Annotated in this window: 43 protein-coding genes (1 of these 43 running past the window's edge); 36 read left to right on the top strand and 7 right to left on the bottom strand. The window is 39.4% G+C overall.

The window, feature by feature from the left end; all coding sequences use genetic code 11:
• The 12 genes from R8923_RS12675 to R8923_RS12620 all read left to right on the top strand — a co-directional run.
• On the top strand, positions 1 to 811 hold the 3' portion of the coding sequence (locus R8923_RS12675) for a M56 family metallopeptidase (RefSeq protein ID WP_485873125.1). The gene continues 1,112 nt to the left of window position 1, outside the view; 811 of the gene's 1,923 nt are visible here — the last part of the coding sequence; the start codon falls outside the window, past its left edge; it ends in the stop codon at positions 809 to 811.
• Between the two features lie 113 nt (positions 812 to 924).
• Entirely contained in the window at positions 925 to 1,590 is a 666-nt protein-coding gene (locus R8923_RS12670; protein WP_485873124.1) for a DUF1266 domain-containing protein, read from the top strand.
• Between the two features lie 17 nt (positions 1,591 to 1,607).
• Positions 1,608 to 2,090 (top strand): DUF1307 domain-containing protein, encoded by a 483-nt coding sequence (locus tag R8923_RS12665; RefSeq protein ID WP_485873123.1) that lies wholly within the window; start codon positions 1,608 to 1,610, stop codon positions 2,088 to 2,090.
• Between the two features lie 189 nt (positions 2,091 to 2,279).
• Positions 2,280 to 2,879, top strand: coding sequence for a class I SAM-dependent methyltransferase (locus R8923_RS12660; RefSeq protein ID WP_485873122.1), 600 nt, complete (start codon positions 2,280 to 2,282; stop codon positions 2,877 to 2,879).
• 355 nt (positions 2,880 to 3,234) lie between these two features.
• Positions 3,235 to 4,164, top strand: a complete 930-nt coding sequence (locus R8923_RS12655; protein ID WP_485873121.1) for an ABC transporter permease — start codon at positions 3,235 to 3,237, stop codon at positions 4,162 to 4,164.
• 13 nt (positions 4,165 to 4,177) lie between these two features.
• A complete protein-coding gene (locus tag R8923_RS12650; protein WP_485873120.1) occupies positions 4,178 to 5,101 on the top strand; it encodes a carbohydrate ABC transporter permease in 924 nt (307 codons plus the stop codon).
• A 61-nt stretch (positions 5,102 to 5,162) separates the two neighbouring features.
• Complete coding sequence (locus R8923_RS12645) at positions 5,163 to 5,774, top strand: YesL family protein (RefSeq protein ID WP_485873119.1); 612 nt, start codon at positions 5,163 to 5,165, stop codon at positions 5,772 to 5,774.
• Between the two features lie 17 nt (positions 5,775 to 5,791).
• Positions 5,792 to 7,504, top strand: coding sequence for a sensor histidine kinase (locus R8923_RS12640; protein ID WP_485873118.1), 1,713 nt, complete (start codon positions 5,792 to 5,794; stop codon positions 7,502 to 7,504).
• Positions 7,504 to 8,988, top strand: a complete 1,485-nt coding sequence (locus tag R8923_RS12635) for a response regulator (protein WP_485873117.1) — start codon at positions 7,504 to 7,506, stop codon at positions 8,986 to 8,988. The genes R8923_RS12640 and R8923_RS12635 overlap by 1 nt, the downstream gene beginning before the upstream one ends.
• Before the next feature lie 11 nt (positions 8,989 to 8,999).
• On the top strand, positions 9,000 to 10,610 hold the full coding sequence (locus R8923_RS12630) for a beta-N-acetylglucosaminidase domain-containing protein (protein ID WP_485873116.1): 1,611 nt from the start codon (positions 9,000 to 9,002) through the stop codon (positions 10,608 to 10,610).
• A 107-nt stretch (positions 10,611 to 10,717) separates the two neighbouring features.
• A complete protein-coding gene (locus tag R8923_RS12625; RefSeq protein ID WP_485873115.1) occupies positions 10,718 to 12,169 on the top strand; it encodes an ABC transporter substrate-binding protein in 1,452 nt (483 codons plus the stop codon).
• Positions 12,170 to 12,527: 358 nt separating this feature from the next.
• Positions 12,528 to 13,346, top strand: a complete 819-nt coding sequence (locus R8923_RS12620; protein ID WP_485873114.1) for a hypothetical protein — start codon at positions 12,528 to 12,530, stop codon at positions 13,344 to 13,346.
• A 371-nt stretch (positions 13,347 to 13,717) separates the two neighbouring features.
• Here the strand turns inward: R8923_RS12620 and R8923_RS12615 are convergent, their stop codons facing one another.
• Together R8923_RS12615 and R8923_RS12610 are read right to left on the bottom strand one after the other, a co-directional pair.
• Positions 13,718 to 15,913, bottom strand: coding sequence for a GH92 family glycosyl hydrolase (locus R8923_RS12615; RefSeq protein ID WP_485873113.1), 2,196 nt, complete (start codon positions 15,911 to 15,913; stop codon positions 13,718 to 13,720).
• A 14-nt stretch (positions 15,914 to 15,927) separates the two neighbouring features.
• Positions 15,928 to 16,971, bottom strand: a complete 1,044-nt coding sequence (locus tag R8923_RS12610; protein WP_485873112.1) for a GntR family transcriptional regulator — start codon at positions 16,969 to 16,971, stop codon at positions 15,928 to 15,930.
• Between the two features lie 157 nt (positions 16,972 to 17,128).
• On the opposite strand from R8923_RS12610, the gene R8923_RS12605 reads away from it, so the two are divergent.
• The 5 genes from R8923_RS12605 (at position 17,129) to R8923_RS12585 (ending at position 23,064) form a co-directional block, all read left to right on the top strand.
• Positions 17,129 to 18,418, top strand: coding sequence for a glycoside hydrolase family 125 protein (locus R8923_RS12605; protein WP_485873111.1), 1,290 nt, complete (start codon positions 17,129 to 17,131; stop codon positions 18,416 to 18,418).
• Positions 18,419 to 18,429: 11 nt separating this feature from the next.
• Positions 18,430 to 21,093, top strand: coding sequence for an alpha-mannosidase (locus R8923_RS12600; protein WP_485873110.1), 2,664 nt, complete (start codon positions 18,430 to 18,432; stop codon positions 21,091 to 21,093).
• A gap of 158 nt (positions 21,094 to 21,251) precedes the next feature.
• Complete coding sequence (locus tag R8923_RS12595) at positions 21,252 to 21,437, top strand: hypothetical protein (protein WP_485873109.1); 186 nt, start codon at positions 21,252 to 21,254, stop codon at positions 21,435 to 21,437.
• Positions 21,434 to 22,816 (top strand): T7SS effector LXG polymorphic toxin, encoded by a 1,383-nt coding sequence (locus tag R8923_RS12590; protein ID WP_485873108.1) that lies wholly within the window; start codon positions 21,434 to 21,436, stop codon positions 22,814 to 22,816. Before R8923_RS12595 ends, R8923_RS12590 begins: the two co-directional genes overlap by 4 nt.
• Before the next feature lie 11 nt (positions 22,817 to 22,827).
• Entirely contained in the window at positions 22,828 to 23,064 is a 237-nt protein-coding gene (locus R8923_RS12585; RefSeq protein ID WP_485873107.1) for a DUF1871 family protein, read from the top strand.
• A gap of 169 nt (positions 23,065 to 23,233) precedes the next feature.
• Here R8923_RS12585 and R8923_RS12580 read toward each other — a convergent pair whose 3' ends face one another.
• Entirely contained in the window at positions 23,234 to 23,413 is a 180-nt protein-coding gene (locus R8923_RS12580) for a hypothetical protein (protein ID WP_485873106.1), read from the bottom strand.
• A gap of 115 nt (positions 23,414 to 23,528) precedes the next feature.
• Here R8923_RS12580 and R8923_RS12575 point away from each other — a divergent pair, with 115 nt between their 5' ends.
• The 4 genes from R8923_RS12575 to R8923_RS12560 all read left to right on the top strand — a co-directional run bounded on the left by R8923_RS12575 (position 23,529) and on the right by R8923_RS12560 (position 33,736).
• Entirely contained in the window at positions 23,529 to 23,822 is a 294-nt protein-coding gene (locus R8923_RS12575) for an Lrp/AsnC family transcriptional regulator (protein WP_485873105.1), read from the top strand.
• 656 nt (positions 23,823 to 24,478) lie between these two features.
• Positions 24,479 to 28,030, top strand: coding sequence for a DNA-directed RNA polymerase subunit beta (rpoB, locus tag R8923_RS12570; protein ID WP_485873104.1), 3,552 nt, complete (start codon positions 24,479 to 24,481; stop codon positions 28,028 to 28,030).
• Positions 28,031 to 28,211: 181 nt separating this feature from the next.
• The gene (rpoC, locus tag R8923_RS12565) at positions 28,212 to 31,817 is read left to right on the top strand and encodes a DNA-directed RNA polymerase subunit beta' (RefSeq protein ID WP_485873103.1); all 3,606 of its coding nucleotides are present in this window, start codon (positions 28,212 to 28,214) and stop codon (positions 31,815 to 31,817) included.
• 287 nt (positions 31,818 to 32,104) lie between these two features.
• Positions 32,105 to 33,736: a LapB repeat-containing protein gene (locus R8923_RS12560; RefSeq protein WP_485873102.1), complete on the top strand. Its 1,632-nt coding sequence runs from the start codon at positions 32,105 to 32,107 to the stop codon at positions 33,734 to 33,736.
• A 38-nt stretch (positions 33,737 to 33,774) separates the two neighbouring features.
• Here the strand turns inward: R8923_RS12560 and R8923_RS12555 are convergent, their stop codons facing one another.
• Positions 33,775 to 35,235 carry a glycoside hydrolase family 1 protein gene (locus tag R8923_RS12555; protein WP_485873101.1) on the bottom strand — a complete coding sequence of 487 codons (1,461 nt, stop codon included), beginning with the start codon at positions 35,233 to 35,235 and terminating at the stop codon, positions 33,775 to 33,777.
• A gap of 207 nt (positions 35,236 to 35,442) precedes the next feature.
• Between R8923_RS12555 and R8923_RS12550 the strand changes: the two genes are divergently transcribed.
• From R8923_RS12550 to R8923_RS12540, 3 genes are read left to right on the top strand one after another with little or no spacing between them, the layout of a single operon-like run.
• Positions 35,443 to 35,970, top strand: a complete 528-nt coding sequence (locus R8923_RS12550) for a TetR/AcrR family transcriptional regulator (protein WP_485873100.1) — start codon at positions 35,443 to 35,445, stop codon at positions 35,968 to 35,970.
• A 56-nt stretch (positions 35,971 to 36,026) separates the two neighbouring features.
• Entirely contained in the window at positions 36,027 to 36,440 is a 414-nt protein-coding gene (locus R8923_RS12545; RefSeq protein ID WP_485873099.1) for a MarR family winged helix-turn-helix transcriptional regulator, read from the top strand.
• A gap of 12 nt (positions 36,441 to 36,452) precedes the next feature.
• Positions 36,453 to 37,412 carry a ring-cleaving dioxygenase gene (locus tag R8923_RS12540; RefSeq protein WP_485873098.1) on the top strand — a complete coding sequence of 320 codons (960 nt, stop codon included), beginning with the start codon at positions 36,453 to 36,455 and terminating at the stop codon, positions 37,410 to 37,412.
• Between the two features lie 73 nt (positions 37,413 to 37,485).
• On the opposite strand, the gene R8923_RS12535 is transcribed toward R8923_RS12540, so the two are convergent.
• A complete protein-coding gene (locus R8923_RS12535) occupies positions 37,486 to 38,340 on the bottom strand; it encodes a MurR/RpiR family transcriptional regulator (protein WP_485873097.1) in 855 nt (284 codons plus the stop codon).
• Between the two features lie 160 nt (positions 38,341 to 38,500).
• Between R8923_RS12535 and R8923_RS12530 the strand changes: the two genes are divergently transcribed.
• The 6 genes from R8923_RS12530 to R8923_RS12505 all read left to right on the top strand — a co-directional run bounded on the left by R8923_RS12530 (position 38,501) and on the right by R8923_RS12505 (position 45,433).
• Entirely contained in the window at positions 38,501 to 39,517 is a 1,017-nt protein-coding gene (locus R8923_RS12530; protein WP_485873096.1) for an oxidoreductase, read from the top strand.
• Between the two features lies 1 nt (position 39,518).
• Positions 39,519 to 40,508 (top strand): Gfo/Idh/MocA family protein, encoded by a 990-nt coding sequence (locus R8923_RS12525; RefSeq protein WP_485873095.1) that lies wholly within the window; start codon positions 39,519 to 39,521, stop codon positions 40,506 to 40,508.
• Between the two features lie 319 nt (positions 40,509 to 40,827).
• Positions 40,828 to 41,226, top strand: coding sequence for a glycerol-3-phosphate cytidylyltransferase (gene tagD / locus R8923_RS12520; RefSeq protein WP_485873094.1), 399 nt, complete (start codon positions 40,828 to 40,830; stop codon positions 41,224 to 41,226).
• A 59-nt stretch (positions 41,227 to 41,285) separates the two neighbouring features.
• Positions 41,286 to 43,658, top strand: coding sequence for a CDP-glycerol glycerophosphotransferase family protein (locus R8923_RS12515; protein ID WP_485873093.1), 2,373 nt, complete (start codon positions 41,286 to 41,288; stop codon positions 43,656 to 43,658).
• Positions 43,645 to 44,652, top strand: coding sequence for an XcbB/CpsF family capsular polysaccharide biosynthesis protein (locus R8923_RS12510; RefSeq protein WP_485873092.1), 1,008 nt, complete (start codon positions 43,645 to 43,647; stop codon positions 44,650 to 44,652). The genes R8923_RS12515 and R8923_RS12510 overlap by 14 nt, the downstream gene beginning before the upstream one ends.
• Positions 44,653 to 44,662: 10 nt before the next feature.
• Complete coding sequence (locus R8923_RS12505) at positions 44,663 to 45,433, top strand: DUF6270 domain-containing protein (protein ID WP_485873091.1); 771 nt, start codon at positions 44,663 to 44,665, stop codon at positions 45,431 to 45,433.
• A 55-nt stretch (positions 45,434 to 45,488) separates the two neighbouring features.
• On the opposite strand, the gene R8923_RS12500 is transcribed toward R8923_RS12505, so the two are convergent.
• Entirely contained in the window at positions 45,489 to 46,625 is a 1,137-nt protein-coding gene (locus R8923_RS12500) for an ROK family protein (protein WP_485873090.1), read from the bottom strand.
• 140 nt (positions 46,626 to 46,765) lie between these two features.
• On the opposite strand from R8923_RS12500, the gene yicI reads away from it, so the two are divergent.
• From yicI to R8923_RS12470, 6 genes are all read left to right on the top strand, one after another.
• Positions 46,766 to 49,027 carry an alpha-xylosidase gene (gene yicI / locus R8923_RS12495; RefSeq protein ID WP_485873089.1) on the top strand — a complete coding sequence of 754 codons (2,262 nt, stop codon included), beginning with the start codon at positions 46,766 to 46,768 and terminating at the stop codon, positions 49,025 to 49,027.
• A gap of 25 nt (positions 49,028 to 49,052) precedes the next feature.
• Positions 49,053 to 50,441 carry a glycoside-pentoside-hexuronide (GPH):cation symporter gene (locus R8923_RS12490; RefSeq protein ID WP_485873088.1) on the top strand — a complete coding sequence of 463 codons (1,389 nt, stop codon included), beginning with the start codon at positions 49,053 to 49,055 and terminating at the stop codon, positions 50,439 to 50,441.
• A gap of 11 nt (positions 50,442 to 50,452) precedes the next feature.
• Positions 50,453 to 51,760, top strand: a complete 1,308-nt coding sequence (xylA, locus tag R8923_RS12485) for a xylose isomerase (protein ID WP_485873087.1) — start codon at positions 50,453 to 50,455, stop codon at positions 51,758 to 51,760.
• A gap of 11 nt (positions 51,761 to 51,771) precedes the next feature.
• A complete protein-coding gene (xylB, locus tag R8923_RS12480; protein ID WP_485873086.1) occupies positions 51,772 to 53,262 on the top strand; it encodes a xylulokinase in 1,491 nt (496 codons plus the stop codon).
• A gap of 93 nt (positions 53,263 to 53,355) precedes the next feature.
• Positions 53,356 to 53,997 (top strand): histidine phosphatase family protein, encoded by a 642-nt coding sequence (locus tag R8923_RS12475; RefSeq protein WP_485873085.1) that lies wholly within the window; start codon positions 53,356 to 53,358, stop codon positions 53,995 to 53,997.
• Positions 53,998 to 54,261: 264 nt separating this feature from the next.
• Positions 54,262 to 55,782, top strand: a complete 1,521-nt coding sequence (locus tag R8923_RS12470; RefSeq protein WP_485873084.1) for a flavocytochrome c — start codon at positions 54,262 to 54,264, stop codon at positions 55,780 to 55,782.
• 76 nt (positions 55,783 to 55,858) lie between these two features.
• Here R8923_RS12470 and R8923_RS12465 read toward each other — a convergent pair whose 3' ends face one another.
• Complete coding sequence (locus R8923_RS12465) at positions 55,859 to 57,295, bottom strand: glycoside hydrolase family 1 protein (protein ID WP_485873083.1); 1,437 nt, start codon at positions 57,293 to 57,295, stop codon at positions 55,859 to 55,861.
• Positions 57,296 to 57,671 lie beyond the last annotated feature (376 nt).

Genomic DNA, 57,671 nt, shown 5'->3' with positions numbered 1-57,671 from the left:
TTTTAGTTCGGGAAGTGATGAGAATCTGGTTGTGGAAAATGGCACGCTAACTTATAAAAAGCCAAATTCTGAAACTTACGCGAATATTGAAATTACTTTAAAAAAAGATAAGGTTTATAAAAAAATTGATATTAAAACCTCTGGGAGTAACGTGATAATTTCAGATGTACGAGCAAAATCAATTAATATTGATGGGATTCAGGCATTTTGCGAGTTGCAAGACGTAAAAACGGATACGCTTTTGGTGAAACCGAATTTTGCAAATGTGAGAATGACGGGGAGTGAAATAAATAAAACGATGCGCCTTCAAGGTCAGAGCTCCCTTATTCAAGTGGAAAAGTCGAGTGTTACGAATCTCGAAATGACTTCTTTTATGGCTAGTAAGTTAAATGAAGTGGACGTTGCGGAGAAGTTTGTCATAAATAACGGAGGCTCGTTAGATGCGCAAAATGTAACAGCTAGTGAACTCCAATTGACTACTTTGGCCGGCGGAGATATGAAGTTTAAAAAGACAAGTATTGCGAAATCTACCCAAATAACGAATAAAGAAAGTGCGCGCTTAGATTTTAATGGCGTATTAAAAGGGGATACTTTCATTTCAGTAGCGAGTCCTTTCGATACGAAAATTACAATTCAGGGGGCCATGAAGGATTATGCAATTAAAGCGCAGGCGAGTCAGGCGGATACATTTATTTTGAATGGCAGTCTGGAGAGTTATCCTTTTGAGAGCAATTTAGTAGCACAAAACAAGATGAGCATTACTAATGATTCGGTTATTAACAACCAATTTAAGTTATTTTTCATAAAATAAATTTTCCGCCTAGCCAATTGGTTAGGTGGATTTTTTTCTTTTTTACTATTGACATATAAAACTACAAGTTGTAGAATTAAATGTGTTCAAAAACTCGAAGAAGGGTGTGCAAAATGGGATTATTTAGTAGAAAAGAAGTAGCTGTTCCAAAAGAATATGTAGATTTTAACAAATTTTCAGCGGACAAAGAAAAATTATTATGCATAGGAGGAGCGACTACAGAGTGTAAGCATAAAGTGGAAACGAAACTGAGTGGCTCTAATAAAGATTTGAAATTGTATTATCCAAAAAATCGTGCAGCCAAAATTATCAAATACTGGTTACCAATGTTTAATATTTATGATAGTCATTCAGCGATGAGCCTTATTTCTAGCTGGATTGAAAATAATAACTATGTCAATACGGTTTCAGATAGGACGACGATGGCTGTTAAAAAAGATATCACTAAGGCGGCGCAAAAATTTAATTTTGACGCGAACGCGCTACTTCAATCAGCGGATAAAGTAAAAACTTACGGAGCGTTTGATTTAGATCGCCTAGGCTATATTGTACGTGTTTGTTTTTCGGTAGGTTTTCTAAGTGAAGAACAGGCGTGGAATTGTTTGGAGCAGCTCTTAGAAGATGCCGCAACTCATTTTGAAAGCTGGGACGATTATATTGTTAGTTTTTTAAACGGCCAGGAAGAACTTGATACAAGTTGGTATAGCGATACAATTGTGTCATATGTTGAATTGAAGCAAAATCAAGCGAGTTTATTAAATCGTTACCCACTAACATGAAAAAAGGGAGACTAAGCATGAAGAAAATATTAAGCTTTTTAACAATAGTATTAGTAGTCTTTGCATTATCAGCTTGTAGTAGCGGAGATAAAAAGGCAAACTTAGAGAAAGACACTTATGTGGCAGAAGTCAGTGGAGCAAACTTAGAAGCAACGTTTACGCATGACGGAGACAAGTTGAAGAAAGTGGACCAAACAATGGAGTATCCGCTTAGCTATTTTGGTCTTGCTGAAGGTGAGAAGTTAGACGATGCGATGAAAAAAGAGTATGAAGATAAAGTAAAAGAACAGTATAAAGAATATGAAGACGGAAAAGGGACTTCTTTAAAAGCTACATTTACTGATGACGCACTTAAACTTGAAATGTCAATCGACTTAGATAAAGTGGACGCAGAAAAAGTGAGCTCACTGCTCGGAGGAACAACTGATCCGAAAAATGTAAGCTATAAAGATACGGTCGAACAATTTGAAGCGCAAGGCTTTAAGAAAAAAGAAGCATAAACATGGCTCGTTTTATTTGAATAGATAAGTTTAAAGTCCGAAAGCTATATTTTTTCGGGCTTTTCTTTACTCTGTTTCAGACCGTATAAAGAAGGGACGAAAAGCAGGAGGAAGTTTTCCCAGACGGACCATTCCAGAATTTCTCCCCTTATGTTATATTTAATGGTGAGAGAAATGGGGGAAGGAAATTTGACGAAACAATATTTTTCTAATGACGATAATTTAAAACATGAGCGAAAATATTTGAATTTTATCCTTCGGGAAAATGAATTTAAATTAATTAGCGATGCAGGTGTTTTTTCAAAAAATGCGGTCGACTTTGGTTCGCGTGTTTTAATAGAAGCGTTCAAGTTCAACAAAGCAGGCGGACGCATTTTAGACGTCGGTTGTGGCTACGGTCCAATTGGTCTAGCTATAGCAAAAAGCTACCCAGAAGCCACTGTCGATATGGTAGATGTCAATTTGCGCGCACTTGAACTCGCAAAGGAAAACGCGATTTTAAATGATATTCAAAATGTGCATATTTTTGAAAGCTCGGTATATGAACATATTTCAAAAACAGACTATCAGGCGATTGTAAGTAACCCGCCAATTCGTGCCGGGAAAAAAGTTGTCCATGCCATTTTAGAAGAGTCCTATAACCATTTACTTCGCGGCGGTGAATTATGGATTGTGATTCAGAAAAAACAAGGTGGCCCTTCTGCGGCGAAAAAAATGGAAGAAGTGTTTGGTAATGTTGAAACCGTCGTAAAAGATAAAGGATACTTCATTTTTAAAAGTGTTAAATAGATTCCAGTCATTAATAGACAGGAATCTCAGACTACTGACAAACGGCAATCTTCGTCGTTAAACCCTCCGTTCCGAGGTTCACGTACTTAAGTACGCTCCACTTCGGTACTCGGTTTTGCCTAGAATCTCACCATTTGTCAGCAGTCTGATTTTGCGTGGACCGTTTTGTTTTGCGTAAACTTTAAGTTTTTCTACAAGCTGAGAGATTCCAGTCATTAATGACAGGAATCTTTTTTTATGTAAATTATATAGTTCGTCCTTTTTTATCTATGTTTTGTATCTTTTGAGATTTTTTTTCTTTCGCTAAAATAAAAGTACATGAGAAACTGTTTTTTCAGAAGAAAGGGAGAGAGGCATGAAAAAATTGGGACGCGAATTTATGAAAAATAAAGCTTTTCTGGCAATGTGCTTGCCTGGATTTGCTTGGCTAATTGTGTTCTTTTATATTCCAGTTTTCGGAAACGTTGTCGCATTTAAAGACTTCCAATATGCAGCTGGCGGCTTTATTGACAGCTTGAAAGCGAGTCCGTGGGTCGGGTTTGATAACTTTAAATTTCTATTTAGTTCAGACAACGCCTATTTAATTACACGGAACACCGTGTTATACAATTTGGCGTTTATCGTGCTAGGGCTTATTGTGGCCGTTATGATTGCAATTATTATGAGTGAACTACGTTCGAAAAGACTTGTTAAGGTTTATCAAACGTCGATGTTGTTACCTTACTTTTTATCATGGGTCGTTATTAGCTATTTTGTTTACGCTTTCTTAAGCCCAGATAAAGGGCTTTTAAACAGCATTATCGTTGCAAACGGTGGCGAAGCGATTAGCTGGTATACAGAACCGAAATACTGGCCATATATATTAGTGTTTATGGGCATCTGGAAAGGTGTCGGCTATAACAGTATTATTTATTTCGCAACGATTATGGGAATTGACCCGACCTATTATGAAGCTGCACAAATGGACGGTGCGAGTAAGTGGCAGCAAGTGAAAAACGTTACCTTGCCGCAACTAGTTCCGTTAATCACAATCCTATCCATTTTAGCAGTCGGGAATATATTCCGTGCAGACTTCGGTTTGTTCTACCAAGTGCCACGAAATTCAGGTGCGCTTTATGAAGTAACTTCTGTACTTGATACATACATTTATAATGGTTTGACAAGTACTGGTGACATTGGGATGGCAGCTGCGGCAGGGCTTTACCAATCATTAGTTGGATTTATTCTCGTAGTTGGAACGAATCTGATTGTCCGCAAATATGATCCGGAATCCGCACTTTTCTAGGAGGGAGTAAAAAATGGCAAAGAAAAAAATCAAAATTTCAGAAGTAAGACACCGCACTTTTGGGAAAAAAACGAATTTACTCTTCTCTATTTTAATTGGCTTATTCGCCTTTACGTGTGTATTTCCGCTAATTTTTGTTATTATCATTTCTTTGACGGGCGAAAATGCCCTTGTAACAGAAGGATATCAACTTATCCCTTCCGAGTGGAGCTTTGATGGTTACCGCTATTTGTATGAAATGAAAGATCAAATTTTACAATCACTTTTTGTAACCGTATTTGTAACCGTTTTTGGAACAATTATCAATGTTAGCTTTACATCTACGTATGCCTATGCTATTTCAAGACCAAATTTTAAATGGCGCCGCTTTTTAACCATTTTCGCGCTCATTACAATGTTGTTTAGCCCAGGGATGGTACCAAACTATATTATTATGACCAATATGCTTCAATTAAAAGATACCGTTTGGGCGCTAATTTTACCGATGGCATTAAGTCCGTTTAATATTATTGTGATGCGGACGTTCTTTAATCGTTCTGTATCAAATTCGATTATTGAATCCGCGCGAATTGACGGGGCAAGTGAAATTCGGATTTTCGTAAAAATCGTCTTACCGCTTGCAGTTCCAGGAATTGCGACAATTAGTTTATTTGCCGCTTTAGGTTATTGGAATGACTGGTTCAATGCCTTGCTATACATTCAAAGCGACAATTTAGTCCCATTACAATATTTACTCATGAAGATTCAATCAAATATCGATTATATGGCTCAAAATGCTGGAATGAGTGGCAATATGGCAGGTGGCCTTGCAACCATTCCGCGAGAAGCGACCCGAATGGCAATGGTTGTTATTTCGACATTACCAATTGCTCTAAGCTACCCGTTCTTCCAAAAGTATTTTGTAAGAGGCATGACAATCGGTGGCGTAAAAGAATAAGGCCTTGTAGGGAGCAGTTTACTCTGCTTCCTTTCTGGCGTTTTTAAAAGGAGAGGAAATCATGATTGGACGCGCAATAGAACAAATCTTTATACGGTGCTATACCATCATCAAATTAAACCTTATTTTTGTCGGCTTAATGTTTTGTGGAGGTATTCTCTTAGGAATCGGCCCAGCGTGGTCAACCATCACACAACTAGCCTTTTCAGAAGAATTTTCCTACAAAGAAATAACTTGGAAAAGAGCTTTTGCACAGTTTAAAGCAAGTTTTAAACGTGGGAACGCATTGTTTTACCTATTTGCAGGGGCATTTGCACTCCTTGCCTACAATTTATATCTAGTCGTCCAAATGAAGGGGCTCGTTTTCTTTGTCATTACTCTCGTCCTCGCGTTTTGCTTGTGCGTACTTTTTCTAGGCTACTTCTTCGTACTAATCACAGATGCGCGTTATGAGACTAACGTGAAAAATATTTTAAATCTCTCTGTCATGGCATTTTTTAGCAATTTTTTTACCCTCATTAAAATGGCTTTGGGCTTTTTTGTAGTCGGTTTCTTAACTTTTAAATACCCAGCACTCCTATTATTCGGTGTGGAAGCTATTACAATCTTTTTTGCCCTATTTATTACCCGCGGAGTTTATGAGATGATAAACAAGAAGTTTGAACTGGAATAAGAGGATGTGGGAATTTTGTGAAAAAGAAAAATGTTTTCATGTATTTGTTAAAGTGGTACGCCGTCGTCTTAATTGTTGGCATCACAATTTTTGCAGCGTTTGTTAGTTACTTTATTTTTGAGCGCGATGAAAAAATTGCACAAACGGCAACGAATCAATCTGCTGGGCACGTGGCAGACATCATCTCTGGGAAAAATTCTAAATTAGACTTGATTACACGTGATTTACTCAGTAATCAAGCGAAAGTAGACAGCTTGCACCATTTCTTTGATATGAACAGCGAAGAATATTTGAATTACAGTATTCATAATGAAACGAGCACGGAATATAATTATTTACCACTAAGACTCCGCGAAATATATTATGATGACGAAAGTGTTCAGTCCATTGCTATATCACTTGAGGACGAAAAAAAAGTACTGTATTCAGATTTGGCGAATAAAAACGGCTATTTAGTCGATGCTGTTCCAAAAGAAGAAGATGGTGTTCGTTTGCAAAAAAATTTACTGAATCCAGCGACACTTGAAAAAATGGGAGATCTTTATTTAACGCTACGACCGGATGAATTTAAAGAAACACTATCGACATACGGAGAAGACTTGCCTGTTTCGCTCTACATTTTAACCGAACAAGGAAACCTCGTGTTTGATTACCAAATGGATAAAAACGACAAGAGTAAAGAAGTTTTAGAGGCAGAGCTACCAAATGGCATTAATAAAACTTTGACCGAACTAAACAAAAACTACACTGTGAAACATGTGACACTAGCAAATGGGTATCAAGTTGTGACGCTAATTTCCAATCAAAATGTGTGGCATTCCATGAAAAGCTCGCTTATATTTTTATGGATAGGCGTATTTTTACTTAATTTATTACTCATTACAGCACTCTACAAAATTTTTTCGAAATACAATCAACAAGTAAAAGGGATTCTATATTCGATTCAGGATGTTTCAAATGGGGAAATGGCAGCGCGAATTGATGAGAGTAGCAAAGAAGGGGAACTATACGCGATTTCACATGGTATAAACGCCATGCTAGACAGCATTAACCAGTACATCACAGATATTTATGAACTGGAAATTGCGCAAAAGGATGCCAACATGCGAGCGCTTCAGTCACAAATTAATCCTCACTTCTTATATAATACGCTCGAGTATATTCGCATGTATGCTGTAAGCCTCGAAGCAGACGAACTCGCAGAAGTCGTATATGCGTTTGCTGCGCTACTTAGAAATAATATTTCGCAAGAGAAAACAACAACAGTCGCCGCCGAATTTGACTTTTGTGAGAAATATTTTTATTTGTATCAGATGCGCTATCCAGACCGCCTGGCCTATTCTTTCTCAGTTGCAAATGAAGTGCGAGATATGCGGATTCCAAAATTTATTATTCAGCCATTACTTGAAAATTATTTCGTCCACGGTGTAGATTATACGCGGATAGATAACGCTGGTAGCATTAAAGCCTTTTTAGAAAATGAAACGGTCGTCATTATTGTGAAGGATAACGGGAAAGGAATGCCTCTTAGCAAACTTAATGAACTGGAAGAAGATTTACTTAAAGATAATTCTCTTGAAGAAGGAAAATCAATTGGCATTAAAAACGTAAACGAAAGAATGCGTGGTTTTTTCGGAAGTCTCTATCAAATGCGGATTATGCAAAATGAAACGGGTGGCGTAACGATTGAAATTCGCTTTCCTTTTAAAAAGAAGAGGAGTGAATCCTAATGTATCGAGTTCTTTTAGTGGATGACGAGTATATGATTGTGAATGGCTTAAAGAAGCTGATTTCATGGCAGGAATATGGATATGAGGTTGTTGGAACGGCAGCAAATGGAGAAGAGGCACTCGCATATGTTCGTAAAAATCCAATTGATTTGGTCGTTGTCGATGTCAACATGCCAGTTCTCTCGGGAATTGAATTTGTCGCGAAAGCGCGCGAGGAAGGAATTCCTTTTCGTTTCATCATGCTCTCAGGTTATCAGGAGTTCCAATATGTGAAGGACACGCTAAAGCTTGGAACGGAAAATTATTTGTTAAAGCCTGTGAATAAAGCGGAGATGGTCGAAACGCTCCAAATGGTTACAAAAGCGCTAAAACAAGATGAGCAGGACGAACGCGATCAAGGTTACTTGGCGGAATATTTCATTCTAAGCTGGATTCACGGCGATATCATTTACAGTGATTTAAGTACCTATTTGCTAGAAAATAATATTGATGTGTTAACGGAAAACTACACGGTTATTTTTATAAAACGCGGACCGGATGAAATGCAAATTCAAGACTATTTGATTCAAGAAAATCAACCGCTCATTCATTATGCGCTGGAAATTGATATGTGGTTGCTTGTTTATTTAGGGGATAAAATGCCGCTTAAGATTTTTACGAAGAAAATGAAAGCGGCGCTTAGTTTAAGTGATGCGGATTTGGTTGTTGGGGAAACGGTTGTGGATATGAAAGAAGTGCCATCAAGTTATGACAGCGCGCTAAGTTCAAGCAGGCTACATGAATTTTATGATTTTAACGGCTTGAAAAGTAGTGAAGTTGGCGATGTGGACGCTCGGGGGGCGCTACCGAGCATTTCCTTCGTTGAATTTAATAAAGCGCTATCGCTACGTGATTTTGAAACGATTCAAGGTGAAATTGAAATTATTTTTGCTAAATTACGTGCGGCAGCTGCAAAACCAGACTACACGCGGCACATTATTTTTCTGATTTTCATTGACTTATATCGCCAATTCGAAGGCTTGAGCGAAGAATTTTATCAAAATCAGGCGGAAAAGATTACGTCTGGTCTTAATTTTGAAGAACTTGAACCTGTTATTTGGGACACGATAGAAGAAATTAGAAGCAGTAAGGGTCGGAGAATTTACTCGCAGCACGTGCAAGACGTCATTGAAATCGTACAAGAAGAATATCATCTTGCACTGTCGCTGAAGGAAATCGCTGGCAGAATCCATATGAACACCATGTATCTTGGTCAGCTTTTTAAAAAAGAAACAAACAAAAGTTTTTCCCAGTATCTACACCAATATCGCATTAAAAGGGCACAAAGTTTCTTGGTAGATACGGGTATGACCATTAGCGAGATTGCGGAAAAAACAGGCTATACGAGCGCAGGTTACTTTTATAAAAGCTTTAAGAAAATTTGCGGCATCTCGCCAAAGGAGTTTCGTGAGGAATATCAAGCGAACTTCAATCCAATCGAATAGGAGGAACAGGCGTGAAATACAAAGAAAAATACGTAACGGGCGAATATCTTTCGTTTAAAAAAGGGGCGTTTAAATTACGCTTGGAAAGCCGCTTCATTCGTTTTGGCAAGCCAGAAGATGTCCCGTATGGACGCTCGAATCCAAAACAACTCTTTGAAATTTTACCGGGCGACACGGAAGAAAAGTGCGATGTAAGACTACGTCACGTTTTTGACCGCGGAATTCCAGGCGATGGCTTTAAACTTAAAGTTGAGCGTGAGCTTGTGACGATTCACGCTTCTTGTCGGCGCGGCATAAGATACGGCATGGAAGCGTTTATGGAGCATATCATTGTGCGTGCAGATACTGTTTTTGTGCCGCTTTTAGAAATAAGTCATGTGGCATCTTTACCGATGCGCGGCATTGTGGAGGGCTTTTACGGCAAGCCATGGCAGCACGAGGACAGGCTTAGAGCTCTTCGTTTTATTCGTGACCATAAGCTGAACACTTATATGTACGCGCCAAAACATGATACGCTTGGTCGCATGAATTGGCGTGAGTTTTACCCAAAAGAGGAACTTGCTCTTTTTGAGGAATATGTGCACTTTGCGGCAGATTGGGATATTGATTTTTACTATATGATTAGTCCGGGGAATGATATTGACTATACGTCTATGGCGGATTTAAAGGCACTTTTTTCGAAATTAAAGCAGCTAATTGATGTTGGTGTGACGCGTTTTGGTTTACTGCTCGATGATATTGATTATATTTTGAAAGGTGAAACGAAAAAACGTTTTCTGACGCCGGGTGTGGCGCATGCCTATTTGGTGCGCGAGGTGGATGCATTTTTATGTGAGACGCTCGTTCATTATGAGCTAGTTGTTTGTCCGACAGAGTATGACAACGGCTTTGATTCGCCGTATTTAGCTGAACTCGCTAGGCATACGCCGCCTGAAATCCCGTTCTTCTGGACGGGACCTGAAACGCTCGCGCATGCAATTACAACAGCAGATACGCTACGAATGAGGGACACATACGGTCACCCCATTATTGTTTGGGATAATACACCAGTCAATGACTTTCTGGACGATAAGAAGCAATTTTTTCTTTCTCCTTATGAAAATCGGACGCCGTATTTGGCGGAAAGCGGCACAATTGGGCTTGTCGCCAATCCAATGCCCGCACTAGAGCTCTCCAAAATTACGCTTCACCATATGAGCCAATTTGCTTGGTATAGTGGAAGTGAAAATTTTGAGGAAGTACTGACCGAATTTGCCGGCGATTTTCTGCCAAGTTTTCGTGTTTTTGCCGAGCATAATCAAAATACTCGCGTTCATTTTGGCTTGTCGCTCCGCCATCAAATTTTACTGCGCGAAAATGATGTGCAAGGGATTCATGCTGAAGTAGAAAAACTCGTTTTGGCGCTGCGTGAGCTAGGAGAGCTACCCAATTCGCGCTTTCAAACTGAAATCGCACCGTGCTTAAACCGGGCGGAGTGTGAACTCGTTTTAGCCAAAGCGCTCGTGAAAAAAGATTTAGTGGAAGCAGAGAAAACGGCGGATCAGCTTGAGAAAATGGATTATGTGACAAGTTCCAATTTACCGTACCGCTTATATAAAAACTATAGTTTATCGCTTTTTTAATATGATTTATACCTTTTTGGAAGTATGGACAAATAGTATAATTTTTCCTAGAAAGCGTTTTCTTTGCTTAGGTAAAACTATATTTTAAAAGAGGAGTGGAAGGAAAAATGAAAAAGTGGATAAAAGTATTAACAGCAGGGATTCTTGCAACAGTCCTTCTTGTTTCACTATCGGCTTGTGGTTCATCTGATTCTGCAAAAGGCAGTGATAAAGATACCATTGTGATGTATCAAATTGGTGATAAACCTGAGGGCTTCGATAAGTTGTTAGAAAAAGCAAATGAAACTATTGAAAAAGAGACGGGCGCTAAACTGGATATGCGTTTCATCTCTTGGGGCGATTATGACAAGAAAATGTCCGTTATGGTATCCTCAGGCGAAAACTATGATATCGCCTTCGCAAATAACTATGTCATCAATGCCCAAAAAGGAGCCTACGCTGATTTAACGGATCTTTTACCAAAATATGCAAAAGAAGCGTATGATCAATTAGACCCAGCTTATATAAAAGGGAATTCGATTAATGGAAAATTGTACGCGATGCCGGTAAACGGCAATGTGTTCGCGCAACAAGTCCTCACATTCAACAAGCAATATTTAGATAAATATAATTTAGATGTCTCAAATGTGAATACGTATGCGGATTTGGAACCACTTTTAGCAACAGTGAAGAAAAATGAAAAAAGTGTTATGCCACTAGCAGCTGGTCAAGGCTTTAAAGTTGAAGCAGATTTAGAATACCCAATTGAAAATGGCATGCCGTTTGCAGTTGACTTAAAAGGTGACACAACGAAAATTGTGAATCAATTTGATACAACAGAACTACGCGAGAATTTACGCACAATGCATGGCTTCTACAAAAAAGGTTATGTTGCACAAGATGCAGCAACAAATACTACTGAGTATCCTTTAGACGGAGCAACTTGGTTTGTTCGTCAAGAAACACAAGGTCCATATGATTATGGTGATATGTTACTTACGCAAGTTGCGGGTCAAGAACTTGTATCTCGTCCAATCACAGATCCTTCTAAAACAAATGCACAATCCCAAATGGCAAACTTTGTCGTTTCAAGTAACTCAAAAAACAAAGAAAAAGCAGTTGAAGTCCTAGGTGTGATCAACTCAAATCCAGACGTGCTAAACACACTTGTATACGGTGAAGAAGGCAAAAACTGGGAAAAAACAGATAATGATCATGCAAAATTATTAGATGGTTATAAAGCGAATAATCATTTATCTGCTTGGAATACAGGGAATAACAAAGTTCTTTACCCAACTGCAAACATTACAGACGATATGATTAAAACGCGTGATGAGTCTATTGCAAACGCAACGGAGTCACCACTTCTAGGCTTTAATGTTAAAACAGATTCTATTAAAACCGAGCTTTCAAACATTGCAAACGTGATGAATCAGTACATCGACGGCCTAAACACGGGTACTTTGGATCCTGATAAAGCGATCCCAGAAATGAACAAAAAACTTGAAAAAGCGGGCTATGAAAAAGTTAGAAAAGAACTACAAAAACAATACGATGCTTTTTTGAAAGAAAATAAATAAGCCAAAAAACACCTTCTTCGCGGAAGGTGTTTTTTGAACGGGGTCCTCTATATTTTAGTTTTGAAAATACAATGAAAAAGTAGTGATTTCTTGTATGGCGCAAGTAAAGTCTATTTTTAAACTGTAACAAAATATTCATAAAAAACAGTGCGTTTTTAAAAATAAGCTTTAAAAATAAGTTTAAAGTGATAAGGAAATACTGTAAAATATTTTTCAAGTGAACATGCAGGAATATGATTTTGATTTATTTTTATACGATTAAGTTTAATAAGCTTTGCAGGTTTATATACAAAATTTTGAGAGTTCAGGTGATAGAAATCTTAATTTTTCCAAACTAGAGAAGGTGTGGATTCTAAGGATGAAAAAGTTTTTGATCCAAAAAGTAAAGCGGTTACTCATAAAAATTTATATGTGGTATTCAAAAATCTTTGAGAAGAATTTTAGTGATGAGAAATGTGATTTAAAATATCTTCTTTTTAAAAAACAAAAAACTAAAAAATTACTTGTTATTTTTTCAGCGTATCCGGGAGAAGGTCAGAAAGCACGTTATAATTATGTGGTTAAGTTTCGTGGTTTAAAAACATCAAGGCTGTATATTTTAGATGATTTTGGACCAAAAGGAAAAGGTGCGTATTACCTTGGTGAAAGTAAAGACTTTTATATCGAACAAACTGTTTATCGTCTAATTGAAAAAGTAAGACTCGAGCTTCAGGTGGATAAAGTAAATGTTGTAACATGTGGTTCGAGCAAAGGAGGGTATGCAGCGATATATTTTGAAAATAAATATAATTATGGAGCTTCAATTTCTGGGGCTCCCCAAATTTTATTGGGAGATTATTTATACATTTATAAACATCAACCGTTACTCAAGTATATTATGGGTAGTGTTTCAGAAGAGAACCGTCATGAGTTAAATGAAAGGATGCTCCAATCAATTATTCATAAAAAAAGCAAAAGTAAAATATCTATTTTGGTAAGCCCGTTAGATGGTATGTATGAAAATCATGTTAAAAAGCTGTTAGTTTTTATGAAAGATTATCATATCCATATTGATATAAGTATCTATGATTATAAAAAGCATAGTGATATAGGAATATATTTCCCTAAATATGCCATTCATCAATTTAATGCATATTTTGACCAAAGGGATATTTCACAAACATTCTCTATACATTAACCATTACTACAACGAGAAAAACAACTAAGCTAAGTGATACGCTTTTTGTTTTATTCTACATTTAATGAATTAAAAAATCCCAGTATTAAATGCAGTATACGACCTGATATGTTTTTTGATAAGAAAATACATCAATAGGGACTGGAAGCAGTGCAAAATAAATGGAAGAATATTTATAGGCACGTAGGCTTTACGAGGTATTTAGATAATGTGATAGTGTATTTAATGAGCTTTCGCCCGTAGATGGGAAAGTGAGTGGGTAAATATGTATAGTTAAGTTGGAAAAATAAAAAGTACATTATTAATAAACTGTTAAAAACCGAGAAACGAATCCAAGTGGAGACAATGTTTCTCGGTTTTAGCTTGCTAGTTTACTCTCTATTTGAAATGGAAAACGGTAATTCTTCCTCTGAAATCTCATGCTCTTCTGGTACAAGGCCTAACGTGGTGGTTAGATTGCCGCCGCGGATTAGGTCGCTGTGGGTGATGAAAAGCGATTTTAAAGGTTTATTGTCGCGCGTTCTGGCTGTGACGAATTGATGCGCAGGCGAATTGTTCGCTGTATTTAACGTTAAGGTTTTGCCGTTTGGCAGTTCAATGCGCACGTTTTCGAAAGCGGGAATCCCAAAGACGTATTCTCCCGAGCCGGGTGTCACGGGATAGAAACCGAGCGCGCTGAAGATGTACCAGCCAGACATGCTGCCGTTGTCCTCATCGCCAGGATAGCCGTCCACACTAGCGTCATAAAATTGATTTATAGCTTGCTTGATTAGAACCTGCGTATAAGCAGGTTTTTTCGCGTAGGCGAACAAATAGGGTAGGTGGAAACTTGGTTGGTTGGACAGTGCAATTTGCCCGAAGTCGATCATCGCCATCTCGCTCATTTCGTGGATTTCATAGCCGTAGCCATCTACATCGAACGCGGGAGGCGTGTTTGCGAGCTCGGTCAGCTTACGCAAAAATCCACCTTCGCCGTATGCTTCTTTTAGGCCTAAAAAGTCGTGGAAAACCGCGAAACTACTCTGCCAAGCGCTCCCCTCGGCGTAGTCTTTCCCCCAAGAAAAAGGATTGAAGGGGGTTCTGAAATTTCCGTTTTCATCTTTAGCGCGCATAAAACCTGTTTCTTTGTCAAAAATATGTAGGTAGTTTTTCGAGCGTTCCTCGTATTCGGTTTCGAGCGCTTTGTTTCCGAGTGTCTTTGCGACGGCTGAAATGCAAAAATCACTGTAGGCGTAATCTAAAGTGTGGTTGACGCTTTCATGGTAGCTTAGAGGAACATAGCCAAGACGGTTGTAATCAAGCGCGCCGCGGCGACCGTAATTCTCTTTGTCAGACTGTGTCGTAGCCGCTTTTAGCATCGCGTCTTGGAACTCTGGCATTAAATGTGTGCCAATATTTTTTACGGCAGCGTCTGCGATGACCGCATCAATGAGTGTGCCTGGCATGAGGCCGCGCTCGTCAGGCGATAGCCATTTTGGCAGGTAGCCTGTTTCGCGGTAGCTATTTAAAAAGCCACCAAGCATTTTTTCGTACTCATCAGGAATCAAAAGCGAATAAAGTGGAAACACCGTCTTATACGTATCCCAGAATCCATTATTTGTATATAATCTTCCATCCGAAACGCGCCGCGCCGTCGTATCATAATGAACGGCATTTTGATTCGCATCATATTCATAAAAGCGCTGCGGGAAAAGCGCCGTTCGGTATAGACAATGATAAAATGTGGAAACTTTCGCCTGATCCGAGTCACTTACTTGAATTTTGCTTAAATAGGCATTCCACTTCGCGGCTGCCCTCGTTTTGGTCGCTTCAAAATCATCATTTGCTCGCCGCTTTAAATTGAGGCATGCTTGTTCTGAACTGATGAAGCTTGTCGCCAAACTAATTTCCACCGTTTTAGCTGCCAATCCGCCAAAACTAACTTGGAAAAATTGATTCTCAGCTTTTTGTGCCGAATTTGAAATGATTTCACCAGATGCTTGGAACCCCGTGTTTGCGAAATCAAACGGGTAGTCAGCCGTTAAGACGAAGTGCATTTTGAATTCTGGATCCGCGCAGCCAGCAAAATTTTGTACGTACCCTAAAACGCGATTTTGCTGTTCGTCCACCTCAATATAACTGATATTTTCAGCAGAAAAAATGAAGCCGTGTTGTTCTTCTTTCGTATAAGAAAGTCGGATTTTCGCACCGTAAGTACTTGGTGCGAGTTCGCTTGTAATTTGATAGCGAAGTTGTTTGATTTTCAAGTAGTGCGGGCTAAAAACAGCTTCGTTCGGTCGGTAAGAACTTTGGGCAAAATATAAGTCGGAATTTGCCAATTTTCCAGAAATCGGGGTGAGTAAAAAATAAGAAAAGTCGCCCATCCACGGGCTTGGTTGGTGTGTCAGGCGAAAGCCTTGGAAGGTGTGGTCGTTCGGATGGAAGAACCAACTTCCATTATTGTTTGTTGTTTGCGGCACAAAATGATTCATGCCCCACGGGACAGAAGTGTAGGGAAGCGTATTCCCGTTTGAATAGCTGTGTTGATTATTCGTGCCATGCCGAGTATCGATTTGTGTAACGTCCATAATTTCCTCCAGTTCTAACGTGTCCCGCTCGAATCCCTTTCAATTAAAGAAACAGGAATAATGGCGTTTTCCACGTCTTTTTTTTGAATTCGTTTTTGTAAATGAATTGCGGCTGTTCTTCCCATCGCTTCAAAATCTTGCGAAATCGTTGTGAGCGATGGTTCAACAAATTCTGCAGCTTGAATGTTATCAAAGCCAGTAACAGCCAAATCCGAAGGGATACGAATCCCCACTTCTTTCGCTTGCTTCATAAATTGAATAGCCATCAAATCATTTTCTGCGACAACCGCCGTAACACCTTCTGCGACAAACTTTTGCGCGCGCCTCGCATAAGATTCCTCGGAGAGCACGTCCGCTTCCGTATGAAATGAAATCCCCGCCTCAAACAAAGCCCGCAAATAACCCATATAACGCTCACGGACAGTAGAAGTTTCTTGAATTGTTCTACTGTTTAAAAAGGCGATTTTCTTATGGCCTTTCGAAAGGAGCAAATGAGCCGCCAAATACCCACCACTAAAATTATCAGCCGTCACATACGGAAACGGAATACCCTCCATTTTTTTATCGAGTAAAACAACCGGAAAATCCTGAAAATGCAATTGATAAAGAATATCCAAGTTTGAATTTCCAGTTTCTGGATAGTAAATCATCCCGTCATATTGTTCAATCAATTGGAAAAAATGCGTTTGAGTTAGGAAACTTTCGTCCTGAATATGCACATGGTAACCTTTTTCCGCTAAATACGGGAGCATTAGCGCCGTGAAATTCCCAAGGTCATGTTGGCCTGGAAAAGGCAAAATAAAAAGGACTTGTTTCATAGAAGTAGCCGCTCTTGAAATGGAACGCGCCTTAACGAAAGTCCCCTTACCGCGAGTTCGCTCCACTAAACCTTTGTTTTCCAGTTCAGATAACGCACGTTTTGATGTGATTCGACTTGTCTGATAGGAGGCAGCTAGCGCATGTTCTGTAGGCAACTGTGCGCCAACTTGTAGCTCGCCAGACATAATTTGACTTTCAAGATGTTCGCTAATTTGCTGGTAAAGTGGTTTTTTGACCATTCCAATAACCCCCTTTGATATATCATTTGATATTTTTACTATACCAAATTTATAGTTTAAAGGAAAATAAAATGAAAAAACACTAGACAATTTATGCTAACATCGTTATACTGTATTTAGTAATAAAAAGATATATCAAATTTTAGGAGTGTTTTAAATGACATATCAAGAGGTGCCGGTTTCGGTGGAAAAATTCATGAAAACAATAACGGAGAAATGTGGGGAGTCGCATGCGAACTGGGCGAAAAATTTTAATGCCTGTTTTGCTAATACACTTCTCACAACGGTCAAACGTTTACCAGACGACACAACATTTTTGCTTACGGGTGACATACCAGCTATGTGGTTACGCGATTCTACAGCACAGGTTAGACCTTATCTCGTTCTTGCAAAAGAGGATTCAAAAATAGCTGGAATGATTCGCGGTTTAGTCGAGCGCCAAATGCAATTTATTTGTTTAGACCCTTATGCAAACGCATTCAATGAAGAAGCAAATGGTGCAGGTCATCAAACGGATAACACGGAAATGCATCCGCAAGTTTGGGAACGGAAATACGAAATTGATTCACTTTGTTATCCTATTCAATTAAGTTATTTACTTTATAAGGCGACGGGAGAAACAGAACAATTTAATGAAACGTTCCACCAGGCAGTGAAGAATATTTTAAATGTGTGGGAAGTGGAACAAAAACATGAACATTCTCCGTATATGTTTACGCGCGACACGTGGCGCATAGAAGATACGCTACCTGAAGACGGAAAAGGGACACGGGTTGGCTACACAGGCATGACTTGGTCAGGTTTTAGACCGAGTGATGATGCTTGTAAGTTTGGCTATTTAGTCCCGTCAAATATGTTTGCGGTCGTTGTGCTTGGTTATTTGGAGGAAATTTACAAGGAAATCAAAAGTGATGTGACGCTTGTGAAGCGGATTCAGGCGCTTAGGGAAGCGATTCAAGAAGGTATTGAGACATACGGAAAAACAAAATCAAAAGCAGGTGAGACGATTTTTGCGTATGAGGTGGATGGTCTTGGAGGTGTGAGTGTGATGGACGATTCAAACGTACCAAGCCTACTTTCGGCGCCGTACTTAGGTTACGTGTCACCAGATGATGAAACGTATCTGGCAACGAGAAAGGTGCTACTAAGTGAGGAAAACCCTTATTTTTATAAAGGAGAGTTTGCGAAAGGCATTGGCAGTTCGCACACGCCGCCTAATTATATCTGGCCAATTGCGCTTGCGATGGAGGGCATGACAACAGATGATAAGACGGAGAAAGAACGTATTTTAAATTTGCTTGTTGATTGTGACGGTGGAACGAATTTAATGCATGAAGGTTTTGATGTGGATAATCCAAATGCCTATACACGTGAATGGTTTTCTTGGGCGAATATGATGTTTTGTGAGCTTGTAATGGATTATTTTGATATTCGAGTTGAAAAATAGGAGGAGAAGACGTGAAAAAAGTTTATATTGTTTCGCATAGTCACTGGGATAGAGAATGGTATATTCCGTACGAGGCGCATCATATGCGGCTCATTCAATTGATTGACGACCTGCTCGAATTGTTTGAAACCGATCCAGAATTTGAAAGTTTCCATTTAGACGGACAAACAATCATTTTGGACGACTACTTAGAAGTGCGCCCAGAAAAAGAAGCGGCTGTCAGGAAAGCCATTAAAGCAGGCAAGCTGAAAATTGGCCCATTTTACATTTTACAAGACGCCTTTTTAACAAGCAGCGAATCAAACGTGCGCAACATGCTAATTGGTATGCAAGAAAGTAAAAAATGGGGGGAACCTGTTAAGCTTGGCTACTTCCCAGATACATTTGGCAACATGGGACAAACTCCGCAATTGATGAAAGAAGCGAATTTGGATGTGGCTGCTTTTGGCCGAGGAGTCAAGCCGACTGGTTTTAATAATGTTGTCATAAACGATGAAAAATATTCCTCACAGTTTTCAGAGATGTGGTGGGACGGCCCAGACGGTAGTCGCATTCTAGGCGTGCTATTTGCCAATTGGTACAGCAACGGGAATGAAATCCCAACGGACAAAACGGCTGCAAAATCATTTTGGGAGCAAAAACTGCACGATGCCGAACAATATGCTGCAACAGACCATTTGCTTATGATGAACGGCTGTGACCACCAACCAGTCCAAAAGGATATTACAGAAGCTATTCGTGTTGCCAATGAATTGTATCCTGACATTGAATTTATTCATGCTGGTTTTGATACGTATTTAGCCGCACTAAAAGCGGATTTGCCGGCAGAAATGAGCGTCATTGAAGGTGAACTTACAAGTCAAGAATCAGACGGTTGGTACACGCTTGCGAATACAGCGTCTTCGCGCGTATATTTGAAACAGCAAAACACGGAAGTGAGCTGCCAGCTAGAAAATATCGCTGAACCGCTTGCGACAATGGCGTTTGCGGAAGGTTTTGAATATCCAACTGACAAACTCAATTATGCATGGAAGACGTTGATGCAAAACCACCCGCATGATAGCATTTGTGGATGTAGTGTAGATTCGGTTCACCGCGGCATGTTAACACGTTTTGAAACGGCAAATGAAGTTGGCAAATATGTAGCAAATGAGGCGGCGGTATTCCTCGCGGATAAAATTGATACGAGTGCCTTTGATGCTGACGCGAAACCGTTCGTTGTTTGGAATACGACCTCTTTCAAAAAAACGGGCTCTGTTACGATTGAGATTGAATGGGAGAGAATGCTTTTTGCAGGCAATAAACATGACACGCTCTACGATAAACTTTCTAATAAACCTGCACCTGAAGTTTGTGTTGTGGACGTTCGCGGCAATCAAGTTCCGTTTGAGCTCTTATCGCAAGACGTACGTTTTGGTTTCGATTTACCTAAAGATGCTTTTAGAGTGCCTTATATTGCGCGCTACATTACTGTCGAGCTGTTTCTGACAGACATGCCGGCATACAGCCATGAGGTTTTTGGCCTTGTACAAAAATCACCTATTGCTAGTTCGGGTAGCGTTTTGACGGGTGAGCGTACACTTGAAAATGATACTGTTCGTGTTGATGTAAAGCCAAACGGACTTCTGACAGTAACGCACAAGCCAACTGGTCGCGTTCATGAAAACCTTCTTTCTTTTGAGGAAACGGGAGATATTGGGAACGAATATATTTTCTTTGAGCCGACCGGAGTTCCGCGCTACTACTCGCATGAAAGCCCAGCTGAAGTTCGGGTCATTCGAAGTACGCCAAATGTTGGGGAAATTGAAATCCGAAAAGAAATGCTTGTCCCTGAATCCGCGGACGATTTGCTCGACAAGGAACAAAAAATGGTGCTCGAATTTAAGTTAAGGCAAGCTAAACGCTCTAAAAAAATGAAAAAAATGGTCATCACGACTCGTGTTATTTTAGAGAAAAACAATTCGCTCGTGCAATTTGAAACGACCGTGAATAACGACATCAAAGATCACAGGTTGCGCGTTTTATTCCCAACGAGCTTTGAAACGAGCGTCCATCAAGCAGACAGCATTTATGAAGTGGTGACGCGGAAAAATAAGATGCCAGAAACGTGGGAAAACCCGACAAATCCGAATCATCAACATGCTTTCGTGCATATGGAAGACGAGGTTTGCGGAATGACAATTGCAAACATTGGTTTAAATGAGTATGAGGTGTTAGCGGATAATACAATCGCGCTGACGCTATTCCGCTCTGTGGGTGAGATGGGGGACTGGGGATACTTCCCTACGCCAGAAGCGCAGTGTCTAGGTGAACACGTTTTCCGCTACGGTTTAATTGTGCACGGTGCTGATGAACGTGAAAAATCGTTCCATCAAGCAAAACAATTCCAAGTGCCCTTTAGCGCGAAACAAACAGATCGCCATCACGGAGAAATCCCTGCTACAGCAGCTTTCCTAAAAGCAAATAACGACGCTTTCTTAATGACCGCCCTTAAAAAAGCCCAAACAGAAGATGCCATAATCCTGCGCGGTTATAATTTAAAAACAACAAAAGAACCACTCAAAATTAAAGCAGGTACGCGCGGTAGCTACCGTACAAACCTCCTTGAAGAAGGAAAGACCCCACTCCCGAATGAACTACAACCTGCAGAAATCATGACGATTAAATTAATATAACAAGTGCCAGAGGCTGGGATATAACTCCCAGCCTCCTTTTTTAATATATTAGCATGTTTTTGATGCGTGAAGACAAAAAATTCACAAAGTAGTCACAATTTGAAAGCAGTTCGAATGGTATACTAAAACAATAGACAAAAACATCAGGAGGAAAAACCATGCGGGAAATAAAATCAAATGAATCCGTGTTTCATGAGCACGCGGAAAAAATGGGCAAGCTAAAAAATGAGGCCTATTTGCCGCTTCAAGATGGCAATATGACGGAGGCGATACATCGTGAAAAACGTGTATTACATCAACTCAAAGAAGACCAACAAAACATCCAAAAGAGGTGGCGCACATGAGTCGGATTGCTATTTTGGAAGTGAAGGCCTTTTTAGTGACGCTTCAAACCTCCAATGCGGAGGCGCGCACGTGGCTGAAGGCATTTCAACAGGCGGTTATCGCCTATACGAAGGAATCGCGTGTTTCGGGGAAAGCGGTCGAGGCGTCGAAAGCCTATTTTGAAGCAAGTTATGTGCCTCTGGTGGACACCGTTTTGCAAGCCATGGATATGAGTGAGGCGCTACTCGCGCAGTACATACAAGATTTTTATAGCCAAGTTGATGCCACGCCAGATACGTATATTGATGCGGAGCTATTGCAGGATGTGATGGCAGACGTACGGCGGCTAAAGCGGGAAAAAGAGCGACTCGCACAATCGATGGGCGGTGGCATGGGGACAACGTTACAAAGTCAGCAACAAACCTATTCGATGCAGCTTTATGAAGCGATGGAGGAAGAAAAAATACTCGAGAAATACCTCGCCTTTGAACAAAGTCATACGCATTTTTTCGCCCCGTTTCGTGAGCTTGTGCACGCTGTGCAGCGTGCGGTGGATGCGCTTCAAAATCAAGTACACTTTCACGCAGAAACGGGCATGTACAGTGTCGCGAAAACCTTTGCGCCGGCGATGCAACGCTTGCAGCAGTCGCTGAATGAAGCGCGCGGGATTGATCCAAAACGCGAAGCCCAGTTAGAAGGCTATCTCTTATTCAAGGTGCCTTATACCGATTCAAACGGAAAAGAGCAAGCGATGTGGATTTTGGAGAAAGACGGCGTCCGTGTCCCGAACCGCGAACTTGAAGCCTATTTAAAACGAACAGGCGACTACCAAGACAAAGATAAATATACTATACTAACGTTAGACGAGCTCAACGAAAAAATTATGAAATCGTGGCAAAATAAAACGTATTACATGGACGGAAAAGTATATTCAGGTGCAGCAGGAAAAATATTACAGGCCTCGGCATATGTAGAAGACTGGGAAGGAAAACTATCAGAAGCAGGTGTGATGGATGCGCTCGCGGGCGTGGGTTTGAGTTTGGCGGCAATTAGCGGGAGTATGATGTATAGGGGAGGTAGTGGGGGTACTGCGAAAATAGGAGAGAGTTTTGGGAAATCTGGGACATTAGTAAAAAATCCTGGAATAAAGATTGATTGGTCGAAGGTGACAGACCATGGATTAAAAAGAATGGATGAACGGGGGGTAACAAAGAAAAATGTCGCATCCTGGGTGAAGAATGGGAAGGCACTAGAACAGGCAGGAGGAAATAAACATCTATTTTTTACAAAGGAAGGTGCTGTTGTTGTTGCAAAAGATGGGACATTGGTTACAGCTATTCCTGTAAGTAAGTACGATAATGCCTACAAAGAACTATCACTAAAATTATTTGGAGATTAGAGGAGGATAAAATGGAAGAAACAGTGACAAATATAATAAATAATTGGAATCCAATAGAAATTTACCCGTTGCTACATGATGAATACCAAGATGAAGTTAAGAGAATAGTAACCAGCCTATCAAAAAATAAATCAATAGATTCTGTTACAGCCGTGATTTACAACGTATTTTTAGAGAGTTTTGGGTCTCTTTTCGAGAAAACAGAGGAAGAATGTAGAAATATTGCCGAGAAAATAGTCTTGTTATAGACTTAAAATTTTTACTGATTCCAAGAATTTTAGTATCGGTTTATAACATGTGAGTTGTCTTAAGAAGAGGTTGGGGTAATCAGTTGTAACAGATTAATCAATGTTTTAAAACACAAAAAAGAGAAACAGCTACTAGAGCAGAAAATGTTTCTCTTTTTTCTATCCTTATTCACTTCTCCTCAGGCTTGTCCTCATCATAAGCCAAAGGAGGGATTTGGAAGGAAATCCATTTCATAATGAGGTTTTTTAATTCAAAGGTGTTCTCCTCCACCAAGCTCTGTGATAGAGCACGTGCAATATGTATTGCGGCGCTCAATTGTTCTTTTGTAGTATAATATGGATAATTCATGTGAAAAGCCTCCTCTTGGTTTTGATATATTTATTATAGAAAATAATTTCTAATAAACATACAACTTTGTGAAAAAATAAACGATGATTTGTTTTCATTATGAAAGGATTATAAAATGGATGAACTCGATAAAAAAATAATAAACCTATTAAAAAACGACGGGCAATTAACGAATAAGGAAATCGGTAACAAGGTTCACCTAACAGGTCAGGCAGTTGGTAAGCGTATATTAAGTTTAGAAGATGAGGGCATTATAGAAGGTTACACAATAAAAGTTCACTACAGTAGCAAACAGTTTATTCGTGTGTTTATGGAAGGTAATGATTTTAAAAGTGTTGAACAAAAAATCATGGAATTTGATGGGATTAGTGAGCGGACATGCTTGTTATGTAGTGGTTGCCCATTTTGAACCAGAAAATTTAAAAACTTTTATTGAATCAGTTTCAAAATGGGCACGTTGCAGCGTAGACACAGTTGTTTTAGATAAACTTAAATCAAAATGATGGTTCAAAGAAACATAACCTAAAAAGTCATTGGATTTTGGTCGTTTTTTTTAGTCAGAATAAAACATAATCTTTAAGTTTTTGGATAAATCATTATCGGTGCCACCCCTTGACAATGTACGTTAGATGTTGTATTATTGTTAAATGCCAAAAGAATCTATACTGTTTTTTGGTGCGCTTATTTTTATCTTAAAACCTAGTAAAATGAAGCGTTTCCATCGTTTTGGTAGCATAATGGACATGGTTGTGGTTTTCAAGCAAATAGGTCAAATTTGATTTATTATGAAACTTTTTTTAAAAAAGTCTCTTTGCCGAATGAAATCCGCTTTCTTTTTGTCTAAAACAGCATAGAATTTTCTTTTAAAGTTCCATTCAAAGTTGTAATTTTGCTGGTTTTTAAGCCGGCTAGAAAGTGGCAGGAAGCTTTTGATGAACGGTATTTAAGCGAGTGGTTTTTACACGTGTAAAAAAAGCTCTTAGCGTCTTAAATTCCGGGTGCGGGGGGTTCCACCATTTGTCTCTATTACAGCCATTTTGAATGTGCTTATAAATAATTTGAGGGGTGAAGAGTTTGTCAGGACATGATGTACAATACGGCAGACACCGTAAACGTAGAAGTTTCGCTCGAATTAGTGAGGTACTTGAATTACCAAACTTAATCGAAATTCAAACAGCGTCTTACCAATGGTTCTTAGATGAAGGGCTCCGCGAGATGTTCCGCGATATTTCTCCAATTGAGGATTTTGCAGGGAACCTATCACTAGAATTTATTGATTACGATTTAGGAGAACCGAAGTATTCGGTAGAAGAATCTAAAAATCGTGATGCAAACTATGCAGCGCCCTTACGCGTGAAGCTCCGCCTAATCAATAAAGAAACTGGCGAAGTAAAAGACCAAGAAGTATTTATGGGTGATTTCCCGCTAATGACTGAAATGGGTACATTTATCATTAACGGAGCAGAGCGTGTTATCGTATCGCAACTCGTTCGTTCCCCAGGCGTTTACTTCAATGACAAACTAGATAAAAACGGTAAAAAAGGCTTTGGTTCAACCGTTATCCCAAACCGTGGTGCTTGGTTAGAATATGAAACAGATGCAAAAGATGTTGTGCACGTTCGTATCGATCGCACACGTAAATTGCCTGTTACCGTCTTACTGCGAGCACTAGGCTTTGGTTCCGACCAAGAAATTTTGGATTTAATCGGGGACAACGACTATCTTCGCAACACACTTGAAAAAGACAATACTGACAATGCAGACAAAGCACTTCTTGAAATTTACGAGCGCTTACGTCCAGGAGAACCACCTACTGTAGAAAACGCAAGAAGCTTACTTGTGTCTCGCTTTTTCGATCCTAAGCGCTACGATTTAGCTAGCGTTGGACGTTACAAAATCAACAAGAAACTACACCTTAAAAACCGCTTGTTCAACCAAGTTTTAGCTGAAACGTTAGTTGACCCTGAAACAGGAGAAATTATCGCTTCAAAAGGTGACATTTTAGATCGCCGTAAACTTGATACCATTATTCCTAATCTTGAAAACGGCGTTGGATTCCGTACACTTCGCCCAACTGATGGTGTATTAGAAGATAACGTAGTGGTTCAATCTATTAAAATTTATGCACCTGATGATGAAGAAAAAGAAATCAACATTATTGGAAACGCCTATATCGATGAAAATGTAAAACACATTACACCATCTGATATTGTGTCTTCCATTAGTTATTTCTTTAACCTGCTACACGGCGTTGGCGACACAGATGATATTGACCATCTAGGTAACCGCCGCCTACGTTCAGTCGGTGAACTTCTTCAAAATCAATTCCGTATCGGCTTGTCTCGTATGGAACGTGTGGTTCGTGAACGTATGTCCATCCAAGATATGACAACCATCACACCGCAACAATTAATTAATATTCGCCCAGTAGTTGCATCCATTAAAGAATTCTTCGGTAGCTCACAGCTGTCGCAATTTATGGATCAAACCAACCCACTCGGTGAACTTACGCATAAGCGTCGTCTATCTGCCCTAGGGCCTGGTGGTTTAACGCGTGAACGTGCCGGTTATGAAGTACGTGACGTTCACTATTCTCACTATGGTCGTATGTGTCCAATTGAAACGCCAGAGGGACCAAACATCGGTTTGATTAACTCCCTTTCTTCTTATGCAAAAGTCAATCGCTTCGGGTTTATTGAAACTCCGTATCGTCGCGTTGACCCTGAAACAAACCAAGTTACCGACACAATTGATTATTTAACAGCAGATGAAGAGGATAACTATGTAGTAGCACAAGCAAACTCAAAATTAGACGAGAACGGCGTATTTACGGAAGAAGAAGTAATGGCTCGCTTCCGTTCTGAAAACTTAGCTGTTGATAAAGAACGCGTCGATTATATGGACGTATCACCAAAACAAGTTGTATCCGTCGCAACCGCTTGTATCCCGTTCCTTGAAAATGATGATAGTAACCGTGCCCTAATGGGTGCGAACATGCAACGTCAAGCTGTTCCTTTGATGCACCCGGAAGCGCCGTTTGTAGGAACTGGTATGGAACACGTATCAGCTAAAGACTCAGGTGCCGCTGTAACAGCTAAACATGATGGTATTGTAGAACACGTTGAAGCACGCGAAATTTGGGTGCGCCGCGTTTCTATGGTTGACGGTAAAGAAGTAACTGGTGGAATTGATAAATATACGCTTCGTAAATTTGTTCGCTCTAACCAAGGAACATGTTATAATCAGCGTCCAAACGTTGCAGAAGGTGACCGCGTTGTAAAAGGCGAAATCCTCGGTAACGGTCCTTCAATGGATTCCGGCGAACTTGCACTAGGACGTAACGTTTTAGTTGCCTTCATGACATGGGACGGCTATAACTATGAGGATGCAATTATTATGAGCGAACGTCTCGTTAAAGATGACGTTTATACATCCATCCACATTGAAGAATTCGAGTCTGAAGCTCGTGATACGAAGCTTGGACCTGAAGAAATGACACGCGATATTCCAAACGTTGGTGAAGACGCTCTTCGCGACCTTGACGAACGCGGTATTATTCGTGTCGGTGCTGAAGTAAAAGATAACGACCTTCTTGTAGGGAAAGTAACGCCAAAAGGTGTCACAGAACTTACTGCCGAAGAACGTTTATTACATGCTATTTTTGGTGAAAAAGCGCGCGAAGTACGTGATACATCCTTGCGTGTACCACACGGCGGTGGCGGTATCGTATTAGACGTTAAAATCTTTACTCGTGAAGCTGGCGATGAATTGCCACCAGGCGTAAACCAATTAGTACGCGTGTATATTGTACAAAAACGTAAAATCCATGAAGGCGATAAAATGGCCGGTCGTCACGGTAATAAAGGGGTTATTTCCCGTATTTTACCAGAAGAAGATATGCCATTTATGCCAGACGGAACACCTGTTGACATCATGCTTAACCCACTAGGGGTGCCATCTCGTATGAATATCGGGCAAGTACTCGAACTTCACTTAGGTATGGCGGCTCGTAAACTTGGCATTCATGTTGCTACACCAGTATTTGATGGGGCAAATGAAGAAGATGTTTGGAGCACTGTAGAAGAAGCTGGAATGGCACGTGATGCGAAAACAGTTCTTTATGACGGACGAACAGGGGAACCTTTTGATAATCGTATTTCTGTTGGTGTCATGTATATGATTAAACTTGCTCACATGGTCGATGATAAATTGCATGCTCGTTCGACTGGTCCATATTCACTCGTTACACAACAACCACTCGGAGGGAAAGCTCAGTTCGGTGGACAACGTTTTGGTGAGATGGAAGTTTGGGCTCTTGAAGCATACGGTGCAGCATACACGTTACAAGAAATTCTAACAATTAAATCAGATGATGTTGTTGGACGTGTGAAAACGTATGAAGCAATTGTGAAAGGTGAAAGTGTGCCAAAACCAGGCGTACCGGAATCCTTCCGCGTATTAATCAAAGAGTTGCAAAGTTTAGGGATGGACGTTAAAATCCTATCCGCTGACGAGGAAGAAATCGAAATGCGCGATACGGATGATGATGACTTCTCCGGTCAAAACGATGCATTTAATATTGTGAAGCCTGAAGAGGCTACCGAGCAGGTTGACTAACCCGCCCGAAACAAAACTCCAAAATTAAAATTATTTTTCGATAAACTTAAACATGATAATCTTATTAGCCGCAAGGAGTGCTGAACGTAGTTGTGCTTCCTTGCGGGCCAAGTTATATGAAACGCATATAATTTAAACCTAATAAGTGAGAAATCATGACCAAAATTAGGAGGTTGGGCACTTGATAGATGTTAATAATTTTGAGTATATGAAAATCGGTCTAGCATCTCCAGATAAAATCCGTTCTTGGTCGCACGGTGAAGTGAAGAAGCCTGAAACAATCAACTACCGTACGCTAAAACCAGAACGTGATGGACTATTTTGTGAGCGTATTTTCGGACCAATGAAAGACTGGGAATGTTCGTGCGGAAAGTACAAACGTGTACGCTATAAAGGTGTTGTTTGTGACCGTTGTGGTGTTGAAGTAACGAAATCTAAAGTTCGCCGCGAGCGCATGGGACACATTGAACTCGCAGCGCCAGTTTCACATATTTGGTATTTTAAAGGTATTCCGAGTCGTATGGGTCTTGTGATGGATATGAGTCCACGTGCGCTTGAAGAAGTTATCTACTTTGCGTCTTATGTAGTGACAGAGCCAGGCGACACACCGCTTGAGAAGAAACAACTTCTTTCTGAAAAAGAATATCGCGTTTATCGTGAGAAATATGGTCAAACTTTCCAAGCTGGAATGGGAGCCGAAGCGATTAAGAAAATTCTTTCTGACATCAATCTTGAAAAAGAAACAGATGAGTTAAAAGAAGAATTGAAAACGGCACAAGGTCAACGCCGTACGCGTGCTATTCGCCGCCTAGAAGTCATGGAAGCTTTCCGTAATTCAGGAAATGATCCAAGTTGGATGGTTTTAGACGTACTACCTGTTATTCCTCCAGAGCTTCGTCCGATGGTGCAACTTGAAGGTGGCCGCTTTGCAACAAGTGACTTAAATGATTTATATCGCCGTGTAATTAACCGGAATAATCGCTTGAAACGTTTGCTCGATTTAGGCGCGCCTAACATTATCGTGCAAAACGAAAAACGGATGCTTCAAGAAGCTGTGGATGCTTTAATTGATAACGGTCGTCGTGGTCGTCCTGTTACGGGTCCTGGTAACCGTCCATTAAAATCTTTATCACATATGCTAAAAGGGAAACAAGGTCGTTTCCGTCAAAACTTACTCGGTAAACGTGTCGACTACTCTGGTCGTTCCGTTATCGTCGTTGGACCTAACCTTAAAATGTACCAATGTGGTCTTCCAAAAGAGATGGCACTTGAATTATTCAAACCATTTGTGATGAAAGAACTCGTTGGACGTGGTCTTGCGCACAACATTAAGAGCGCTAAACGTAAAATTGAACGCATGGCGCCAGAAATCTGGGATGTCCTTGAAGAAGTAATTCGCGAACATCCAGTTCTCTTAAACCGTGCGCCTACGCTTCATAGACTCGGTATCCAAGCATTTGAACCGACTTTAGTTGAAGGTCGTGCAATTCGTTTGCACCCGCTTGTTTGTACCGCATATAATGCCGATTTTGACGGTGACCAAATGGCTGTCCACGTTCCACTTTCGGCAGAAGCACAAGCAGAAGCACGTATTTTAATGCTTGCCGCACAAAACATTTTGAATCCTAAAGATGGTAAACCAGTTGTTACACCTTCTCAGGATATGGTGCTAGGTAACTATTATCTTACACTTGAACGCGAAAACGCGGTTGGTGAAGGAACAATCTTTAAGGATATCAACGAAGCACAACTTGCTTACCAAAATGGCTATGTTCACTTGCATTCTCGTATTGCAGTTTTCGCAGGATCTATTCCAAACGAGCGCTTTACAGAAGAGCAACGTAAACAATTATTAATTACGACTGTAGGGAAATTGATTTTCAACACTATTTTACCAACGTCATTCCCGTATATTAATGAGCCAACAAAATATAATTTAGAAATTGAAACACCTGCAAAATATTTTGTGGAGCCAACAACGGATGTTAAAGCTCATATAGCTAGCCAACCAATTGTTGACCCATTCAAGAAAAAAATTCTTGGAAATATCATTGCTGAAGTGTTCAAACGATTCCATATCACAGAAACATCTAAAATGCTTGACCGTATGAAAGATTTAGGGTTCAAAATTTCCACAAAAGCGGGTATTACAGTTGGTATTGCCGATATTTTAACGCTAACGGAAAAACATGAAATTCTAGAAACGGCGCATGATATGGTTGAAAAAATCACAAAACAATTCCGTCGTGGTTTAATTACTGATGATGAGCGTTATGAGCGCGTTATTGGCGTTTGGAATGCCGCAAAAGACGAAATTCAAGGCAAACTAATTTTAAGTTTGGAACGTTTAAATCCAATCTTTATGATGCAAGATTCTGGAGCTCGTGGTAACATCTCGAACTTTACGCAGCTTGCTGGTATGCGTGGTCTTATGGCTGATCCATCTGGTCGTATCGTAGAACTTCCAATCACTTCTAATTTCCGTGAAGGCCTAACCGTCCTTGAATACTTCATCTCTACTCACGGAGCGCGTAAAGGTCTTACCGATACTGCCCTTAAAACGGCCGATTCTGGTTACCTTACTCGTCGCCTTGTTGATGTGGCACAAGACGTTATTATTCGTGAGGATGACTGTGGTACGGACCGCGGCTTAACAATTAAAGCGATTCGCGAAGGTACTGAGATTATTGAACCGCTAGAAGAACGTCTAGAAGGGCGCTATGCTCGTAAAACAGTGCGTCACCCTGAAACTGGCGAAGTTTTAGTCAAAGAAAATGATCTTATTACTGAACCGATTGCAGTGGCAATTGTTGAAGCGGGTATTGAAGAAGTGTCGATTCGTTCGGCGTTTACTTGTAACACGAAACATGGTGTATGTAAAAAATGTTATGGTAAAAACTTGGCTACTGGTACAGAAGTTGAAGTTGGTGAAGCGGTTGGAATTATCGCGGCACAATCTATCGGGGAACCTGGTACACAGCTTACAATGCGTACGTTCCATACAGGTGGTGTAGCCGGAGATGATATCACACAAGGTCTTCCACGTATTCAAGAAATTTTTGAAGCACGTAATCCGAAAGGGCAAGCAACCATCACAGAAGTGGCTGGGGAAGTTGTTTCTATCGAGGAAGGTCGCGACCGTGGGCAAGAAATTACAATCCAAGGTACAGATGATCGTCGTAGCTATACAGTTCCTTATACAGCACGTCTTCGTGTTCAAGAAGGTTCGATGGTAGACCGCGGGGAAGCTCTTACGGAAGGTTCTATTGATCCAAAAGCTTTAATCCGTGTTCGTGACGTTTTATCTGTTCAAGAATACTTGCTTGCTGAAGTACAAAAAGTTTACCGGATGCAAGGGGTAGAAATTGGCGATAAACACGTTGAAGTTATGGTTCGTCAAATGTTACGTAAAATCCGCGTAATGGACACTGGAGATACTGATATCTTACCAGGTACATTAATGGATATTCATACGTTTACAGAAGCAAACCGTGATGCGATTATGAGTGGCAAACAACCAGCCACTGGTCGTCCAGTCTTACTTGGAATTACAAAAGCTTCTCTTGAAACAGATTCCTTCTTATCTGCTGCATCATTCCAAGAAACAACTCGTGTTCTTACAGATGCTGCGATTAAAGGAAAACGTGATGAGTTACTTGGTCTTAAAGAGAACGTTATTCTTGGTAAACTTGTACCAGCTGGAACAGGTATTCACCACTATCGTAAGTTAAAACCAGAAGTCGTGGGTGCTGAAAAAGAAACAACAGAAGAACCCTCTACTTTCTAAAATAAAGAAACGGAAATCATGCTTGTAATGATTTCCGTTTCTCTTTTTTGAAATAGTTAAGTGAATAATAGTTAAATTAGACTCATAAAATAGAGGTTCCTACTAAAATGTGTCTAAAAACTGAAAAATACTCAACTTAGAAATGGCTTAAATAAAGGTTTTTTTCGTTGTCAAGTGAACTTTAACTAAATAAGAAAAAGAAAATGACAAAGTTCACAAATTATTCATTGAAAGGTGTAATAAAGTGAGCTAACATGATTATATTATACATCAGGAGGTTTTAATGAATGACATTCAGAAAAAAAGCTCTTACTTTTATGTTAGCGACAGCTGTTGTTGCGACACCTTTTGCCACCCCTACAGTTTTTGCGGAAGAAGTGACTCCCACAGAACAAGGGACAACAATTGTTCAGATTCCAGATCCAGAATTAAAGAAATATTTAAATACTCAATTTAAACAAGCTCAAGATGCTGATATTACTCAGGCACAGATGAACACGCTTTCCAGTGTTTCACTCTCTGGCGATACCTACACGAATTTGTCGGGACTTGAATATGCAAACAATTTAGCGGCGCTCTCTTTGTCGAAGACTTCCAATATTAAGGATCTTTCTGTGGTGACGGCAATTCCCAATTTGAAAAACTTATCCATTTCGGGTTATTTTTTGACTGATGATAAATTGCCGGACTTAAATAATGTGTCGAATCTCGAATCGATTACTTTGAGCGCTACGTCAAATACAAACGCAGTTTTCTCGAAAATTAATAAAATGCCAAACGTCACAAATTTATATGTGCAAAACAACTATAATATCACGGATATTTCGGCGCTTAAGAGTATGCCGAAATTAAAAGTACTGTTTGTGCAATTTGATGGTATCCAAGATTTACAATGTATTTCAGAATTTCCAGCATTAGAAACAATTGCAGCAACTGGTCAAAATACTGGGCGACTTGATGCGCACAATAAAATTAAAAGTTCTGTGCTTAGCTACGATGAGGGAAGTGAAACGTTGTTCATCCCGTTTTCGATGATGGTGAACCGCTTCACACATTTTAATGGGTATCAACCGCCGTTTACGAAATCAACAGCATCGAGCCAAACCTTTTTAGCATTTAATGGTACAAGACTGGATAGTACTCGTCTTTCCATCAATGATGAAGGTATTACAGTGAATGCAGTAACAAAAGAAGACTTTGATAACCTTTCAGAAATCGAGTACAATGCATTTTATGATAATGTTGCTGGAAGCTACGAAACACCAACATTTCTAAAAGGATATAATGCTTCATCAGGCACATATGATCAATATTTTGATATTGAACATTTTATTACCTTAACAGCAGACGAAGCGTTTGAATACGACAAAGGTCAACAAGTCACAGAAGCGCAATTTTTACAAGATGTACATGCGACAACCGATGATGGCTCGCCAGTAACAAGTGATTTTGCGCAAGTGGTTGATTTAGAAACACCAGGAACTTATGAAGTAACATTGAATGCTGAAAACGAGGCGGGGCTAAAAGCAACACCTGTCAAAGTTCAAGTTACTGTAAAGGAAATGGCGCCTGCACCGGCACCCGTTGAACCAGAAACACCAACAAATCCAGAAACACCAGACCAACCAGAAATACCAAGCGACCCAGAACAACCTATAATTCCGACGCAACCAGAAACACCCACAGCCCCAGTGCAACCAGTAACGCAGGCAGAACCGGACGGGACGATTGCAAAAAATGAGACAAGCAAACAACAAAACAGCGCAAGCGCACCAAAAACAAATATTGAAAAAACAACAACAAAAACACAGCTCTTGCCTAAAACAGGGGATACAAATAGTATGCTTTATGTGGGACTAGGTAGCCTTCTAGTACTAAGTGGTTTCGTTTTATTCCGCCGCAAAAGAATATCAAAATAAAAAAATGAGGTTGGAATAGTTCCAACCTCATTTTTATTTTATGCCAAATCCTCGCCGTTTGTTGCGATAACTTTTTTATACCAATCGAATGAATCTTTTTTCGAGCGTTTTAATGTGCCATTGCCTTCATCATCTTGATCAACATAAATGAATCCGTAACGTTTTGACATTTCGCTTGTAGAGGCACTAATTAAATCAATTGGCCCCCAACTTGTATAGCCGATTAAATCAACGCCGTCTTTAATGGCTTCTTTCATTTGAACGATGTGCTTGCGCAAATAGTCAATGCGATAATCATCATGGATACTACCGTCTTCCTGAACGGTATCATAGGCACCGAGGCCATTTTCAACGATGAAAAGTGGTAAATTGTAACGCGAGTAAAGGTCGTTAAGCGTCCAGCGCAATCCTTTAGGGTCAATTTGCCAGCCCCAATCGGAAGTCTCCAAATATTCGTTCTTCACACCGCCCATAAAGTTGCCAGCAGTCCGGTTTCCTTCAGGTTTTACGGTTGCAGAAAGGGACATGTAGTAACTAAACGAGATAAAGTCAACGGTATGTTCTTTTAGAATTTCATCATCTCCGACTTCCTTTTTAATCGAAATATGATTTTCTTTAAAAAAGCGATTCATGTAAGTAGGATAAGTTCCGCGAGCATGTACGTCTGTGAAGAAAAGGTTCATTTGATTTTCATGTTGTGCTTTTAAGACGTCATCTGGGTTATTTGTTGCTGGATAAGTCGCCATGCGAGCAAGCATGCAGCCGATTTGTGAATTTGGAATAATTTCATGGCAAAGTTTTGTTGCAAGTGCGCTTGCGACAAATTGATGATGCGCTGCTTGATATGAAAGCTCAAGTGGATTTTCCGCATCTTCAACTAAGACGCCACCACCAGTGTAGGGGCTAAGTGAAATAACATTGATTTCATTAAAAGTGAGCCAATACTTAACTTTATCCTTATATCTTTTAAAAACAGTTTCTGCATAGTTGGTGAAAAAAGAAATGACGCGGCGGTCAGCCCAACCATTATATTTCAGTGTCAAATTAAGCGGAGTTTCATAGTGTGAGAGCGTCACAAGTGGTTCAATGCCATATTTTTTCAACTCATCAAAAACCGCATCATAAAAAGCAAGTCCTTTTTCATTTGGTTCCGCATCATCACCATTTGGGAAAATCCGAGCCCAGTTTAGCGATAAACGAAAAGTCTTAAAGCCCATCTCCGCAAATAAAGCAATATCTTCTTTATAATGGTGATAAAAATCGACTCCGTCGCGTTTTGGAAAGCGGGCATGCGTTTCGCCTGCTAAAATGGCATCAATTTCCTTTTTTGTCACATCTAATGAAAAGTCATTACCACGTTCTGATTTTGGCACAAATTTGACCATATCTGCTGTCGACAAGCCCTTACCATCCAAATTGTAAGCTCCTTCAACTTGGTTTGCAGCCGTTGCGCCGCCCCATAAAAAGTTCTTTGGAAAACCATTTTTTACTTCCGTCATTTTAGTCGCTCCTTCAATCATTCATTTTTTTACACTCTCATCATACTTTCTGTAATGCATTACATGTCAAGCCTGAAATTGAATACCCTTTCAGAAGAAGATAAAAGGGTAATTTCACCACCTCTTTCAAGCTTAGAATGCTGTTACAATTGCTAAAAAAGCAATTCTTAGTTAAAATTTAGGAAAGAAGCGAACGGAGGAACAAAATTGAGTAGCAGAGATTTAATTATTAAGTCTGCCATCGAAGTAATTTCAGAAGCAGGCATTCAAAATTATAGTTTAGCCAAAGTCGCTAAAAATGCTGGTATTACGAAGGCTGCCATCTTTTACTACTTTAAAAACAAAGATGAACTCACGAAATCACTCATCACATATACTATCGATGCTTACAATGAAATACTTACAGCAGAGTATGAAAAACACAAAAATACATCTAAAATTCCTTTTACAGAAGCCTATATTGCGGGAAATCTGCGCCAATTAGAAGACGACGATTTAATTGGCCTACACGCAGCACTCCTAGCATCCGTCATCACTCAAAACGTCGATAATGAAGAATGGAATGCCGTTTATGATGCCGATGACGAACGCCTCACGCCAGAAATCGGCTCGGAAAAAGCCAATTTTGTTCGCTATACCATCGATGGCATGTGGCATACACACATTTTAGGCATCCAACAAGCCGACACACAAAAAGTTGCCAAAACACTATTAGAATTTGTAAGCAAGCCGTAAAGCTTGCTTTTTATTTAGTTTAGAGATAAACTAAATAAAACAGGAGGCGGTTCAAAATGGTAAAAACAGATGACCGACTAGGCGTCATCCTTTGGTTTCGCATAAGTCGTTTTTATAATCGGAATATGAAACTCACAAATCAAAACTTTAAAGAAGCAGGCCTCTCAACAGCCATGTTTGACTGCATTGCTCAAATCGGTCCAGAGGGCAAACTAACACAACAAGAACTTGGTAAAAAACTCGTTGTGACAAAAGGGAATATTACACAGTTGCTCGTAAAACTCGAAACACAAAATTATGTGCGTCGCGAAAAAGTAGGACGTGAAAAATTTATTATGCTGACGAAAAAAGGAATCACTTGTTACAATGAATTGGTGCCAAAGCAAGAAGCTTTTCAACAAGACCAATTTAGTAACCTAACGCGCGAAGAACAAAAACAGCTACTTGATTTACTGAAAAAATTAAATTAGGAGGCAGAAAACATGGAATTATTAGGCTTACATCATATTTCCATTTTCACTGAAAACGCAAGAAGAAATTTTGATTTTTATACGAAAGTCCTAGGAATGCGGCTCGTAAAAAAAACCGTCAACCAAGACGATCCTTATACGTATCATCTATACTATGCAGATGAAATTGGTAACCCTGGTACAACAGTGACCTTTTTTGAAGTCCCTAACATGGCGAAAAATCAGTTAGGTCGCAATCAAATTTCCGCTATGAGTTTGCGTGTCCCAAATGATGAAGCACTCGTATACTGGCATAAGCGGCTAGATGAGTTTCAAATTTTTCATAGTACCGGTGAGGAACAATTTGGACGTAAAGTTATCCGTCTTAAGGACATAGATGGTCTCACCATTCATTTAGTTTCTGATGAGGGGAATACAGGTGTTTCTGCAGGTCATCCGTGGGCTCAAGGACCCGTTCCAATCGAATATGCCATTTCTGGTCTCGGTCCCGTACGCATTTCGGTTTTGAAAAAAGAAAAAACCGATACAGTGTTAACCAAATTGCTTGGCTTTAAACGCGTAGGAGCTTATCAGGAAAATGAAAAATTGCTTACCGTCTATCAAACGGGCGCTGGCGGCACGGGATCAGAAGTGCATCTTGAGGCAAGACCAGATTTGAAACAGCATAATTTAGGAGCTGGCGGAGTACATCATCTCGCTTTCCGCGTGAAAGACGATGCAGAAATGCTTGCTTGGGTAGAGCGAATTTCAGATTCTGGCTATGCCAATTCAGGTTTTATTGACCGTTATTATTTCCATTCACTTTATTTCCGCGAATCAAACGGAATTCTTTTTGAATTAGCAACAGATGGCCCAGGATTCAACACGGATTTTGAAGTAGAACATGGTACGTATGTTGAGCTCCCGCCAAAATTTGAAAGTCGCCGTGCTGAAATTGAAGCGCATTTGACGCCACTTGATACCGATAAATAAACAAAATTTGTAATTTCAGACTGCTGACAAGCGGCAAGTTTAATTTTTAAAGCCTCCTTAAGCAGTCTGATTTTTAAACATCATTTTCGCTAAAGAAATCCCGATTTTTAGCAAGATAAGCTGTATTTTTTTCATAGTCCATTTGATAAAGCGCCGAGAAAAATACATTTAGTACATAGTCAAAAGCAATTTGTGAAGCAAAAGTAGAAATTTTAAGAGCCGTTTTCCCCTCCGATTTCGGAATCGAAATGCAAATATCTGCTAGTTTAGCTAATTCGCTCGTCGTTTGAGAGGTAAGTAAAATAATGGGCACGGCACGCTTCTTTAAAAAACTTGCCGCCGCAAAGTCAAGCTTCGATAATGCATCATAACTGATAAAAAATGCACAATCATGCTTCGTCATATTTGCCGTATGAACCGCCCATTCCGCACGTTTTGTGGCCAGAAAAGCATAGCGATTAATTTTCCACAACTTATTTTGAAAACTCTCCGCACGAATTTGTGAATCCCCGACCGCAAATAAAAAAATGCGTTGAGACTCATGTAGTAGCCGCGTTGCTCTCGCTAGCTGCGCCTCATCGAGTAGTTGAAAACTTTCGGAAACCGTCTGCTGCGTAAGCTCCATAATTTCCCGACTAATCGTAGAAAGTGAATCCCCCTCCTGAAACGGCGTATTAGGATCAATATCAGCAGGTAAAAAGTCGCGCCCCTGAATCTCCTTAACAAGTGCAATCTTAAACTCTTTAAACCCTGAAAGACCTAATTTTCGAGTAAAACGGATGATGGTGGCATGCGATGAGAACGTCCTTTTCGCAAGCTCTTGAATTGTTAAATGTTCCATCTGATCGGCATTTTTAAGAATAAATGTCGCAATAGCTTTTTCAGTTGTCGTAAAATCTGCCATGTTTTTCATATTCGTTAAAATCATAAAAAAGCTCCTTTCATGAACTTTTTGTGCAAAAAATAAGTTTTCACTAGTCCGTTTAGAACAATTTTTTCTAAATGAACAGGCATAAACATAATTGGTAGCCTTTTTCGCCAAATACTTATAAGATAAAAGTATTAAAGTGAAACGAGGAGGATTTAGTATGCTTACTATCGGTTATATCGGAAACGGAAAAAGTACCAACCGATACCATTTACCATTTGTATTAGAGCGAAATACCATTCGCATAAAAACCATTTACCGAAGAAACCCAAGTCACGATGCTTGGAAAAAATTTGATCATATTCATTATACAACGAATTTAGATGAATTACTGTCTGATTCGGAAATTCAAATGATTGTGGTAGCCACAACGCAGGAGTCCCACTTTGAATTTGCGAAGCAAGTATTAGAAGCTGGAAAACATGTTTTAGTCGAAAAGCCCTTTATGATGACGTATAAAGAGGCTGAAGAAATTTTTCAACTAGCGAAGGCGAAAGGTTTAATCGCGCAATGTTACCAAAATCGCCGTTTTGATTCCGACTTTTTAACGGTGCAGCGGGTAATTGAGAGCGGGAAACTTGGCGATTTGTTAGAAGTGGAAATGCATTATGATTATTTTAGGCCTGAAGTGCCAGAATCAGCGCATAAATTTGAGTTTTACAATAGCTACCTATATGGTCACGGCTGCCACACAATTGATCAAGTATTATCTTATTTTGGAAAACCTGACAACATTCATTATGACGTCCGGCAATTGCTCGGTGAGAACCGTATGAATGACTATTTTGACTTAGATTTTTACTATCAAACTTTAAAAGTCTCCGTTAAATCGAGTTATTTCCGTTTGAAAGCGCGGTCTAGCTTTGTCGTCTACGGTAAGAAAGGTGCTTTTGTGAAAGAGACAAAAGACCGCCAAGAAGAGCATTTAAAACTGTTCTACATGCCAGAAAATCCAGATTTTGGAATTGACTTGCCAGAACATTACGGAACGCTAACCTATATAGATGAAAACGGTGAATACCGCGAGGAAAAAGTAATTTCAGAAGTAGGCGATTACGGCCGAGTCTACGACGAACTTTATGAAGCCATTATAAATGGAAAACCGAAACAAGTGAAAGATGATGAGACCCTACTGCAAATGCAAATTTTAGAAAAAGGGATAAAGGAGTGTAAATAAAATGAAATTAGGTATTGTTGGCTCTGGAATGATTGTACATGACTTGCTACCTGTTTTTTCGGAACTTCCTAAGATTACGCTTGCGGCAATTTTCGGGCGGGAAAAAAGTCGTGCGAAGCTTGAAGGCTTGCAAAAAGAGTACGGCATTGAAAAGGTGCATACGGATTTTGAAGCTTTTCTAAATGATGATTCCATCGACACGGTTTATGTGGCGCTGCCAAATCATTTGCATTTTGAGTATACGAAAATGGCGCTCACTCATGGCAAACACGTCATTTGTGAAAAGCCCTTCACATCGAACGCCAAGGAGTTACAAATTCTTGCTGATTTAGCCAAAGAAAAAGGTCTTTTCTTGATTGAAGCGATTACGAATCAATATATGAAAAACTTTTTGGAAATTAAAAAACGGGTGAGTAGTCTTGGGGAAATTAAAATTGTGGAAGCCAATTATTCGCAGTACTCCTCGCGCTATGATGCTTTTAAAGAAGGCAATATTTTACCTGCTTTCAACCGAGAAATGTCTGGTGGAGCCTTGATGGACTTGAACATTTATAATATCCATTTTGTTGTTGGTTTGTTCGGAGCGCCAAAAGATGTTCATTATTATGCGAACTTGGCAAAAGGGATTGATACGTCTGGTGTTCTGGTGATGGATTATGGTCACTTTAAGGCTGTCTGCATTGGCTCAAAAGACAGTAAAGCACCTATTTCAGCGAATGTTCAAGGTGACGCGGGAACGATTCATGTGAATGGTACTGTGAGTGTTTGTGACTCTTTTGAATTTTTACCAAATCAAGGTGAAGACGCACATATAGATGTGAAGGATAGCGAACATCGCATGTATGACGAATTTTCAGCTTTTCAGCAAATGATTGATGAGAAAGATACGGAAGAGATGCTCCGCCGACTTCGGCACAGCCAAATTGTCATGGATGTGGTGACAAAAGCGAAGGCTACAGCAGGCTTAGTGTTTTTGGCGGATGAATCATAATATGACAATGACTTATAAGGATAATTAGAATAGAGGCGGATTCCGTCTCTATTTTATTTTCATGCAATTTCTTCATTTTTCAGGAGTAAAATAAGCATGCTCTATTGTCTATATATGCTCTTTTTTGGTATTGTAAGAAGTTTTTCCTTCAAATTATCTTGACAAGGAAAATTTTAGTGCATTAATGACTTTATTTTATTTTAATATGTCAATATGTTCGATTTTTAAATATCATTTTTATAATATAATGTACTATGATATCAAGAAAATAAACATAACATCATAGTGCTATGTTTATTTTTAATGAGGGGAGAATTTTATGAAAAAAGTGATTACATACGGAACATTTGATTTATTGCATTGGGGGCACATTCGCTTGTTAGAACGAGCCAGAGCGTTAGGGGACCATCTAACTGTTGTGCTTTCTACTGATGAATTCAATGCATTAAAAGGAAAGTCAGCCTTTCATAAGTATGAACAGCGTAAATATTTGCTTGAAGCTATCAAACATGTAGACAAAGTTATCCCAGAGACGGACTGGGAACAAAAAATAATCGATATTCATTCGAATGAGATTGATATTTTTGTAATGGGAGATGATTGGAAAGGTCAGTTTGATTTTTTAAATAGTTACTGCGAAGTCATTTATTTAGAGCGCACAGAAAACATTTCCACAACGTATATCAAGCAACAACTTGCCGGAAGCGCTCACGGGTAATGTTAAAACTTTCCTCTTCTAAAACAGATAAATAATGTCGGTGAGGAGAGATTTTTAAAATGGGGGAAGCTAACAGAATGAAGGTTGCTATCGTAGGGTTTAATGTGTTTTCAGCAGGAGGAACAAGTCGTAGTAACCTAAACTTAACAAAAGAATTTAACAAGGAAGGCATAGATGTTGTTATTTACAATGCACGACCTTTTTCACCAACAGATATATTAAGTATTCGTTATCAGGAAAATTTAAGTATGAATGTTCATTTTGCGCCACTTATAGAATTAGGAAAAGATAGTTCCATTGATTTTTATATTATAACGCGTGAAACATTTTTTCCCTTAGCTCAAATTATAAAATTTTATTGTCCGCATGCAATGACAATAGGTGAAATACATGCGCCTCTCAGCATGTTACCTGAAAACTTAGGGGAAGACTTATATGCTCTAGACTACATAAGGGTAGCCACAGAATCAATCAAAAAAAAGTTTAAAGAAAAATATCACTATGAAACATTGCTTGTTCATCAAGTTAGCACAGATCATATGACATTACCTAAGGATTTTATACCAAAACCAACAAATAATCTCTATATTCTTTCTCGGTTTGAGGATGGCGTAAAAGATATTTCTTATGCTATTCGGCTTTTAGACTATCTTGTCCATTATCATAAAGCTACTCATATCAAACTTTATATTGAAGGTTATGGACCCTCTGAAACATTGTATCGCAATTTAATTAATCATTACGGGTTGCAAGCAAATGTGTTTTTAAACCAGGGAACACCTCCTGACTATATTTATTTTTCTACCTCACGTTATGAAACATTTGGTTATTCAATTCTTGAAGCACTTGCCAAAGAAAAACGTGCTATTGTATTTCCTGGTGAAGACGGGGTGCTGCAAGAAATCTATAAAAATCCATCTAATATTCAATGGATTACAAAAAATATACCAATAGATGCGAGGCGAGTTCTGAAATTTCTTTCATCTATCGATACAATTAGTTATCATCAAGGGATTTCACTTATTTTGACACAAAAAAGTTACGTTCCGATGTACGTCAAACAGTTTCATTTATTCCAAAAACAGAAACAAAAGAAATTTAATCCAAGTAAAAACATAGAAGAAATTTGGGCAGACGTTATGTTAGTTCAAGCAGAGTCGCTAACTTCTCTTTTTAACCTATATAGCTTTTTAAAAGATAAGCCTGTGATTGGAAAGGTTTTGATGAACGCTCATATTAAAACAATGGCACATACTTTATTGTATAAATTAAAAGCGAGAAAAAACATGCAGCAAAGAGCGAAGTTAGTCAATGAGAAGATGTATTTTATTGAATCTTTTCACGGGAAGTCTTTTTCAGGAGATCCGAAATACATTGCACTCTGGATAAAAAAACATATACCAAATGCGAAGATATTCGTTAGTTCCGTGAATCAACTCGTAGATATGGAAATTCGCTATTTTGGCTTTGAGGCTCTTCGACTTGGAAGCGCGGAATATCAGCGCAAATTCGAGAAATGCAAGTATATCATTGTGAACGGAAACACGCTTGATAAAGTTGGCAAATTACCTAATCAAATCATCATTCAAACATGGCATGGCTTTCCTCTAAAGAAAATGGTAGCAGATTTAGAGGATGCGAAACACCGTAAACAAGAATTGAACGCCTTTTTGCCCCGAATGAAAAAATGGAATTATCTTTTATCTTCATCGCCTATGAATACTTCATTGTTTCGTTCAGCATTTGCGTTAAAAGAAAGCCCAGATTTAAAGATTGTGGAGATGGGCGCACCGCGAAATGCCTACTTAATTAAGAATAGAAATAATTATAGAGAAAAGTTGCATATTCATTTTAAATACTTCAACCGACCGTTAAATGCAAATAAAAAATATATTTTATTTTGTCCAACGTGGCGTAAGCAAGAACGAAATGAAATAACAGATATTGATCTAAAAACTTTAATTCAGAATTTACCACCTGAATATGAAATTATTGTAAAACTTCATCCTTTGGAAGCTTCTCTACGTAGATTTTATAAAGCGTTAGATTCAAGGATTCATTGTTTTTATAATGAACTGGTAGATATTCAAGAACTATTTGTGCTAGTAGACATTTTAATTTCTGATTACTCTTCTGCGATTTTTGATTTTGCTCATTTAAACAAAAAGATTATTATCTTGCAGGAGGATTCGGAAGTATATCAGAAAAAAGTTGGTTGGTATTTTGATATGAAAAAAATATGCTTATTAGAAGGGAAAACATATACGACAAAAAGTTTAGTGAGAGCCATTCTTGATGAAAATTCAAATGTTATGCAATATTGTAAAGCGATTCAGAAAAATTTACTTTCTAAGGATAGCGTTATGATGAACAATAAGTTGATGCAATTATTATTTTTAAAGGAGAGACCATCGTTTTATGACAACAAATAAAGATATTGAGTTTACAGATATTTATCATTTTAAATGTGAGTATAATAAAATGAAGTTAGTTATAAAAACATTTTCAGATAAAAACATATTAGAATTATCGCGGGAAACACAACCCATTTTAGAGATGTATAAAGCGGTTTTGGCGCATGATTATATCCTTTATATGCACATTGGTCAATCCTCTTATTTTATTCGACGTAAAGATGTGCACACGATTTGGCAAAGAAAAGATTTGATTAAACATGGGGAATTATTTTATACATTAGAGAAGATTCCTAGTGAAAAGGATAACAAGTTGGCGCCTAAAAGGCTAGTGGTCATTTTTTCGCCCATGCCAGCAAAAGAAAACTATCATAGTGCCAATATTGCACATCGCTGTTTTACAACTTCATTCGCAAGTATGCAGAAACATTTAGTGAAGAATACGCTTGTGATGCGAATTATGGACTTGAATTTGTCTTATGGTAGCCATTATATTAATACATTTAATTATATGGAGATGGAATCGGATGTTCAAAATGCTATTCAATTTGTCATGGACGTAAACCATATTATAAAAGAAGATGTTGTTTTGTATGGCGGATCAAAAGGCGGGACGGGGGCTTTATATCATAGTTTTCTTGGCGATTTTAATTCCGTTACTGTAGATCCAATTATTAGCACGGAGCAGTATAATCAAGAAAATGATTTGCATTATTTGCGTGACTTTAGGAAATGGAATCTTTTGAATGATTTAGCCAGACTTGCTAATAAAAAAACTTCGACTAAAAAAATTATTTTTGGTTATCCACTCGTTTCTTTTAATTACAACTTGTACAGTCAGATTCCGTCTGATTCAGTTGAAATTCATGATGTGTTTGATTCGTCCGTGCATAAACATGCAGACATTTCACGTAACATAATAGTAGAACAAATTACATGGATTAATATATTACTGTTATCTTCGACTAATTTACATAAAATTGAGGAGAGACTCCATATGTTGACGGAGTGAAGGAGATAAGATGGAAGAAAAAGTGATAAAAATTGCCATTGTTGGTTCTTGTTTAACGAGAGATAATTTTAACACAACATTTAACCCTGATTATAAAAAATTTGTCGAATGCGTGTTACACCAACACCAATGTAGCTTTCTAAGTCTTATGTCGCCAAAGCTTCCTTATATAGAAAACCAAGAAATCGAACAAATGAATGCTTTTAGCAAATGGCACTATAAGACGGAGCATACGAAAGAATTTTTAAGTTTAATTCAAACGAGGAATCCAGAATATCTGCTGATAGATGTATATGCGGATATATATTTGGGAGTTGTAGAGTTAGAACAAGGTTTCTTCACGTATAATTCTAAGTTTAAAGAAATTCCCCCAATAAAAAATGCGAAAACAATTTGGTCGATAACGAAAGACGTTGAAGCATATTTTGAGGTTTGGAAACAGCATGTGATAGCCTTTTTTCAATTTCTACAACAAAAGATGCCTTCGTGTAAAGTTATTTTAGTAAAGGCGCGATTTGAAGATAACTTTGAGGATGGTGGTTCGCTTAATGAATGGCGTGAAACGCGGAATTATCAAAAAGTGGATGTGGAACGTTTAAATGAAATTTGGCATATTTTAAATGACTTTATAGAGAAAAATTTTCAAGTCCAAGTGTTAGATATGACGACAAAAAGGTATTTGCTCGATAAGCATCACCCGTGGGGGAATTTCTATGTGCATTATACCAAAGCGTTTTATCATGATTTCTTAACGCAGTTATTAGCGTTGATACAGAGATGAAATTATTATTTAGCGGTAATTTTATCTCTGTATGTCTTGTTATTATTTGGAATTTTTATGAGTCTAAAAAGCGTTTGATAACTAAATAGCCAGCACCATATAAAATGGCTTCCTCGCCTAGGTGGGAGGCTTTTATTTTGATATTTTTAGATGTGAATGATGTTAGTTTTGTTTCAATTTGGTCGGTGAAATCTGGAATAAGTCTTGAAATTTCACTGTTTATGAAAACAACTTCTGGGTTGTAGAGAGCTGTTACGTTTTGGATGCCAATTGCTAAGTAGTGAATCATATTTTGTACGACACGCACGGCTGCTGCTTCTTTTTCCAAAAAAGCGTGGCATAAATCCGTAACAAGTGCGTTTTCATGTCCGGAAAGCTCTTTATATGTGTCTAGCGTGTTTTTTTCGGAAGCATAGCATTCCAAGCAGCCGTTCGCGCCACATGGGCACGGGCGGCCATTTTCAGTTACGACAGTCATATGACCGATTTCGCCCGCATAGCCATTTATACCAGGGTAAAGCTGATTATTTAAAATAACCCCGCTTCCCACGCCAGAATGAATACTGATGCTCACAAGGTTCGTATATTTTTCTTCTGTTGTATGGTCGGAAACTGCTAATAAATTTGCTTCATTTTCCAAGTACACTGGGCAGGCAAATTGTTCGCCGAGTGCATTTTTAAAATCAAGCCCAGCTAAGTCATACGCTGGTGTAAATTGGATGTGGTCATCTAAAACAATTCCGTGAATCGCAATTAAAATTCCAACAACCCCAAATGGCGATTTTGGTAGGCTAGAAAGAAATAGACCAAGTTTTTCAGAAAGTTCCTGGATAATCGTGTCCCGCTTGATGGTCGTAAAAGGAAATAATTCTCGTTTATAAGCGGTGCCGTCAAGACGCTGCACCATTACATCAATATAGTTGTAACCAATATCGACACTTACAGCAAAACCAGCTTTTGCATTAAGTTCGAGCATAATGGGCTTTCGGCCGCCTAGGTTGGTACTTTCGCCAATGCCAACTTCATTGATTAGTTTTTGTGTCATCAATTTTTTTACAATATCAGAAATAGTAGCTTTATTTAAACCAATCGTGTCTGCAAGTTCGGCACGCGAAAGCGGTCCATTTTGCGCAACTTTATTTAAGACGATTCGTTCGTTTGATTCTCTAATTCCTGCTCGACTAGTAAACATCTGTTTCCCCCGCTTTCTCTTCTTATTTTAGCAAAAAGGCTTGACAAAAGAAACTGTATTCCTTTATATTATTGTTAGTTAGTTTATTATGCTAACTAACCTAAACGTTTGCAATTGTTTGATGAATGGGAGGAAAAACCATGAAATTTACAGATGGGATTTGGCTTGTCAAAGAAGGCTACACAATTCACACGCCAAAAGAAATTTTTGATTACAAAATGAAAGCGGATTCAGTTGAAGTTTTCGCCCCGTTTAAGAAAATCGAAACTCGCGGAGACACGCTGAATTTAGGGATGATGACAGTAAGTTTTGAGACGCCGCAAGATGATGTTCTTAAAGTTACTTTAAAACACCATGATGGGGGATTAAAAAAAGGTCCAGAATTTCCTATCGAAAAAACCAAGCAAAAACTTAAAACGATTGATACACAAGAAAAAATTATTGTGCAATCTGGCGACTTAAAAGCCGAACTCGACAAAAGTAGCTACAAAATTTCATTTTTCGGAAATGAAACGCTTCTTACAACGTCTGATACAAACGGACAAGGATACATAGAGTCAGCAGATGGGCATTTTATGCGCGAAAGATTGAATCTTTCAGTCGGGGAAAATATTTATGGTTTAGGTGAGCGGTTTACGAATTTTGTGAAAAACGGGCAGACGGTTGACATTTGGAATAAAGACGGCGGAACAAGTAGCGACCAGTCCTATAAAAACGTTCCTTTTTTCATAAGTAATAAAGGGTATGGCGTTTTTGTGAATCATCCGGAGCATGTATCGTTTGAGATTGGGACGGAGCATGTATCGAAAAATCAATTTAGTGTGGCGGGTGAAACACTTGAATATTACGTGATTTACGGACCGACGATGGTTGACATTGTACAAAAATATACGGATTTGATGGGTAAACCTGCACTGCCGCCAGCATGGTCATTTGGTTTATGGCTTAGCACTTCATTTTGCACTGATTATGATGAGGAAACGGTCAATAGCTTCATCGATGGCATGAAAGAACGCGATATTCCACTTGAAGTTTTCCACTTTGATTGCTTTTGGATGAAGGACTTTGAATGGTGTAACTTTGAGTGGGATAAACGGGTCTTTCCGAATCCTGAAGCGATGTTAAAACGTTTAAAGGAAAAAGGGTTGAAAATTTGCGTCTGGATAAATCCTTACATTGCGCAAAAATCGGCTTTATTTGCGGAAGGAAAAGAAAACGGCTATTTTATTAAGCGGCAAGATGGTTCTGTTTGGCAGTGGGATTTATGGCAGGGCGGCCAGGCGGTTGTTGATTTTACGAATCCTGAAGCGAAAGCATGGTATTTGTCGAAACTTGAAGCGCTGATGGATATGGGTGTAGATGCATTTAAAACGGACTTTGGCGAGCGAATTCCAACGGACGTTACTTATTTTGATGGATCTGATCCGTTTAAAATGCACAATTATTATGCGTATCAATATAACGAGGCTGTCTATGAACTTTTAGAACGCAAAAAGCCAGCTCAGGCGGTTGTGTTTGCAAGATCAGCTACAGCAGGTAGTCAAAAATTTCCAGTTCATTGGGGCGGGGATTGTCTATCGACTTATGAATCTATGGCGGAATCTCTCCGGGGCGGGCTATCTTTCATGCTATCTGGTTTTAGTTTCTGGAGTCATGATATTGGTGGCTTTGAAGAAGGGGCAACGCCTGATATTTATAAACGCTGGACGCAATTTGGGCTGTTATCTTCGCATAGCCGCTACCATGGCAATGTAGAATACCGCGTCCCGTGGGTGTTTGATGATGAGGCAACGGAAGTGACACGTAAATTCACGAAGTTAAAACTACGGTTAATGCCGTATTTGTTCCGCCATGCTGTCATGGCGCACAAAATGGGTGTTCCAATGATGCGCCCCATGGTGATGAGTTTTCCAGAAGATTTGACTGCTGGAACGTTAGATAGGCAATATATGCTTGGTGATGCGCTCTTAGTGGCTCCGATTTTCAATTCTGCGGGAAGAGGCGAATTTTACTTGCCGCAAGGGAAATGGACGAACATTTTAACTGAAAAAACATATGAAGGTGAAAAGTGGTATAGCGAAACACACGATTATATGTCATTTCCGCTGCTCGCTATGGAAAATAGTGTGATTGTGATGGGGCAGGAAAGCGAGCGCGCTGAGTATGACTACGCGGCAAATCCTGAAATTCACGTATATGGGTTTACTGATGCAGATATTTCTGTAACAGAGCCGATTTTTTCTAAAGCGGGTGAAGAGGTGGCGCGTGTTACGGTGAGTAAGCAAGCGGATGTTGTTTCCGTTGATGTGGAAAATATCGCACAATATTCTGTTGTTTGGCATAAGCCTGAATCAGATGATGTCCTGCGTTTTCAGGGAGTAGAAAATCTTCGTCTTATATAAAAAATAAAAAAGTGAGGGTAACGAAATGGAAGCAACTGAACGTATGAATGAAAAAGCAACACTCAAAGCAATGGTTCCATGGAAAGAAAGAATTAGCTATGGCTTAAGTGACACAGCATGTAATTTAGCATTTCAAGTTATCGGAACGTATTTAATGTTTTTTTATACCGACGTTTATGGGATTAGCGCGGCAGCTGTCGGGACGCTGTTTTTAGTCGCACGTGTCATTGACGCGTTTGATGGACCTATTATTGGGATTTTTATTGACCGAACGCATACGAGGTGGGGGAAGAGTAGACCATTTTTCTTATGGTTCTCCATTCCGTTTGGTCTCTTGTGTGTGCTCACATTTACAACGCCAGATTTGTCAGACGGCGGGAAAATTGTTTGGGCTTACGTAACGTACATCTTAGTTGGCATTTTCTATTCGTGCGTGAATTTGCCGATTACATCAATTTTACCGAGCTTAACGAACAATCCGAAAGAGCGAACAGTGCTTGGAACCATTCGTCAATTTGGTGGCACGCTTGGACAAATTGTTGTGACCGTATTCACCTTACCAATTGTGGCTTTTCTAGGTGCTGGTGACCAACAAAAAGGTTTTTTCCTAACCATTTTGTTATTTTCAGTCGTAGCCGTTGTTTTACTTTTAAATACTTTCGTCAACACAAAAGAGCGTATTGTAAACGTTCAAAAAGTGGTGCGCGTGAAGGATAGCGTAAAAGCAATGAAGCGCAACTGGCCGTGGATGATTATGATTTTGATGAACTTCATTTATTGGATGGCGATGACGATGAAAAATCAAACGACGGTGTATTTCTTTAAATACAATCTTGGTCGAGAAGATTTGGTGCCAATCATTATGGCACTCGCATTTGGCTCGCTCTTAACACTTTTATTTACGCCAGCAGTGGCTTTTCGCCTTGGTAAACGAAATACTATGGTGATGGGGCTAGTTCTTGCAATCATTGGTCAGGTGATTATGGGGATTGGGGCACACAATTTGAGTATCGCCATTATTATTTTGGGCGTTATCATTAATGCTTTTGGAACCGGTTTTATTTCCGGACTATTGTCGGTTATGCTTGCCGATACTGTCGATTATGGCGAATGGAAAAACGGCGTTCGCGCTCAAGGACTTTTGACATCTGCTTCTAGTTTTGGGGCAAAATTTGGTATGGGCATCGGCGGCGCCTTAACGGCTGGAATTTTAGCGATGGGCGGTTATCAAGCGAATCAAGTACAGACAGATGCATCGCTTTCCGCTATTGAATTCAATTTTGTGTGGATCCCAATTGTTGGCTTTGCAATTGCAGCGATAGCGCTATTTTTCTACCGGGCTGACAAGCAGGAAAAACAATATTTAGTAGAGTTAGAAGAACGAAATCGAGAGTTTAGAGAAAACGAAAAATAAAGGAGAATATTATGACTTATTTTAAACAAATTGAAAAAATTAATTTTGAAGGTGTATCATCTGAAAATCCATTTGCATTTAGACATTACAACCCGGAGGAAGTTGTGTTAGGGAAAACGATGAAGGAGCATTTGCGCTTTGCTGTGGCGTACTGGCATACAATGACACAAGATGGTTCTGACCCGTTTGGTGCGGCGACAAATATTCGTGATGTTCACGGGGCAACAGAGATGGAGCTTGCCAAAAATCGTGTGGAGATGTTTTTTGAGATTTTGGAAAAACTTGGCGTGGAATATTTTTGCTTCCATGATGTGGACATCGCACCTGAAGGGGACTCGCTTCAAGAATTTATGCGCAATTTAGATGAAATTACAGATTTAATTCAGCAAAAAATGACGCAAACGGGGATTAAATTGCTTTGGAATACGGCAAATTTATTCACGCACCCACGCTTTTTAAATGGCGCAGCTTCAACAAATAATGCTGATGTATATGCGCATTCCGCGGCGCAAATTAAAAAAGGTCTTGATATTAGTAAAAAGTTAGGTGGTAAGAATTATGTCTTTTGGGGCGGCCGTGAAGGGTATGAATCGCTTTTAAATACGGATATGGCATTTGAACAGGCTAACATGGCGCGTATGTATAAAATGGCCATTCGCTATGCAAAAGAAATTGGTCATGACGTACAATTTTTAATTGAGCCGAAACCGAAAGAACCAACCAAACATCAATATGACTTTGATGCGGCGACAACAATGGCATTCTTGCAAAAATATGGTCTCGAAAATGATTTTAAATTGAATCTAGAAGCCAATCATGCGACGCTTGCTGGTCATACTTTTGAACATGAATTGAACGTGGCACGCACTTATGATGCACTTGGATCAATTGATGCCAATCAAGGCGACTTACTACTTGGCTGGGATACCGATGAATTCCCAACGAACATTTACGACACGACGCTTACAATGTATGAAATCCTCCAAAACGGTGGGATAGCACCAGGCGGGATTAATTTTGACGCTAAAGTTCGGCGCAGTTCTTTTGAAATGGAAGACCTTCTTTTGGCTCACATCGCGGGTATGGACACATATGCACGCGGACTAAAAGCGGCAGCAAAATTGACGGAAGATCGCTTTTTTGAAAAAATCAAGGAAGAACGATATCAAAGCTTCCGCGAAGGAATTGGCGCACGCATTTTAAATGGTGAGGAAGATCTTAAAACGCTAACTGAATATGCGCTAGCAAATGAGGAAGTCAAAAACGCGTCAAGCCACATTGAATATGTGAAGTCCCGCTTGAACGATTATTTAATTTAAAGGAGAAAAAAATGGCTTATGTTTTAGGGTTGGATTTAGGAACGAGCGCGCTAAAGGCGGTTTTGATGAGCGAGGCAGGCGATTTGATTGCCGAATCTTCGGCGGAGTACCCGCTAATAGGTGAGCGTAAGGGCTACAGTGAGCAATTGCCTTCTGAATGGGTGCGTGCACTAAAAGAAGTGTTTCAGGCGCTTCATGCGGAGGTGCCCAATTTAAAGAAAGAGCTCTCGGGAATTAGCTTTTCCGGACAAATGCACAGCTTAGTTGTTTTAGATGACGAGATGCAAGTGGTGCGCCCTGCTATTCTTTGGAATGATGTACGGACAACAAAAGCGTGCGCCTACATCCGCGAAAAGTTACCGCAAATTAAATCGATTACGAGAAATGATGTGTTGGAAGGGTTCACACTCCCAAAACTAGTGTGGCTTGCACAAAATGAGCCAGAAACATGGGAACGAGCGGCGCATTTTTGTCTACCAAAAGACTATCTCGCTTTCATTTTAACGGGTGAACTCTGCACGGATTATTCTGATGCGGCGGGCACGCTCCTTCTCGATGTGGCACACAAAACGTACTCACAGGAAATCCTATCCGCGTTTGACATCCAAAAATCACAGCTTCCAAAGCTCGTTTCATCTACGACTTGTACCGGATTTGTCACCGAACAAATTGTTTTGCAGCTTGGGATTCAAACGAGTGTCAAAGTATTCATGGGCGGAGCGGATAACGCGGTGGCCGCAATTGGTGCTGGCATCACCAAACCAGGTTTGGCACTTTCGAGCATTGGGACGAGTGGCGTCTTCCTCAGTTTCGAATCACACGTTTTGGAGGCTGACGTATCTCCTTTACATTTCTTTAATCATGTAGAAGAAGATGCTTTCTATTCAATGGGTGTGACGCTTTCTGCGGGCAATAGTTTGAACTGGTTTAAGCAGACGTTTGCGCCAGAAGTAAGTTTTGATGATCTTTTTGAGGGCGCAAAGGCGATTCCGATTGGTGCGGAAGGTCTCTTGTTCACGCCTTACCTAAGCGGTGAGCGCACGCCGTATACAGATAGTGCGATTCGCGGTGCTTTTATTGGTATTGACGGTCGCCATTCGCGCAGTCATTTCATGCGTGCGGTTATAGAGGGGATTACTTTTTCGCTTCGTGACGCTTTTGAGCTTTTAAAACTGGCAAATCGTGATGCAACAGAAATTATTGCAGTTGGTGGGGGTGCAAAAAATCCGCTGTGGCTCCAAATGCAAGCAGATGTGTATAATCGAAATATTCGAACCTTGACGAGTGAACAGGGTCCAGGTGTTGGTGCCGCAATGATTGCTGCAACAGGTCTCGGCTTATATCCCAATTTAAATGCATGCGCGGACGTTTTTGTGAAATACCGCGATGAGATATACGAGCCAAATAATCAAAATGTCATGGAATATGAAAAAATATATGCCATTTATCGTGAAATTTACAAGGCAACTAAACCGCTTTCAATGAGTCTAGATAAGCTTTAAAGTAAGAAATGCCCATGTTTTGTCCTCTTTTAAAAAAATACATAGAGTGTTACAATGAGAACACTAGTGTTTTAAAATATAGGAGGCAATAAATTGGAACAAGGCAAACTGACAATTTATTTTGTAAGACATGGCAAAACAGAATGGAATTTAACTGGACAAATGCAAGGCTGGGGAGACTCTCCACTTGTTTCGGAAGGTAAAAATGGTGCGATTTTAGTCGGCGAAGCCCTTCAAGATATTCATTTTAAAGCAGCTTATGTAAGTCCGAGTAAACGTACACAAGATACCGCTAAATACATTTTAAGCGGAAAAAAAGTCCCAATCCATCTAACAGAAGAATTTCGTGAAATGAGCTTTGGCTCGTGGGAAGGTATACGTGTTAGCGAATTAGATATTCAGTTTAAAGAAGCGCGCGAAGCCATGTTACATAGCCCAGCGACTTTTGACGCAAGTGAAAATGGCGGTGAAACTTACTACGAACTGGAAACACGAATTCAAAAAGGCATGCAAAAGCTTATTTCTGAACAAAAAAGTGGTAATATTCTGGTCGTTTCTCACGGCATGACGTTAACGCTTCTCATGTTCCTTCTAGCGGGTGGCGAAATGGCCGATCATCGCTCAAAGGGTGAACGGATTTTAAATACGAGTATTAGTAAAGTAGAGTATAGCGATGGTAAATTCCATATTGTTAAGCTAAATGATGTGGCGCATTTGGAAAAAGCTCGCGTTTAATACTGAAAAAAGCCGCTATCCTTAGTTTAGGTTAGCGGCTTGATTTATGCTGAGGTGTATATTTTTTTCGTTTTGTAATCGTATTTAAGCGTTCTTTTTTTGAAAAATCGTATTGTCATATCTATTACAAGTGCCATTTCTAATTTTTTGAGCACTTTTTTTGTGAATACGCACACAAGCTTCTTTTTTTATGTTATTATTGTTCATGTGTTCACAAGGTAAGGGTATAAACGTGAAAAGGGAATAAAATTGGGAGGTTTAACGATGAAAAAGAAATTACTTGCGACACTTATTTTTATCCTTTCTATCACACTTGTACTAGCAGGGTGCGGGTCTAGTGATAAGTCAAACGAGAAAAGTAAGTCGAGTGAAAAAAAGGAAGCAACAGAAGCAAATTCAGGAGCATCACAAGCAAGCTATACATCACTAGATAAATTAAAAGATAACTACGATATCATTATTATCGGTGCAGGTGGCGCGGGAATGTCTGCAGCCCTTGAAGCAAAAGCAAAGGGATTAAATCCAGTTATTTTTGAAAAAATGCCCGTTGCTGGAGGCAATACATCCAAGGCGTCATCTGGCATGAATGCTTCAGAAACCAAATTTCAAAAAGAACAAGGAATTGAAGACAGTAATGACCTCTTTTATGAGGAAACTTTAGCGGGTGGACACGGAACAAATGATAAAGAGATGCTTCGCTTCTTTGTAGATAATTCTGCTAGCGCAATTGATTGGCTAGATTCAAAAGGAATTACGTTAAATAATATTACGATTACTGGCGGAATGAATGAAAAACGGACGCATCGTCCAGAAGATGGTTCCGCAGTAGGTCAATACTTAGTAGATGGTTTATTAGAAAATGTGCAAAAAGAAGAAATTCCAACATTTGTAAATGCAAATGTAACAGAAATTACCGAAAAAGATGGCAAAGTAAACGGCGTAAAAGTGACGTTCAATAATAAGACAGAAAAAAATATTGCAGCAGACGCAGTTGTTGTCACTACAGGTGGATATGGTGCAAATGCTGAATTAATTGAAAAAGTCCGTCCTGATTTAAAAGGATATGTGACAACAAACCAAGAAGGCAGCACTGGTGATGGGATTAAGATGATTGAAAAACTTGGTGGCACAACGGTTGATATGGATCAAATTCAAGTCCATCCAACTGTTCAGCAAGAAAAGTCATACTTAATTGGGGAAGCTGTTCGTGGTGAAGGTGCCATTTTAGTAAATAGCGATGGCAAACGCTTCACAAATGAACTTAACACACGAGATAAAGTGACTGCGGCTATCAATACGTTGCCTGAAAGATCGGCTTATTTAGTTTTTGATGCGGGGGTAACGGAACGTGTGAAAGCAATTAAGCAATATGAAGAAATGGGATTTGTGAAAAAGGCTGATACGGTAGAAGCTCTAGCAAATGAAATCGATGTTCCAGCTACTGAATTGCAAACAACACTAGAAAAATGGAATCAAAGTATAGCGGATAAGAAAGATGCTGAGTTTGGCCGTACTACAGGTATGGAAAATGATTTATCTAAGGCACCTTACTACGCAATCAAAATTGGCCCAGGTGTTCACTATACAATGGGTGGTGTAAAAATTAATACGAATACAGAGGTTCTAAATAAAGAGGGTCAACCCATTACCGGCTTATTCGCGGCAGGGGAAGTAACTGGCGGTTTACACGGAGAAAATCGAATTGGCGGAAACTCGGTAGCAGAAATTATTATTTTCGGTCGCCAAGCAGGCATTAAATCAGCAGAATTTGTGAATGCACAATAAATTGAAATAACCCTTATCAAAAAGCAGGGTGGCTAGAGAGCCACCCTGCTTTTTTTATGAGCAAAAATAACAATGATTATAATTCTTCCCCGTTTGTTTCAATTACTTTTTTATACCAGTAGAAGCTATCTTTTGGAATGCGCGTCATCGGTGCATCATCCGATACATCACGGTCCACATAGACAAAACCGTAACGTTTTTGGTAACCATTCAACCAACTAAGCAAATCCGTAAAGCTCCAAGTGCAGTAGCCGAGCATATTTACACCATCGCTAATCGCATCACGAATTGCCGTCACATGACTAGCCAAATATTGAATTCGATATTCATCGTGAATTTGCCCGTCCTCTAACTTATCAAATTCCCCTAAACCATTTTCTGTGATTAAAATAGGAAGTTGATAGCGACTATTAATGCGGCGTAAGGCAATTTGTAAACCTTTAGGGTCGATAGTCCAGTCCCAGTTTGTTGTTTTCACAAAAGGATTAACCATTTTTTTGTAAACGCCTGGTACCCCTGTTTCTTTTGAAGTCCCTTTTTTACCCGTTGTATTCATTTCATTGCTCATACCAACACCATCAAGTGGGTTAAAAGCAACTGTTGCGGATTGATAATAATTGACACCCATAAAATCAGGTGTACCGGCACGAAGCAATTCCATATCGCCATCTTCAACTGTAGGCGCGATATCATGCTCTACTAGATACTTCCAAACTGCGCTTGGATAGCGACCATAAGCATAAACATCCATCCAGAAATAACTATTTAATTCCTCAGCATCATCGGCTGCCTGAACGTTTTTTGGATCTGTATCAATCGGATAGTGAGGAGTATATGCAAAGCTTGGCCCAATTTTCCCATCAGGAACAATTTCATGAAAGGCCAAAATAACATTAGCATTCGCCAAGTTCGCGATATGGTTAACCTCGTACATCCGTTTTAAATCCGAAACTTTTGGAGGGTGAAGCGCCTGTCCGTAGCCCATTCCAACAAAAATATTTTGCTCGTTTAAAGAAACCCAATATTTAACGCGGTCACCGTAACGTTTGAATAGCGTAATGGCATAATTAGTGAAATCCCGAATGACTTCGCGTGATTCCCAGCCCCCGTACTCGTCAAACAATGCTTGTGGAATATCCCAATGATAAATTGTCACGAGGGGCTCAATATCATATTTTAATAACTCGTCAATTAAGTTATCATAAAATTTCAAGCCAGCCTCATTGACCTCCCCTTTACCTTGCGGGAAAATACGCGACCAAGCAATTGAAAAGCGATATGCTTTTAACCCAGCGTCTGCCATCAATTTAACATCTTCTTTATAACGATGGTAATGGTCAACTGCTACATCACCATTTGTTCCTTCATAGGTTGTGCCAGGAATTCGTACATAGTTATCCCATACAGAAGGCCCTTTGCCATCCGCATCCCATGCACCTTCAATTTGATAGGCTGCAGAAGCCGATCCCCATAAAAATTCTTTTGGAAAACTTGTCCGTTTCTTGTGTTCCATTTAAAATCCTCCTCAAATCATTAATCATAAAACACATTACTTCTTTATTTTAAAGTATAAGCTTTTAAAAGGAAAGCAGTAAAACTGTTGACATAACCAGATTTTTCTATTTAATGTATTACAAAATCGCTCTTTCGTGTGGTTTTCTGGATGTGACATATAATCTCAGTGCGTGAAAGAAGTTATTTTACAACCGTTTAAAGAGTTTTTTAAACATTATTTTTACGGGAAAAGTATGTATTTACTGTAGTTATCATTCATTTCCATAAACTATTTACTTTTAGTATATATTTCATTTAAAAATTCATAAATTATCCACATACTATTTTTTTCTTCTATGCTAAACTGAAATAAAAACAACAGGCAGGTGAATGCT

Source organism: Listeria tempestatis, from assembly GCF_963575625.1.
GTDB lineage: Bacteria > Bacillota > Bacilli > Lactobacillales > Listeriaceae > Listeria > Listeria tempestatis.
The sequence above is the reverse complement of the archived record's forward strand: the minus strand, read 5'-3'. Positions and strand labels throughout refer to the sequence as shown.

Excerpts from the sequence above, each read along its gene's own strand:
- R8923_RS12650 (WP_485873120.1), top strand. The coding sequence starts at position 4,178 with ATGGCAAAGAAAAAAATCAAAATTTCAGAAGTAAGACACCGCACTTTT.
- R8923_RS12505 (WP_485873091.1), top strand. The coding sequence starts at position 44,663 with ATGGAAGAAAAAGTGATAAAAATTGCCATTGTTGGTTCTTGTTTAACG.
- R8923_RS12580 (WP_485873106.1), bottom strand. The coding sequence starts at position 23,413 with ATGAATTATCCATATTATACTACAAAAGAACAATTGAGCGCCGCAATA.
- R8923_RS12615 (WP_485873113.1), bottom strand. The coding sequence starts at position 15,913 with ATGGACGTTACACAAATCGATACTCGGCATGGCACGAATAATCAACAC.
- R8923_RS12575 (WP_485873105.1), top strand. The coding sequence starts at position 23,529 with ATGGATGAACTCGATAAAAAAATAATAAACCTATTAAAAAACGACGGG.
- xylA (WP_485873087.1), top strand. The coding sequence starts at position 50,453 with ATGACTTATTTTAAACAAATTGAAAAAATTAATTTTGAAGGTGTATCA.
- R8923_RS12535 (WP_485873097.1), bottom strand. The coding sequence starts at position 38,340 with ATGATTTTAACGAATATGAAAAACATGGCAGATTTTACGACAACTGAA.
- R8923_RS12670 (WP_485873124.1), top strand. The coding sequence starts at position 925 with ATGGGATTATTTAGTAGAAAAGAAGTAGCTGTTCCAAAAGAATATGTA.
- R8923_RS12490 (WP_485873088.1), top strand. The coding sequence starts at position 49,053 with ATGGAAGCAACTGAACGTATGAATGAAAAAGCAACACTCAAAGCAATG.
- R8923_RS12465 (WP_485873083.1), bottom strand. The coding sequence starts at position 57,295 with ATGGAACACAAGAAACGGACAAGTTTTCCAAAAGAATTTTTATGGGGA.
- R8923_RS12525 (WP_485873095.1), top strand. The coding sequence starts at position 39,519 with ATGAAATTAGGTATTGTTGGCTCTGGAATGATTGTACATGACTTGCTA.
- tagD (WP_485873094.1), top strand. The coding sequence starts at position 40,828 with ATGAAAAAAGTGATTACATACGGAACATTTGATTTATTGCATTGGGGG.
- R8923_RS12605 (WP_485873111.1), top strand. The coding sequence starts at position 17,129 with ATGACATATCAAGAGGTGCCGGTTTCGGTGGAAAAATTCATGAAAACA.
- R8923_RS12665 (WP_485873123.1), top strand. The coding sequence starts at position 1,608 with ATGAAGAAAATATTAAGCTTTTTAACAATAGTATTAGTAGTCTTTGCA.
- R8923_RS12560 (WP_485873102.1), top strand. The coding sequence starts at position 32,105 with ATGACATTCAGAAAAAAAGCTCTTACTTTTATGTTAGCGACAGCTGTT.
- R8923_RS12620 (WP_485873114.1), top strand. The coding sequence starts at position 12,528 with ATGAAAAAGTTTTTGATCCAAAAAGTAAAGCGGTTACTCATAAAAATT.
- R8923_RS12585 (WP_485873107.1), top strand. The coding sequence starts at position 22,828 with ATGGAAGAAACAGTGACAAATATAATAAATAATTGGAATCCAATAGAA.
- R8923_RS12610 (WP_485873112.1), bottom strand. The coding sequence starts at position 16,971 with ATGGTCAAAAAACCACTTTACCAGCAAATTAGCGAACATCTTGAAAGT.
- xylB (WP_485873086.1), top strand. The coding sequence starts at position 51,772 with ATGGCTTATGTTTTAGGGTTGGATTTAGGAACGAGCGCGCTAAAGGCG.
- R8923_RS12530 (WP_485873096.1), top strand. The coding sequence starts at position 38,501 with ATGCTTACTATCGGTTATATCGGAAACGGAAAAAGTACCAACCGATAC.
- R8923_RS12555 (WP_485873101.1), bottom strand. The coding sequence starts at position 35,235 with ATGACGGAAGTAAAAAATGGTTTTCCAAAGAACTTTTTATGGGGCGGC.
- R8923_RS12645 (WP_485873119.1), top strand. The coding sequence starts at position 5,163 with ATGATTGGACGCGCAATAGAACAAATCTTTATACGGTGCTATACCATC.
- R8923_RS12500 (WP_485873090.1), bottom strand. The coding sequence starts at position 46,625 with ATGTTTACTAGTCGAGCAGGAATTAGAGAATCAAACGAACGAATCGTC.
- R8923_RS12590 (WP_485873108.1), top strand. The coding sequence starts at position 21,434 with ATGAGTCGGATTGCTATTTTGGAAGTGAAGGCCTTTTTAGTGACGCTT.
- R8923_RS12625 (WP_485873115.1), top strand. The coding sequence starts at position 10,718 with ATGAAAAAGTGGATAAAAGTATTAACAGCAGGGATTCTTGCAACAGTC.
- R8923_RS12595 (WP_485873109.1), top strand. The coding sequence starts at position 21,252 with ATGCGGGAAATAAAATCAAATGAATCCGTGTTTCATGAGCACGCGGAA.
- R8923_RS12510 (WP_485873092.1), top strand. The coding sequence starts at position 43,645 with ATGACAACAAATAAAGATATTGAGTTTACAGATATTTATCATTTTAAA.
- yicI (WP_485873089.1), top strand. The coding sequence starts at position 46,766 with ATGAAATTTACAGATGGGATTTGGCTTGTCAAAGAAGGCTACACAATT.
- R8923_RS12540 (WP_485873098.1), top strand. The coding sequence starts at position 36,453 with ATGGAATTATTAGGCTTACATCATATTTCCATTTTCACTGAAAACGCA.
- R8923_RS12655 (WP_485873121.1), top strand. The coding sequence starts at position 3,235 with ATGAAAAAATTGGGACGCGAATTTATGAAAAATAAAGCTTTTCTGGCA.
- R8923_RS12470 (WP_485873084.1), top strand. The coding sequence starts at position 54,262 with ATGAAAAAGAAATTACTTGCGACACTTATTTTTATCCTTTCTATCACA.
- R8923_RS12635 (WP_485873117.1), top strand. The coding sequence starts at position 7,504 with ATGTATCGAGTTCTTTTAGTGGATGACGAGTATATGATTGTGAATGGC.
- R8923_RS12545 (WP_485873099.1), top strand. The coding sequence starts at position 36,027 with ATGGTAAAAACAGATGACCGACTAGGCGTCATCCTTTGGTTTCGCATA.
- R8923_RS12515 (WP_485873093.1), top strand. The coding sequence starts at position 41,286 with ATGGGGGAAGCTAACAGAATGAAGGTTGCTATCGTAGGGTTTAATGTG.